Annotated in this window: 57 protein-coding genes and 1 tRNA gene (1 of these 58 running past the window's edge); 25 read left to right on the forward strand and 33 right to left on the reverse strand. The window is 51.7% G+C overall.

Going from position 1 to position 56,768, the window contains the following annotated elements; genetic code table 11:
• The 5 genes from argO to epd form a co-directional block, all read right to left on the reverse strand.
• A protein-coding gene (gene argO, locus OGW16_RS17585) for an arginine exporter ArgO (RefSeq protein ID WP_043017991.1) crosses the window boundary here: on the reverse strand, window positions 1-75 show its beginning. Its footprint begins 561 nt before the window's first position; 75 of the gene's 636 nt are visible here — the first part of the coding sequence; the start codon lies at window positions 73-75; its stop codon lies beyond the left edge, outside the window.
• A 190-nt stretch (window positions 76-265) separates the two neighbouring features.
• Window positions 266-1,126 carry a small-conductance mechanosensitive channel MscS gene (locus tag OGW16_RS17590; RefSeq protein ID WP_043017526.1) on the reverse strand — a complete coding sequence of 287 codons (861 nt, stop codon included), beginning with the start codon at window positions 1,124-1,126 and terminating at the stop codon, window positions 266-268.
• Between the two features lie 191 nt (window positions 1,127-1,317).
• Window positions 1,318-2,397, reverse strand: coding sequence for a class II fructose-bisphosphate aldolase (gene fbaA / locus OGW16_RS17595; protein ID WP_003027029.1), 1,080 nt, complete (start codon window positions 2,395-2,397; stop codon window positions 1,318-1,320).
• Between the two features lie 88 nt (window positions 2,398-2,485).
• Window positions 2,486-3,649: a phosphoglycerate kinase gene (gene pgk, locus OGW16_RS17600; protein ID WP_043017527.1), complete on the reverse strand. Its 1,164-nt coding sequence runs from the start codon at window positions 3,647-3,649 to the stop codon at window positions 2,486-2,488.
• 39 nt (window positions 3,650-3,688) lie between these two features.
• Entirely contained in the window at window positions 3,689-4,717 is a 1,029-nt protein-coding gene (epd, locus tag OGW16_RS17605) for an erythrose-4-phosphate dehydrogenase (protein WP_008785759.1), read from the reverse strand.
• A 374-nt stretch (window positions 4,718-5,091) separates the two neighbouring features.
• Between epd and OGW16_RS17610 the strand changes: the two genes are divergently transcribed.
• The 5 genes from OGW16_RS17610 to OGW16_RS17630 are packed head-to-tail and all read left to right on the forward strand — an operon-like array spanning window position 5,092 to window position 8,170.
• Window positions 5,092-5,517 (forward strand): PPC domain-containing DNA-binding protein, encoded by a 426-nt coding sequence (locus OGW16_RS17610; RefSeq protein ID WP_043017528.1) that lies wholly within the window; start codon window positions 5,092-5,094, stop codon window positions 5,515-5,517.
• Between the two features lie 24 nt (window positions 5,518-5,541).
• Complete coding sequence (locus OGW16_RS17615) at window positions 5,542-6,120, forward strand: ECF transporter S component (protein WP_003027040.1); 579 nt, start codon at window positions 5,542-5,544, stop codon at window positions 6,118-6,120.
• Window positions 6,121-6,828: an energy-coupling factor transporter transmembrane component T gene (locus tag OGW16_RS17620; protein WP_213732024.1), complete on the forward strand. Its 708-nt coding sequence runs from the start codon at window positions 6,121-6,123 to the stop codon at window positions 6,826-6,828.
• Window positions 6,816-7,493 (forward strand): ABC transporter ATP-binding protein, encoded by a 678-nt coding sequence (locus OGW16_RS17625; protein ID WP_080626127.1) that lies wholly within the window; start codon window positions 6,816-6,818, stop codon window positions 7,491-7,493. Before OGW16_RS17620 ends, OGW16_RS17625 begins: the two co-directional genes overlap by 13 nt.
• A complete protein-coding gene (locus tag OGW16_RS17630; protein ID WP_075145652.1) occupies window positions 7,487-8,170 on the forward strand; it encodes an ABC transporter ATP-binding protein in 684 nt (227 codons plus the stop codon). The genes OGW16_RS17625 and OGW16_RS17630 overlap by 7 nt, the downstream gene beginning before the upstream one ends.
• On the opposite strand, the gene OGW16_RS17635 is transcribed toward OGW16_RS17630, so the two are convergent.
• From OGW16_RS17635 to tkt, 7 genes are all read right to left on the reverse strand, one after another.
• On the reverse strand, window positions 8,127-8,837 hold the full coding sequence (locus OGW16_RS17635; protein WP_286518664.1) for a nucleoside/nucleotide kinase family protein: 711 nt from the start codon (window positions 8,835-8,837) through the stop codon (window positions 8,127-8,129). The two genes, OGW16_RS17630 and OGW16_RS17635, sit on opposite strands and share 44 nt — an antisense overlap.
• Window positions 8,834-9,343 carry an MltR family transcriptional regulator gene (locus OGW16_RS17640; RefSeq protein WP_016154381.1) on the reverse strand — a complete coding sequence of 170 codons (510 nt, stop codon included), beginning with the start codon at window positions 9,341-9,343 and terminating at the stop codon, window positions 8,834-8,836. The genes OGW16_RS17635 and OGW16_RS17640 overlap by 4 nt, the downstream gene beginning before the upstream one ends.
• A 15-nt stretch (window positions 9,344-9,358) precedes the next feature.
• Window positions 9,359-10,330 carry a class II fructose-bisphosphatase gene (glpX, locus tag OGW16_RS17645; protein WP_286518665.1) on the reverse strand — a complete coding sequence of 324 codons (972 nt, stop codon included), beginning with the start codon at window positions 10,328-10,330 and terminating at the stop codon, window positions 9,359-9,361.
• Window positions 10,327-11,604, reverse strand: coding sequence for a zinc-binding dehydrogenase (locus OGW16_RS17650; RefSeq protein ID WP_043017534.1), 1,278 nt, complete (start codon window positions 11,602-11,604; stop codon window positions 10,327-10,329). The genes glpX and OGW16_RS17650 overlap by 4 nt, the downstream gene beginning before the upstream one ends.
• Window positions 11,605-11,629: 25 nt before the next feature.
• Window positions 11,630-13,009: a PTS mannitol transporter subunit IIBC gene (locus OGW16_RS17655; protein ID WP_047408864.1), complete on the reverse strand. Its 1,380-nt coding sequence runs from the start codon at window positions 13,007-13,009 to the stop codon at window positions 11,630-11,632.
• A gap of 27 nt (window positions 13,010-13,036) precedes the next feature.
• Complete coding sequence (gene cmtB / locus OGW16_RS17660) at window positions 13,037-13,480, reverse strand: PTS mannitol transporter subunit IIA (protein WP_043017536.1); 444 nt, start codon at window positions 13,478-13,480, stop codon at window positions 13,037-13,039.
• 315 nt (window positions 13,481-13,795) lie between these two features.
• On the reverse strand, window positions 13,796-15,787 hold the full coding sequence (gene tkt / locus OGW16_RS17665; RefSeq protein WP_286518666.1) for a transketolase: 1,992 nt from the start codon (window positions 15,785-15,787) through the stop codon (window positions 13,796-13,798).
• Between the two features lie 279 nt (window positions 15,788-16,066).
• On the opposite strand from tkt, the gene loiP reads away from it, so the two are divergent.
• Entirely contained in the window at window positions 16,067-16,825 is a 759-nt protein-coding gene (loiP, locus tag OGW16_RS17670) for a metalloprotease LoiP (protein ID WP_043017538.1), read from the forward strand.
• A gap of 186 nt (window positions 16,826-17,011) precedes the next feature.
• On the opposite strand, the gene speB is transcribed toward loiP, so the two are convergent.
• The 4 genes from speB to yqgG all read right to left on the reverse strand — a co-directional run bounded on the left by speB (window position 17,012) and on the right by yqgG (window position 20,477).
• Complete coding sequence (gene speB / locus OGW16_RS17675) at window positions 17,012-17,932, reverse strand: agmatinase (RefSeq protein ID WP_005123314.1); 921 nt, start codon at window positions 17,930-17,932, stop codon at window positions 17,012-17,014.
• A gap of 142 nt (window positions 17,933-18,074) precedes the next feature.
• The gene (gene speA / locus OGW16_RS17680; protein WP_072033361.1) at window positions 18,075-20,051 is read right to left on the reverse strand and encodes a biosynthetic arginine decarboxylase; all 1,977 of its coding nucleotides are present in this window, start codon (window positions 20,049-20,051) and stop codon (window positions 18,075-18,077) included.
• Window positions 20,052-20,059: 8 nt separating this feature from the next.
• Complete coding sequence (gene yqgB / locus OGW16_RS17685) at window positions 20,060-20,191, reverse strand: acid stress response protein YqgB (RefSeq protein WP_049041971.1); 132 nt, start codon at window positions 20,189-20,191, stop codon at window positions 20,060-20,062.
• A 91-nt stretch (window positions 20,192-20,282) separates the two neighbouring features.
• Window positions 20,283-20,477 (reverse strand): small protein YqgG, encoded by a 195-nt coding sequence (gene yqgG, locus OGW16_RS26480; RefSeq protein WP_072033362.1) that lies wholly within the window; start codon window positions 20,475-20,477, stop codon window positions 20,283-20,285.
• 612 nt (window positions 20,478-21,089) lie between these two features.
• Between yqgG and metK the strand changes: the two genes are divergently transcribed.
• From metK to ruvX, 8 genes are all read left to right on the forward strand, one after another.
• A complete protein-coding gene (gene metK / locus OGW16_RS17695; protein WP_003027071.1) occupies window positions 21,090-22,244 on the forward strand; it encodes a methionine adenosyltransferase in 1,155 nt (384 codons plus the stop codon).
• Between the two features lie 400 nt (window positions 22,245-22,644).
• The gene (galP, locus tag OGW16_RS17700) at window positions 22,645-24,039 is read left to right on the forward strand and encodes a galactose/proton symporter (protein WP_003027074.1); all 1,395 of its coding nucleotides are present in this window, start codon (window positions 22,645-22,647) and stop codon (window positions 24,037-24,039) included.
• A gap of 78 nt (window positions 24,040-24,117) precedes the next feature.
• A complete protein-coding gene (locus OGW16_RS17705) occupies window positions 24,118-24,615 on the forward strand; it encodes a SprT family zinc-dependent metalloprotease (RefSeq protein WP_087052022.1) in 498 nt (165 codons plus the stop codon).
• Window positions 24,616-24,709: 94 nt separating this feature from the next.
• Window positions 24,710-25,417 (forward strand): deoxyribonuclease I, encoded by a 708-nt coding sequence (gene endA, locus OGW16_RS17710; protein WP_043017541.1) that lies wholly within the window; start codon window positions 24,710-24,712, stop codon window positions 25,415-25,417.
• Between the two features lie 74 nt (window positions 25,418-25,491).
• On the forward strand, window positions 25,492-26,223 hold the full coding sequence (rsmE, locus tag OGW16_RS17715) for a 16S rRNA (uracil(1498)-N(3))-methyltransferase (protein WP_016154393.1): 732 nt from the start codon (window positions 25,492-25,494) through the stop codon (window positions 26,221-26,223).
• Window positions 26,224-26,242: 19 nt separating this feature from the next.
• The gene (gshB, locus tag OGW16_RS17720) at window positions 26,243-27,190 is read left to right on the forward strand and encodes a glutathione synthase (RefSeq protein ID WP_047408847.1); all 948 of its coding nucleotides are present in this window, start codon (window positions 26,243-26,245) and stop codon (window positions 27,188-27,190) included.
• 176 nt (window positions 27,191-27,366) lie between these two features.
• The gene (locus OGW16_RS17725; protein WP_047408844.1) at window positions 27,367-27,930 is read left to right on the forward strand and encodes a YqgE/AlgH family protein; all 564 of its coding nucleotides are present in this window, start codon (window positions 27,367-27,369) and stop codon (window positions 27,928-27,930) included.
• A complete protein-coding gene (ruvX, locus tag OGW16_RS17730) occupies window positions 27,930-28,346 on the forward strand; it encodes a Holliday junction resolvase RuvX (RefSeq protein ID WP_008785771.1) in 417 nt (138 codons plus the stop codon). The genes OGW16_RS17725 and ruvX overlap by 1 nt, the downstream gene beginning before the upstream one ends.
• Here the strand turns inward: ruvX and OGW16_RS17735 are convergent.
• Window positions 28,343-29,323 carry a type IV pilus twitching motility protein PilT gene (locus OGW16_RS17735; RefSeq protein WP_100194828.1) on the reverse strand — a complete coding sequence of 327 codons (981 nt, stop codon included), beginning with the start codon at window positions 29,321-29,323 and terminating at the stop codon, window positions 28,343-28,345. The genes ruvX and OGW16_RS17735 overlap by 4 nt on opposite strands.
• 17 nt (window positions 29,324-29,340) lie before the next feature.
• Between OGW16_RS17735 and OGW16_RS17740 the strand changes: the two genes are divergently transcribed.
• From OGW16_RS17740 to hemW, 5 genes are read left to right on the forward strand one after another with little or no spacing between them, the layout of a single operon-like run.
• On the forward strand, window positions 29,341-30,045 hold the full coding sequence (locus OGW16_RS17740) for a YggS family pyridoxal phosphate-dependent enzyme (RefSeq protein WP_221922875.1): 705 nt from the start codon (window positions 29,341-29,343) through the stop codon (window positions 30,043-30,045).
• Between the two features lie 18 nt (window positions 30,046-30,063).
• Complete coding sequence (locus tag OGW16_RS17745; protein WP_003825417.1) at window positions 30,064-30,630, forward strand: YggT family protein; 567 nt, start codon at window positions 30,064-30,066, stop codon at window positions 30,628-30,630.
• Window positions 30,627-30,917, forward strand: a complete 291-nt coding sequence (gene yggU, locus OGW16_RS17750) for a DUF167 family protein YggU (protein WP_005123286.1) — start codon at window positions 30,627-30,629, stop codon at window positions 30,915-30,917. The genes OGW16_RS17745 and yggU overlap by 4 nt, the downstream gene beginning before the upstream one ends.
• Before the next feature lie 7 nt (window positions 30,918-30,924).
• Window positions 30,925-31,518, forward strand: coding sequence for an XTP/dITP diphosphatase (locus OGW16_RS17755; protein WP_047408837.1), 594 nt, complete (start codon window positions 30,925-30,927; stop codon window positions 31,516-31,518).
• Window positions 31,511-32,647 carry a radical SAM family heme chaperone HemW gene (gene hemW / locus OGW16_RS17760; protein ID WP_075145647.1) on the forward strand — a complete coding sequence of 379 codons (1,137 nt, stop codon included), beginning with the start codon at window positions 31,511-31,513 and terminating at the stop codon, window positions 32,645-32,647. Before OGW16_RS17755 ends, hemW begins: the two co-directional genes overlap by 8 nt.
• Window positions 32,648-32,763: 116 nt before the next feature.
• On the opposite strand, the gene ansB is transcribed toward hemW, so the two are convergent.
• From ansB to trmB, 4 genes are all read right to left on the reverse strand, one after another.
• A complete protein-coding gene (ansB, locus tag OGW16_RS17765) occupies window positions 32,764-33,810 on the reverse strand; it encodes an L-asparaginase 2 (protein WP_286518667.1) in 1,047 nt (348 codons plus the stop codon).
• A 188-nt stretch (window positions 33,811-33,998) separates the two neighbouring features.
• Window positions 33,999-34,718, reverse strand: coding sequence for a YggN family protein (locus OGW16_RS17770; RefSeq protein ID WP_043017548.1), 720 nt, complete (start codon window positions 34,716-34,718; stop codon window positions 33,999-34,001).
• 49 nt (window positions 34,719-34,767) lie between these two features.
• Complete coding sequence (locus OGW16_RS17775; protein ID WP_043017549.1) at window positions 34,768-35,094, reverse strand: YggL family protein; 327 nt, start codon at window positions 35,092-35,094, stop codon at window positions 34,768-34,770.
• Window positions 35,094-35,813 (reverse strand): tRNA (guanosine(46)-N7)-methyltransferase TrmB, encoded by a 720-nt coding sequence (trmB, locus tag OGW16_RS17780; RefSeq protein WP_043017550.1) that lies wholly within the window; start codon window positions 35,811-35,813, stop codon window positions 35,094-35,096. The genes OGW16_RS17775 and trmB overlap by 1 nt, the downstream gene beginning before the upstream one ends.
• 160 nt (window positions 35,814-35,973) lie before the next feature.
• Here trmB and mutY point away from each other — a divergent pair, with 160 nt between their 5' ends.
• The 4 genes from mutY (at window position 35,974) to OGW16_RS17800 (ending at window position 39,962) form a co-directional block, all read left to right on the forward strand.
• Window positions 35,974-37,026, forward strand: coding sequence for an A/G-specific adenine glycosylase (gene mutY / locus OGW16_RS17785; protein WP_043017992.1), 1,053 nt, complete (start codon window positions 35,974-35,976; stop codon window positions 37,024-37,026).
• Between the two features lie 27 nt (window positions 37,027-37,053).
• Window positions 37,054-37,323, forward strand: a complete 270-nt coding sequence (locus tag OGW16_RS17790; protein ID WP_003027126.1) for an oxidative damage protection protein — start codon at window positions 37,054-37,056, stop codon at window positions 37,321-37,323.
• 86 nt (window positions 37,324-37,409) lie between these two features.
• Window positions 37,410-38,495 carry a membrane-bound lytic murein transglycosylase MltC gene (mltC, locus tag OGW16_RS17795; protein ID WP_003825397.1) on the forward strand — a complete coding sequence of 362 codons (1,086 nt, stop codon included), beginning with the start codon at window positions 37,410-37,412 and terminating at the stop codon, window positions 38,493-38,495.
• Between the two features lie 210 nt (window positions 38,496-38,705).
• Complete coding sequence (locus OGW16_RS17800) at window positions 38,706-39,962, forward strand: nucleoside permease (RefSeq protein WP_043017551.1); 1,257 nt, start codon at window positions 38,706-38,708, stop codon at window positions 39,960-39,962.
• 91 nt (window positions 39,963-40,053) lie between these two features.
• On the opposite strand, the gene OGW16_RS17805 is transcribed toward OGW16_RS17800, so the two are convergent.
• Window positions 40,054-42,195, reverse strand: a complete 2,142-nt coding sequence (locus OGW16_RS17805) for an ornithine decarboxylase (RefSeq protein ID WP_286518668.1) — start codon at window positions 42,193-42,195, stop codon at window positions 40,054-40,056.
• 468 nt (window positions 42,196-42,663) lie between these two features.
• Here OGW16_RS17805 and OGW16_RS17810 point away from each other — a divergent pair, with 468 nt between their 5' ends.
• Both OGW16_RS17810 and OGW16_RS17815 read left to right on the forward strand, forming a co-directional pair.
• Window positions 42,664-43,371: a DUF554 domain-containing protein gene (locus OGW16_RS17810; RefSeq protein ID WP_199994631.1), complete on the forward strand. Its 708-nt coding sequence runs from the start codon at window positions 42,664-42,666 to the stop codon at window positions 43,369-43,371.
• A gap of 105 nt (window positions 43,372-43,476) precedes the next feature.
• Window positions 43,477-43,552: transfer RNA gene (locus OGW16_RS17815), tRNA-Phe, on the forward strand.
• 376 nt (window positions 43,553-43,928) lie between these two features.
• On the opposite strand, the gene OGW16_RS17820 is transcribed toward OGW16_RS17815, so the two are convergent.
• The 11 genes from OGW16_RS17820 to OGW16_RS17870 all read right to left on the reverse strand — a co-directional run.
• Entirely contained in the window at window positions 43,929-45,269 is a 1,341-nt protein-coding gene (locus OGW16_RS17820; protein WP_286518669.1) for a VasL domain-containing protein, read from the reverse strand.
• Between the two features lies 1 nt (window position 45,270).
• Complete coding sequence (tssE, locus tag OGW16_RS17825; RefSeq protein WP_043017589.1) at window positions 45,271-45,714, reverse strand: type VI secretion system baseplate subunit TssE; 444 nt, start codon at window positions 45,712-45,714, stop codon at window positions 45,271-45,273.
• A complete protein-coding gene (gene tssJ, locus OGW16_RS17830; protein ID WP_043017590.1) occupies window positions 45,714-46,247 on the reverse strand; it encodes a type VI secretion system lipoprotein TssJ in 534 nt (177 codons plus the stop codon). The genes tssE and tssJ overlap by 1 nt, the downstream gene beginning before the upstream one ends.
• Window positions 46,222-47,310 carry a type VI secretion system baseplate subunit TssG gene (gene tssG / locus OGW16_RS17835; protein WP_286518670.1) on the reverse strand — a complete coding sequence of 363 codons (1,089 nt, stop codon included), beginning with the start codon at window positions 47,308-47,310 and terminating at the stop codon, window positions 46,222-46,224. Before tssG ends, tssJ begins: the two co-directional genes overlap by 26 nt.
• Entirely contained in the window at window positions 47,271-49,037 is a 1,767-nt protein-coding gene (tssF, locus tag OGW16_RS17840; RefSeq protein ID WP_286518671.1) for a type VI secretion system baseplate subunit TssF, read from the reverse strand. The genes tssG and tssF overlap by 40 nt, the downstream gene beginning before the upstream one ends.
• A 22-nt stretch (window positions 49,038-49,059) precedes the next feature.
• Complete coding sequence (tssA, locus tag OGW16_RS17845; RefSeq protein ID WP_043017593.1) at window positions 49,060-50,658, reverse strand: type VI secretion system protein TssA; 1,599 nt, start codon at window positions 50,656-50,658, stop codon at window positions 49,060-49,062.
• Complete coding sequence (locus OGW16_RS17850) at window positions 50,655-54,062, reverse strand: ImcF-related family protein (protein ID WP_286518672.1); 3,408 nt, start codon at window positions 54,060-54,062, stop codon at window positions 50,655-50,657. The genes tssA and OGW16_RS17850 overlap by 4 nt, the downstream gene beginning before the upstream one ends.
• Before the next feature lie 5 nt (window positions 54,063-54,067).
• Window positions 54,068-55,249 carry a KPHS_23130 family T6SS system protein gene (locus tag OGW16_RS17855; RefSeq protein WP_286518673.1) on the reverse strand — a complete coding sequence of 394 codons (1,182 nt, stop codon included), beginning with the start codon at window positions 55,247-55,249 and terminating at the stop codon, window positions 54,068-54,070.
• A 3-nt stretch (window positions 55,250-55,252) separates the two neighbouring features.
• Complete coding sequence (locus OGW16_RS17860) at window positions 55,253-55,510, reverse strand: PAAR domain-containing protein (RefSeq protein ID WP_071887387.1); 258 nt, start codon at window positions 55,508-55,510, stop codon at window positions 55,253-55,255.
• 27 nt (window positions 55,511-55,537) lie between these two features.
• Window positions 55,538-56,416: a hypothetical protein gene (locus OGW16_RS17865; RefSeq protein ID WP_080626110.1), complete on the reverse strand. Its 879-nt coding sequence runs from the start codon at window positions 56,414-56,416 to the stop codon at window positions 55,538-55,540.
• Window positions 56,417-56,453: 37 nt separating this feature from the next.
• Window positions 56,454-56,768, reverse strand: a 315-nt coding sequence (locus tag OGW16_RS17870) for an SUMF1/EgtB/PvdO family nonheme iron enzyme (protein WP_286518674.1), incomplete at its 5' end; no start/stop codon positions are given.

The following is a 56,768-nucleotide window of genomic DNA, read 5'->3' on the forward strand; positions in this document are numbered from 1 at the left end:
AAAAGCATTTTGTGGACCAAGCGGAAGTATCATGGCCGCACCAAGTGCAAGCCCTTGAAAATAATACGATAACACGTTAATCATCCCGAACTGTTTCTCTTAGGAGCAGACTATAGCGCGGGAAAATCATTAGCGGAAATTGATAATTTTAATCAGGGATAAGAGGAATTAATACCAGGAGGGAAGATGCCGGATGGCGGCTGGCACCTTGTCCGGCCTGGAGATTTTGTAGGCCCGGTAAGCGATAGCGCCACCGGGCACGCGATTACTCTGCAGCGCTCTCTTTCACACGCTTGAAGTTCACATCCATCTGCGGATACGGGAAGCTGATGCCGTTGGCGTCAAACTCGCGTTTAATACGCTCCAGAACGTCCCAATAGACGCTTTGCAGATCGCTGCTGTTGCTCCAGACGCGTACGACGAAATTAATCGAGGAAGCGCCCAGCTCATTCAGGCGCACCGTCATTTCACGATCTTTAATGATTCGTTCGTCAGACTGGATGATATCAGTGAGGATTTTTTTCACCTGATCGATATCGGAGTCATAAGCTACGCCGATGATAAATTCGTTACGACGGACCGGCTCGCGAGAGAAGTTAATGATGTTCCCGGCAATAATTTTACCGTTTGGGATCACCACAATCTTACCGTCAACGGTACGCATGGTCGTGGAGAAAATCTGCACGTTGAGCACGGTTCCCGCTACGCCGCCGAGGTCTACATACTCACCCGCACGGAACGGACGGAACATTACCAACAGCACGCCAGCGGCGAGGTTGGACAACGAACCTTGCAGTGCCAGACCAACGGCTAAACCAGCGGCACCGAGAACGGCAATCACGGAGGCGGTTTGTACCCCAACGCGGCCCAGAGCGGCAATCAGCGTGAAAGCGATAATACCGTAGCGCACCAGTGCGGAGAGGAAGTCGGCAACGGTTGCATCAATTTTACGCGCCAGCATCAGGCGGTTAACGGTGTTAGATACGATGCGCGCCACGATCATACCGATAATGACAATGGCGATGGCCGCCACGATGTTGACGGCATAGCTCAACAGCAGCTCCTGATTGCGGACCAGCCAGGTGCCCGCACCGTTTATGCTGTCGACAACATTCAAATCTTCCATTCACTATTCCTTTTTTGCTTACCCAAACGGGAGAAATAAAGCCGCCCTCACGGGACTGGCAACCTGACAAGGGTAAACAATAAACCTGGATTTTGCCAAACAGATCACAGAATTCTCTGTCAGCAGCACATTGAAATGGCAATAAAAAAGGCCCGCATTTGCGGGCCTCATGTCACGTAGAACGGCGTTAATTACAGAACGTCAACCGCGTTCAGTTCTTTGAAAGCCTGTTCCAGACGGGTGATCATGGTTGCCTGACCAGCACGCAGCCATACGCGCGGATCGTAGTATTTCTTGTTCGGCTGATCTTCGCCTTTCGGGTTGCCCAGCTGACCCTGCAGGTAAGCTTCGTTTGCTTTGTAGTAGTTCAGAACGCCTTCCCAGGTCGCCCATTGGGTATCGGTGTCGATGTTCATTTTCACTACGCCGTAGCTTACGGAGTCTTTGATTTCCTGAGCAGTAGAACCGGAACCGCCGTGGAAGACGAAGTTCAGGCTGTTGTGCGGCAGGTTATGTTTCTTAGAAACATAGTCCTGAGAGTCGCGCAGGATGGTCGGGGTCAGAACAACGTTACCCGGCTTGTAAACGCCGTGTACGTTACCGAAGGAAGCTGCGATGGTGAAACGCGGGCTGATTTTGCTCAGCTCGGTGTAGGCGTAATCAACGTCTTCCGGCTGGGTGTACAGTGCAGAAGCGTCCATGTGGCTGTTGTCCACGCCATCTTCTTCGCCACCGGTGCAACCCAGTTCGATTTCCAGGGTCATGCCCATTTTGGACATGCGCGCCAGGTATTTGGAGCAGATTTCGATGTTCTCTTCCAGAGACTCTTCAGACAGGTCGATCATGTGAGAAGAGAACAGTGGTTTGCCGGTTGCTGCGAAGTGTTTTTCACCCGCGTCCAGCAGACCGTCGATCCACGGCAGCAGTTTCTTCGCGCAGTGGTCAGTGTGCAGGATAACCGGAACACCGTAGTGTTCAGCCATCTGGTGAACGTGATGCGCGCCAGAGATAGCACCCAGGATTGCAGCGCCCTGAGGAACGTCGGACTTCACGCCTTTACCCGCGATGAAAGAAGCACCACCGTTGGAGAACTGTACGATTACCGGCGCTTTAACTTTTGCAGCGGTTTCCAGTACGGCGTTGATGGAGTCGGTACCAACGCAGTTAACAGCTGGCAGAGCAAAGTTGTTTTCTTTAGCTACCTGGAAAACTTTCTGTACGTCATCACCAGTGATTACGCCTGGTTTTACGAAATCAAAAATTTTAGACATGTTGCGAGTCCTGTATCTTCGGCCTTGGAAAGGGCGCGCGCTCTAAAGCGCGCTAATAATTGGGCAGGTTACCCTGCCCATTAAATGCTTACTTTTTAGCGCGCTCTTCGAGCATCGCTACTGCTGGCAGTACTTTGCCTTCCACGAATTCGAGGAATGCGCCGCCGCCAGTGGAGATGTAGGAGATTTTGTCAGCAATACCGAACAGGTCGATAGCTGCCAGGGTGTCGCCGCCGCCTGCGATAGAGAACGCTTCGCTGTCTGCGATGGCGTTAGCCACGATTTCAGTACCCTTGCGGAAGTTCGGGAATTCGAACACGCCAACCGGGCCGTTCCACAGAATGGTTTTCGCATTCTTCAGGATGTCAGCCAGTTGCTGTGCAGAAGCGTCGCCGATGTCCAGGATCTGCTCGTCTTCTTTCACATCGCTAACGGATTTCAGAGTAGCCGGTGCAGTTTCAGAGAATTCAGTCGCTACGCGAACGTCGGTCGGGACCGGGATGTCGCAAGTGGTCAGCAGGCGCTTAGCTTCGTCAACCAGGTCAGCTTCATACAGGGATTTACCCACGTTGTGGCCTTGAGCGGCAACGAAGGTGTTCGCGATACCACCGCCAACGATCAGTTGGTCAGCGATTTTTGACAGAGAATCCAGAACGGTCAGTTTGGTAGAAACTTTAGAACCACCAACGATAGCCACCATCGGACGAGCAGGTTCTTTCAGCGCTTTACCCAGCGCATCCAGCTCTTCAGCCAGCAGCGGGCCAGCGCACGCTACGTCAGCAAATTTGCCGATACCGTGGGTAGAAGCCTGCGCACGGTGAGCCGTACCGAAAGCATCCATGACGAATACGTCGCACAGCGCAGCATATTTTTTGGACAGCGCTTCGTCGTCTTTCTTCTCGCCTTTGTTGAAGCGAACGTTTTCCAGAACAACCAGTTCACCGGCAGCGACTTCAACGCCGTCCAGGTAATCTTTTACCAGGCGAACTGGAGCAGACAGTTTGTCTTTCAGATAGTTAACAACCGGCAGCAGAGAGAATTCTTCGTTGTACTCGCCTTCGGTAGGACGACCCAGGTGGGAAGTTACCATCACTTTAGCACCCTGTTTCAGGGCCAGTTCGATGGTTGGCAGGGAAGCACGGATACGCGCATCGCTGGTTACTTTCCCTTCTTTAACTGGTACGTTCAGGTCCGCACGGATAAAAACGCGTTTACCAGCCAGATCCAGATCGGTCATCTTAATTACAGACATGGTGAATCCTCTCGTTGATTCATAAAGTTTTGTCGACGCTCAAGCGTCGAGCCTGAAACCAATAGCAGCCATCGCTAACGTTGTGTCGAGCATACGGTTAGCAAAGCCCCATTCATTATCACACCAGACCAGCGTTTTGATCAGGTGAGCGCCACTCACGCGCGTTTGCGTACCATCAACGATGGCGCTGTGCGGGTCGTGGTTAAAATCTACAGAGACCAACGGTAATTCCGTATAGTCAACTATACCATGAAATGCACCTTGTGCTGCTTTTTGCAGCAACTGGTTGACTTCACTGGCTTTTACTGGTTTTTTCACCGTCACGCTTAAGTCGATCGCCGTCACATTTATGGTCGGTACACGCACCGCTATCGCTTCAAAACGATCGTTAAACTGCGGGAAAATTCGCGTGATGCCCGCCGCCAGTTTGGTATCCACCGGAATAATCGACTGACTGGCCGCTCGCGTGCGACGCAGGTCGGGATGATAAGCATCAATAACCTGCTGATCGTGCATCGCGGAGTGGATCGTGGTGACGGTACCAGACTCAATGCCGTAAGCATCATCCAGCAATTTAATGACGGGAATTATACAATTCGTGGTGCAGGAGGCGTTGGATACAATTCGGTGCTCAGCGCGCAGCTGATCCTGATTAACGCCATACACAACGGTTGCGTCGATGTCGTGACTGCCAGGATGTGAAAAGAGCACTTTTTTTGCACCAGCGGCAATATGCGCCTCGCCGTGTTCGCGATTGCCGAAGACCCCCGTACAATCCAGCACGATGTCGACACCCAGTTCGCGCCATGGAAGCGCATCGAGTGTTCGCTCATGCAGAATGCGGATCGCGTCATCGCCAACAATGAGCTGGTCACGTTCCTGACGAACATCCCAGGCAAAACGTCCATGGCTGGTGTCATATTTCAACAAATGCGCCATGCCTGCAGCATCGGCCAGTTCGTTGATTGCCACCACGGTGATTTCCGCCCGACGCCCGGATTCATACAAAGCACGAACCACGTTGCGTCCGATGCGACCGAAACCATTAATCGCTACGCGTACGGTCATAGGTCTCCTGCAAGGATTTCTCAGAAACGATGTGGCAGACAGAGTAATGCAGCAAATCGCTCAGGGAAACCTTACCTGTCGCAAACTGCGACTAATTGGTTAATTGTCGAACATTTAATCGACTGAAACGCTTCAGCTAGAATAAGCGAAACGAGGAATAAAAGGAATGATTGTCCAGCAACAGAACACAGTTATCTGACTTACGTCACATTTTAACGCCCTTCAGCGCTAAATTTATTCCATATTCCAGAATTACGAATAACAGTAGCAAGATTATTTCGTTGCCATGTCACAAATCCTGATTTATATCAGGAAGCTCCCTAACCCGCGTCTATATTATCAGCGCTACGTCCGAGTCTCGGAGTCCCTCAACTATGGCTATATTCTATCCCCCATCATCTGAAGCTCGCTTTCATGCGCTGCGGTTATTACCCGGTCAGGAAGTCTTTTCAGCGCTACACGCTTTTGTACAACAACATCAGCTACAGGCTGGTTGGATAGCGGGTTGCACCGGCAGCCTGAGCAACATAGCCCTGCGCTTCGCTGGACGCGAAGAAACCACGTTACTCACCGATTCGTGGGAAATTATCTCTCTGAACGGCACGCTGGAACTTACCGGTGAGCATCTCCATCTGGCGGTTGCCGACCCGCGCGGCGCGATGCTGGGCGGCCACATGATGCCGGGCTGTACCGTGCGCACCACGCTGGAACTGGTGATTGGCGAGCTGACGTCTCTGGCATTCAGCCGTCAGCCATGCGCCGTTTCCGGTTATGACGAACTGGTTATTTCATCCCGCTAACGTTTTACTTGAAAGAGGTTTTCTATGGCGCGTCGCCAATTTTCCAGCCAGTCTCTGGTACTGATTGTCATTGCTATCGCCATCAATATGGTCGGTGGGCAGCTTATCAGCATGCTGAAACTACCTATTTTTCTCGACTCGATTGGTACCTTGATTAGCGCAGTGCTGCTAGGTCCAGTGGTGGGGATGCTCACCGGATTACTCACTAACCTGTTATGGGGGTTACTGACCGATCCGATCGCCGCCGCCTTTGCGCCCGTCGCCATGGTGATTGGACTGGTCGCCGGTTGGCTGGCGCGGGCGGGATGGTTTCGCACCTTACCCAAAGTCGTTGTCAGCGGTGTGATTATTACGCTTGCTGTTACCCTCGTTGCCGTGCCTATTCGCACGACCCTGTTTGGCGGCGTTACCGGCAGCGGTGCCGATCTTTTTGTCGCGTGGATGCACTCGGTCGGTCAGAACCTGGTGGAGTCCGTCGCCATCACCGTCATCGGTGCGAATCTGGTCGATAAAATCCTCACGGCAATCATCGTCTGGGTACTACTCCGCCAGCTCCCGCTGCGCACAACGCGCCATTTCCCTACGATGTCTGCCGTGCGCTAAATGCACCCGTTTACGTCGTTAACTCTGTGGGCACTCGCCGCCTGCTCCACGCTCCTGCTGCCAACCGGAGCGCCGCTTAGTCTGTACAGCGCCGCGACGTTCGCCAGTTTGTTGTGTATGAAGGCTACGCGGTCGCGGGCGAAATACGTACTCTGGCTGATGATCCCCTTAGGACTGGGGCTATGGCTGGTGCACGGCGGATGGCTTACCGAATGGATCAGCGGACAACCACGCACGCCAGAACGTTGGGCCGATGCCATTACGCTCTGGCTGCGGATCCTGGCTATTGTGTCAACATCGCAGATATGGATGCAGTACGTACCGGTTTCGCGTTTTATACGCGCCCTGTTTGCTTCTCGGCTGCCGCCAGGTGTGGCCTACCTGTTTGCCGGGCCGTTGCTGGTCGTTGAACAGTTCAAACGCCAGTTGGCGATTATTCATGAGGCCCAGCGCGCACGCGGCGTACCGCTGGATGAGTCCTGGTACCAACGTTTACGCGCCATGCCAGCATTGATTGTTCCGCTTACCCATAACGCGCTCAATGATTTAGCCGTCCGCGGCGCGGCGCTCGATATGCGAGGATTTCGCCTGCATCGCTCACGCACCACGCTGTGGGCGCCGCCAGACAGCCCCCTGCAGCGTCTGGCTCGCTACGCCATGATAGTTCTGATGATGGTTGAGACAGGAGTCTGGATTTGGTTACGTTAGAACAGTTTCGCTATCTTCCGACGCATGCCGCGCGGCCCCCCGCTTGCTACAATTTCCACTATGCCGAGCCCGGAATGGTAGCTATTTTTGGCGATAACGGCAGTGGGAAAAGTACGCTGGCACAGCTGATGGCAGGCTGGTACCCCGATTTCCTGCCCGGAGAAATTGAGGGCACAGGAACGCTGCTGGGTACCCCCATCGGGAAACTGTCACTGGTCGAGCAGTCGAGTACTGTCCAGCTTGTACAGCAGTCACCTTACCTGCAGCTTTCAGGTTGTACATTCAGCGTAGAGGAAGAAGTGGCGTTTGGTCCGGAAAATCTCTGCCTTACCGAGGCCGAAATTATGAAGCGCATTGATGAAGCCCTGACGCTGACGGAATGTCAGCCTCTGCGCCGTCGTCATCCTGGCACGCTTTCCGGCGGAGAAACCCAGCGGGTGGTGATTGCCAGCGCGCTCGCCATGCAGCCGAAAATATTGATTCTGGACGAAGCATTCAGCCGCCTGACAGCGCAGGCGACTGTGATGCTACTCAAGCGACTGCAACAATGGGCGCAGGAACAGCATGCTTTGGTGGTGCTTTTCGAACGCAATCATTCCCCTTTTCTCAGCCATTGCCAGCAGGCGTGGCAACTGCGCGATGGAGCATTGTCACCGCTATGCTAACGTTAAATCAGGTCAGCTATCGCTGGCCGAACGCCGCCGATGACTGCCTGTGCAATATTTCACTTGAACTCCATGAAGGGGAATGGCTGGCGCTTACAGGCGATAATGGCGCCGGTAAATCTACGCTGCTGCGTATTATGGCCGGGCTGCTATTTCCGTCTTCTGGCTCAGTAACGGTACAAAACCGTCCGATTGCGCAACTGAAAAACCGGGAGCGCGCCAGGGCGATCGGCGTGCTGTTTCAGGAGGCGGAAAATCAAATCTTTCACAGCAAGGTAGCAGAGGAAGTGGCTTTCGGATTACGGCTACAGAAGCTCCCGGTAGCTGAGATTGCGCAACGTACGTCGGCAGCACTGCAGTTATGTCAGCTAGAGGACGTTGCCGACGCACACCCACTGGATCTGCATACTGCTCAACGACGAATGGTTGCCGTCGCCAGTCTGGAAGCACTCGCGCCCGCGATTCTACTGCTGGATGAACCCAGCCGGGATTTTGATGCGCACTGGCTTGGCGTCTTCGAAAACTGGCTGGCGGTATGTCGTGCGCGTGGTACAAGCATTGTAGCGATCAGTCATGACGCGGCGTTTACGCAGCGTCATTTCTCGCGCGTGGTACGTCTACACAATAAAAATATCATACAGCCCGATATGCACCATCGACCGTCATCTCCAGCATAAAGTTTGCTGACCGACTCCCATCCAGTACCCGACGAACATTCGGTCCGTCGGTACGCTCATAAAACGCCTCAGCGTCAGCTTGTGAGAGTCCACCAGCCAGTTTACGACCTACCAGTCGCATGCGCAGCGCATTGGCGGGGGCGCGAATAAACAACGAGCAATCACAAAACTCAGCTAACGCTCGCCACCTTTCGTCATCGCGCAATAACCAGTTTCCTTCCACAATCACGATCGGTGCCGTCACTGTGATGGCCGCTTCTACCGGATCGTGCTTTTGCCGATCATATTGCGGCCAGGATCCTTCCCCTTCCTTTATCTGGCGTAGATTCTGCGCAAGCTTATCCACATCAAAGGTTTCCGGCGCACCTTTGTATGCCCGCAGGTTATGGGCATTCAGCCAGGTATTATAGTGATGGAAGCCATCCATCGGCAGCGTCTGGATCTCCGGCAGGTCAGGATCCTGATAGGAGAGATATTCCCAGAAGGTGGTCAGCGTCGATTTCCCCGTACCCGGCGGCGCGCTAAGAAAAACAATCGTTCGTCGCTGCGGGTTAGTGGCGTGTATTTTTGCCAACTGATGCAATAACGGTTTATGAACGTTCTCTATCTCATCATCATGGTAATGCGCTTCAACTTGTAGCCCATTCACCGTTAGTTCGATTTTCACGGCGTTAATTCCTTTAAAATCGCCGTTACTGCCAGCGTCATTGCCGTCTTGACCATGGCGCTAAAGCGCACTTCAGACCACGCAGCAAAGTCGGCAAATTTCATCGACTCCAGCGCACCATAAAGGGTCGCATTGCGGGTGATACTGTTCACGTTGCTGACAAAATCCCAGGTAATATCATCGGCAAAACCGGGGATATTATCCTGCTCGTTCAGGTACTGATAAAACTGAGAGAAATGGGTGATGTCGGCATAAAGCCATTTATCCATTTTTCCCAGCGCATAAATCAGTCGTAACGCAACGTCGATATCGTCAAGCGGTCCACTCTGGGCGAGTAACGGCTTCACTGCATATTCCACGATTTCTTCATCGTTATTAACGAACAGCGACGGTAAAAAACGCTTAATGCCCTGGAGCAAAATGTTATGTGCCGTCGTCATAAACGAGAGTAAATTATTTTGAGCATCCAGTTGCTCAAGCACATCGTCTTCTGTCAGCGTCGTCATTAGTTATCCGATAAATCACCATGAATGCAGAGAGTCTATTATATTACACGTTCGATCTGCGCCACCGATCAGTAAAGTTTGCGTGCGCACACCATTTGCAACCTGTTGGATCCCTTTAACAAGATCGCCGCCTGTTACCCCCGTCGCGCTGAAAAGGATCTTATTTCCTCCTACCAGTTCGTCAAGCGCATAGATACGGTTGATTTCAACGCCCATCTCCGCGCAGCGCTGACGTTCCTGTGCTGCAATCAGGCGATGATCTGCGCTATCTCCTTTCGCTTCGCAAAAATCAATCAGCTCAGCCTGCATATCTCCCCCCAGCGCTTTAACCGCACAGGCCGAAATAACCCCTTCAGGCGCCCCGCCAATGGTATACATCAGATCATAAGGATTCTCCTGCATACAGGCCAATACGCTGGCGGCCACATCGCCATCGGGCAGAGCAAAGACTTTGACGCCAAGCCGCGTCGCCTCGGCAATCGCTGATTGAAGACGCGGTTTATCCAGCGTCACCATCCGCAGTCGATCCAGCGGTTTGCCCAACGCCTCAGCCACATTACGCAGATTGTCTGCCAACGGCAGCGCCAGATTAATCGCCCCTTTTGCAAAGCGATTAACAACCAGTTTTTTCATGTACATATCAGGAGCGCGTAACAGTGAACCTCGAGGTGCAAACGCCATGACGGCCAGCGCATTGCTTTGACCCATCGCCACCATTCGGGTTCCTTCAATAGGATCGACGGCGATATCTACCTCAGGTCCGGTATCGGTTCCCACTTCCTCGCCAATCCACAGCATCGGGGCTTGATCAATCTCCCCTTCGCCAATGACGATTCGTCCACGGATGGCAATACTGTTCAATGCTTCACGCATTGCCGTCACCGCCAGACCATCAATCTTGTTTTTATCGCCGCACCCGGTTTGCGGCCAGGCTGCCAGCGCAGCCTGTTCCGTGATACGAAATAGCGGCCATGCCAGCGACATCATATCGCCGCCTCCCCGATATCAACGCCAAAGTGTGCTAAAAGGTATTTTTCCGCTTCTTCATTCCAGATACCGTGCGTCTCTTCCACCAGCAGCGCCAGTTCTTTGAATAATGGGTCCGTTTTCCCTTTCTCCGCAAAATCAGCAATGGCGGTCAGTGGCATGGTAACGCCGTTGTATATCAGCTTTTTACCGCCGGGGATCGCAGGTAAGTTCAATACGGTGTGCGGAACCGCATCAAGGCCGCCAATGTGCGTCACCATAAACGACGGTTGCAGTTGGCCAGTTGCACTGAGCGCAATAGCCTCTTTCATATCATCCGTGGAACCGCCGGACGTTCCGACAACGTGAGTACTGTTGTAGTGCACGTTATAAAAGTTAAACGGCACTTTGAAGTTACTGTCCGTAGGGCCGGCAAAGAAATTCAGGCAGCCATCTTCCGCAAGTAAATCATCAGCCATTTCAATGACGGCTGGCACTGCCGCATACACAAAGACATCATCAAAACCTGCGTCATTGGTAAGAGCACGCAGCATCGCGGTCGGAGAATCCATGCCTGTAGTATTCACATAGATAAGCTCAATCCCCTTTTCTGCCGCTAACTCAACCGGCAACAGTTTTTTAGCCTGCGCCAGTCGCGCTTCGTCAATGTCGACCACCACCACACGTGACGGCTGAATGCTGCCGTTAATGGCATAATCTATAGCGCCAATCCCCATCGGCCCGGCGCAGGCCAGAAGCGCAATACTTCCCCCCGGCTTAATCCCCATACGGTGCTCATAAACGTAAGGCGTGGTGTGAAAATTCGCGTTATAAGCGCCAATAATGCAGCACATCGGCTCCGCCAGGGATGCTGCGGCAAAATAAGAACCGTGGTACGGTAAAACACAACCCAGATTAATCGCCACCTCCGGGATAATCATATATGTCGCATTACCGCCAAAATATTCGTAGCTGTATCCCGCTGAATAACCGCTTGGCAATCCCATCGCGGGTTGCAAAACAAAACGCTGGCCTTTCTTATATTTATCCGTCAGGTTTTTTCCAACCTCAACGATGATACCTGCACATTCATGCCCGGTAATAACCGGATGGTTTTCCAGGTCATCTGGTACGCGTTTATGATCGCTCCCTAATGCCGCCGCTTTCCAGGTAGATAAACAAACGCTATCGGATATTACGCTTACTAACAATTCATTATCTGTAATTGCAGGCAGCTCAAACTCGCGGATACGAATATCCTGCTTGCCATAAATGGCAGCAACTTTCGTTTTCATATTCACTCCATAAAATAGAATAAGGCTAGTTCGCCGTAATGCGTTTAAATAAATCGTCTAACAGTGGGTCACCAATATAGTTCTTAATCAGCACTAATGGCTTTTCGCTTACACGTTTAACACGACCTTCAAGACTGGCATGGGTGACAATAATATCGGCATCTTGTGGAACATTTTCGATGGCATAATGTGTCACGTTAATATTCAATCCCGCTTTCTCCAGACGTTTACGAAACGTGGTTGCCCCCATCGCGCTGGAACCCATTCCCGCATCACAGACAAAAGCAACGCGTTTAATATTTTTATAAGAGAATTTACCTTCCTGCTTCATCGCCTTGACGGCTCTGGCTGACTCAGCAAAGTCATCCTCACTTTCCGTTTCGACGCTCTTTTCCATTTTCAGGATTACAGAGGTAATAACAAAAGTCACTATTGTACCCGCAGTGACTCCTGCTATGGTCGCGAGGAAAGAACCTTTGGGCGTTAATGCCAGATAGGCGAATATTGATCCAGGGCTCGGACCCGCAACTAACCCACCGTCCAGCAGGTGGAATACCCACGTCCCGGTCATTCCCCCGGCAATCATCGCAATCAGGGTCAGAGGCTTCATCAGCACATACGGGAAATACAGTTCATGAATACCGCCGAGAAAGTGGATAATCATGGCGCCTGGCGCAGACTTTTTACTCATCCCTTTGCCAAAGATTGCAAAGCCAAGTAACAGACCTAACCCTGGACCTGGGTTAGATGCCACCATGAAGAAAATCGATTTTCCCGTTTCTGAAGCTTGTTGCATTCCCAGCGGATAATATACGCCCTGATCGATAGCATTATTCAGAAAAAGGATTTTCGCCGGTTCATTGATTACGGATAGCAACGGCAGATAACCCGCATGAACCAACGCTTCAATACATTCCTTCACAAAATTATTAGCAATGAGGACCGCCGGGCCAATGACTTCGAACCCCAGCAGGCATAACAGCATTCCCGCAATACCAAGAGAGAAGTTATTGATAACCATCTCGAAACCTGCAGGAATGCGTTTTTCCAGCAGACGATCGATATGCTTAATCACCCAGCCACCAAGCGGTCCCATCACCATCGCGCCAAGGAACATCGGGATATCCGCGCCGACGATAACGCCAATAGAACCAATGCCCCCCATTACTGCGCCACGTTTCCCGCCTACCAGATGTCCCCCTGTGGAGCCAATCATGACGGGCAGTAAATAGGTAATCATCGGACCGACAATTTTGGCGAAATGCTCGTTCGGCATCCAACCGGTAGGAATAAACAATGCGGTTATAAAACCCCAGGCAATAAACGCGCCGATGTTGGGAATGACCATGGCAGTCAAAAACCCACCAAAAGCCTGGACTTTGGCACGAGCAGACTTGTTTTCCATAATAATGTCCTGAAAGGAAACTGTGAATTATGCGTGGGCGATAATATCCGCCAGTTGTTTTTCTGATTTAGCTGATAACAAAGCGGTTAGCGCTTCCTCTTCACATAACAATTCACTTAAAGCCTGAATAGCACCAATATGTGAATCAGCATTTGCTGCCGATAGTCCGATTAATAATCTGATACCTTCATCATCTTCGGCAAATTTTACTTCCTGTTTGAGAAGCGTTAATGACATTCCGGTCTTTAATGCACCACACTCTGGGCGAGCGTGTGGCATGGCAACGCCAGGGGCTAAAATATAATAAGGTCCATTGTTAACCGTTGAATCTTTAATGGCCTGAATATAATCTGAATTGACATAATGATTGGCGAGTAAGGATGACATAGAAAAGTCAATTGCCTCCTGCCAGTTCTTTGCTGAATTTTTTATTGAGATAGATGATTCTGGAAAGTAATCAATCAGCCGCATACATTTTCCTTATTTTATTTTTAGGGTACGAGTTAGCGTTAAAAATAAAATACGCGCACGGCAAAATGAAATCAATCGAGGAGAAAAATACAGACAGCGCAGAATGTTTTTTGATGAGGCCTTTAAAAACAGATGGTTAAGGAGTTAAAAATAAAAAGCAATGCTAGTTATGTGACATCACCAGCAAATACCAAACAAGGATAAATATCACATTTGTGACGCAGATCTACAATGAAAGGTTGCGCAGGGATAAATAAACATCAACTGATTAAAAAACGGGCCGCCTGAGCGACCCGTTTTTACCTGTAATCGAAATTACAGCAGTTCTTTTGCTTTCGCGACGACGTTGTCGACGGTGAAGCCAAACTCTTCGAACAGCAGCTCTGCCGGAGCAGACTCACCAAAGGTGGTCATACCGACGATAGCGCCGTTCAGGCCCACATATTTGAACCAGTAGTCAGCGATACCAGCTTCCACTGCAACGCGAGCGGAAACCGCTTTCGGCAGTACGGACTCGCGGTAAGCGGCATCCTGCTTGTCGAACGCGTCGGTAGACGGCATGGAAACCACGCGCGCTTTAACGCCTTCAGCCGTCAGTTTGTCCCATGCAGCCACAGCCAGCTCAACTTCAGAACCGGTAGCAATGAAGATCAGTTCCGGCTGACCGGCGCAATCTTTCAGCACGTAACCACCGCGAGCGATGTTCGCCAGCTGCTCTTCGGTACGTTCCTGCTGTGCCAGGTTCTGACGGGAGAGGATCAGCGCGGTCGGGCCGTCCTGACGCTCTACGCCGTATTTCCATGCCACGGCAGATTCAACCTGGTCACACGGACGCCATGTGCTCATGTTCGGCGTCACGCGCAGAGAAGCAACCTGCTCTACCGGCTGGTGTGTCGGGCCATCTTCGCCCAGACCGATTGAGTCGTGGGTATAGACCATCACCTGACGCTGTTTCATCAGCGCAGCCATACGCACCGCGTTACGGGCATATTCTACGAACATCAGGAAGGTAGAGGTGTATGGCAGGAAACCACCGTGCAGCGCGATACCGTTAGCGATAGCGGTCATACCGAATTCACGCACACCGTAATGGATGTAGTTACCAGCGGTATCTTCGTTGATCGCTTTAGAACCCGACCACAGAGTCAGGTTAGAAGGTGCCAGGTCAGCAGAGCCGCCAAGGAATTCCGGCAGCAGAGGACCGAACGCTTCAATCGCGTTCTGAGACGCTTTACGACTGGCGATTTTGGATGGGTTAGCCTGCAGCTTAGCGATGAACTCGTTCGCTTTGGCGTCGAAATCAGCCGGCATTTCACCTTTCATACGGCGGGTGAATTCAGCCGCTTCCTGCGGGAAGGCTTTCGCATAAGCAGCGAACTTCTCGTACCATGCTGCTTCTTTTGCCTGACCAGCTTCTTTCGCATCCCACTGCGCGTAGATTTCAGACGGGATTTCGAACGGCGCGTATTTCCAGCCCAGCTGTTCACGGGTCAGTGCGATTTCTGCATCGCCCAGCGGCGCACCGTGAGAGTCATGGGTACCGGCTTTGTTCGGGGAACCGAAACCGATGATGGTTTTGCACATCAGCAGGGACGGTTTGTCGGTCACAGCGCGTGCTTCTTCAACTGCGCGTTTAATCGCGTCAGCATCGTGGCCATCAACGCCGCGAACCACGTGCCAGCCGTAAGCTTCAAAACGCTTAGCAGTGTCATCAGTGAACCAGCCTTCAACGTGGCCATCGATAGAGATGCCGTTGTCATCGTAGAACGCAACCAGTTTGCCCAGCTTCAGCGTACCGGCCAGGGAACATACCTCGTGAGAGATACCTTCCATCATGCAGCCGTCGCCCATGAAAGCGTAGGTGAAGTGGTCAACGATGTCGTGACCTGGACGGTTAAACTGCGCCGCCAGCGTTTTTTCAGCGATAGCCATACCCACTGCATTCGCAATGCCCTGACCCAGAGGACCGGTCGTGGTTTCAACACCCGCGGTGTAACCCACTTCCGGGTGACCCGGAGTTTTGGAGTGCAGCTGACGGAAGTTCTGCAGCTCGGACATCGGCAGATCGTAGCCGGTGAGGTGCAGCAGGCTGTAAATCAGCATGGAGCCGTGACCGTTAGACAGCACGAAGCGGTCACGGTCAGCCCAGGACGGGTTAGTCGGGTTGTGGTTCAGGAAATCACGCCACAGGACTTCGGCAATGTCAGCCATACCCATCGGGGCACCCGGGTGACCGGATTTGGCTTTCTGTACTGCGTCCATGCTCAGCGCACGAATAGCATTGGCAAGCTCTTTACGTGAGGACATTTTGACTCCAGATCGGATAATGAAGGCCACGCCCTAAACGACTTGACGACAGCGCGTTTTGGGCTACGCCGGAAAAAAGTGCCAACAATGTAACCCAAGCCGCGTGTCATGTACATGGAGCATCCTTTTACCGCTTCAGAAATCTCTGGATCGTGCGCGCAAGTTGCGCAATCTTCTCGCCCGCTTATTGTTCTTTTCTTTATACTTAGGCCGGGCGTCGGTTCACCTGCAAACGACGCATTTTTTAGAATAATCCTGACTTTGTGCGGAAGAGAAAAAATGAAAATTCGCGCTTTACTGCTTGCTACGAGCATGGCGGCGGCATTGACCGGCTGCCAGAACATGGACTCTAACGGACTGCTTTCTTCTGGCGCAGAGGCTTTTCAGGCCTACAGCCTGAGCGATGCGCAGGTAAAAGCGCTGAGCGATCAGGCCTGTAAGGATATGGACAGCAAAGCTACCATCGCCCCGGCTGGAAGCGAGTACGCAACGCGATTGGGTAAAATCGCCGCCGCGCTTGGCGATAACATTAACGGCCAGCCGGTGAACTACAAAGTCTATATGGCGAAAGATGTGAATGCTTTTGCCATGGCGAACGGCTGTATCCGCGTGTACAGCGGCTTGATGGATATGATGACCGACAACGAAGTTGAAGCGGTGATCGGCCATGAAATGGGCCACGTTGCGCTGGGCCACGTGAAAAAAGGCATGCAGGTTGCGCTGGGTACAAACGCCGTACGTGCAGCGGCGGCGTCAGCTGGCGGCATTGTCGGCAGCCTGTCACAGTCGCAATTGGGCGATCTTGGCGAGAAACTGGTGAACTCGCAGTTCTCCCAGCGTCAGGAATCCGAGGCGGATGATTACTCGTATGATTTGTTGCGCAAACGAGGGATCAGTCCGGCAGGCTTAGCCACCAGCTTTGAGAAACTGGCAAAACTGGAAGCGGGACGTCAAAGCTCAATGTTTGACGATCACCCGGCTTCCGCAGAACGTGCGCAACATATTCGCGATCGCATGAGCGCAGACGGAATTAAGTAATCTTCAAACAGTGCCGGATGGCGGCGTGAATGCCTTATCCGGCCTACAGATTTCATCCCATTATCGGACGTAATTGGCGAAGTCAGTTTGGGCCCGGCCAGCGCACAGCCACCGGAGCGTACACGTAGTACGTGAGGATGGCGAGCACTGCCCGGACCCAAAATGACGAGTAAAATAGTCCGACTATTATTCGCCTTTCTTCGCCGCCTGAATATACAGCATTTCCAGTGCTAACGTAGCCGCCGCCAGCGCGGTGATCTCAGACTGATCGTAGGCCGGAGCCACTTCCACCACATCCATCCCGACGATGTTCAGATCTTTCAGACCACGCACCAGCTTAATCGCGCGGTCAGACGTCAGACCGCCGATGACCGGCGTACCGGTACCCGGAGCAAACGCCGGATCCAGGCAGTCGATATCAAAGGTCAGGTAGACCGGCATATCGCCAACAATCTGCTTAACCTGCGCAATGATGTCATCTACGCCGCGATCGTTCACCTGGCACGCGTCCAGCACGGTAAAACCGTTATCTTTGTCGAACTCGGTACGGATACCAATCTGCACTGAGTGATTCGGATCGATCAGACCCTCGTTCGGCGCAGTGTAGAACATGGTGCCGTGGTCGAATTCACAGCCGTTAGCGTAGGTGTCGGTGTGGGCATCAAAGTGTACCAGCGCCATTTTACCAAAGTGCTTAGCGTGTGCGCGCAGCAGCGGCAGCGTGACGAAGTGGTCGCCGCCAAAGGAGAGCATGCGCTTACCAGCAGAAAGCAGCTTTTCAGCGTGCGCCTGCAGTTTTTCACTCATTTCACGCGCATCGCCGAACGCATAAACCAAATCGCCGCAGTCCACCACGTTCAGACGCTCGCGCATATCGAAGTTCCACGGGAAGCGGTTGTGCTCCCACGCCAGGTTAGTGGAAACCTGACGGATCGCAGCCGGACCATGACGACCGCCCGCGCGGCCAGACGTTGCCATATCAAACGGTACGCCGGTGATCACCCAGTCGGCGTCGCTGTCGTACGGCATGAAGTTCATCGGCAGACGCAAAAAACCAAAGGCGTTAGAAACCAGGGAGTTGTCGTATTGATGACCTAAGGTGCTCATGTACTGACCTCTTTAAAAATCGATGAAAAAAAATCCCCTCCGCGTCGTTAAGCCCGACGAGGAAGGGATTGATTTACGTGACTACTTGTATTGCCGAATTATCGCCGTTAATTTGTACGGATTCAAGCGAACCCGCACAGCTTTACTCGTCTTCCAGATAGGTATAACCGTACAGACCGGCCTCAAATTCTTCGAGGAACTGTTGCTGTAGCTCGGTATCCAGATCGGTGTTTTTCACCTGGTCACGGAACTGCGTCAGCAGGGTGTTTGGATCCAACTGCACGTACTGCAGCATATCCGCCACGGTATCGCCTTCGTCAGACAGCTCAACTTCTACGCTGCCGTCAGGGAAGACGAACACGTCAACCGCTTCGGTATCACCGAACAAGTTGTGCATGTTGCCAAGGATCTCCTGATACGCCCCTACCATAAAGAAGCCCAGCATCGGCGGGTTCTCCGGGTCGTATTCCGGCATCGGCATGGTGGTCGCAATGCCATCACCATCAACGTAGTGGTCGATAGCACCATCAGAGTCACAGGTGATATCCAACAGCACCGCTCGACGCTCTGGCGCCTGGTTCAGTCCTTCCAGCGGCATTACCGGGAACAGCTGATCGATCCCCCACGCATCCGGCATCGACTGGAACAGGGAGAAGTTGACGTAGATCTTATCCGCCATACGCTCCTGCAGCTCGTCGATAATCGGTCGGTGCGCGCGGTTGCTTGGGTCGAGTTGTTTTTGCACATCGTGACACATGTTCAGATAGAGCTGCTCTGCCCACGCGCGTTCCTGCAGGCTAAAGGTGCCTGAAGAGTAGCCAACGTGAATATCGTGCAGATCCATCTGGCTGTCGTGCAGCCATTCACGCAGCGAACGACGGGTTCCCGGCTCGTGCATCTCTTGCCAGGTTTCCCACATGCTTTGCAGGGCACGCGGCGCATCGTCAGCCGGGGGCGTTGCTTCGGTGTGTTCGCTACGCTCAACGCCGATAATGTTAGACACCAGCACGGTATGGTGCGCGGTAACCGCACGACCGGATTCGGTGATAACAGTTGGGTGCGGCAGGCCGTGCTCTTCGCAGGCATCGCCAATGGCCCAGATAATGTTGTTCGCGTATTCGTTCAGGCCGTAGTTTACGGAACAGTCAGATTGCGAACGGGTGCCTTCGTAATCCACGCCCAGACCACCGCCCACATCGAAGCACTGGATGTTCACGCCAAGCTTATGCAGTTCAACGTAGAAACGGGCGGATTCACGCACACCGGTGGCGATATCGCGAATATTCGCCATCTGGGAGCCAAGATGGAAGTGCAGCAACTGAATGCTGTCCAGACGGCCGCGCTCGCGCAGAATTTCTACCAGTTGCAGCACCTGGTTTGCCGCCAGGCCGAATTTCGATTTTTCACCGCCGGAGGACTGCCATTTACCGGAGCCCTGCGACGCCAGACGCGCACGCACGCCCAGACGCGGAACAACATTCAGGCGTTCAGCTTCATCCAGCACGATAGCGATTTCAGACATCTTCTCGATGACCAGATAGACCTTATGGCCCATTTTCTCGCCAATCAGCGCCAGACGGATGTATTCGCGGTCTTTATAACCGTTACACACGATCACGCTACGAGTCATTCCGGCGTGGGCCAGAACGGCCATCAGTTCAGCTTTAGAACCCGCTTCCAGTCCCAGCGGTTCGCCGGAGTGGATCAGCGATTCAATCACGCGGCGGTGCTGGTTGACCTTGATCGGGTAAACGAGGAAATAGTCACCGTTGTAGCCGTAAGATTCACGGGCGCGTTTAAAGGCGGCGTTAATCGAACGCAGACGGTGTTGCAGGATCTGCGGGAAGCAGAACAATGCAGGCAGACGCTGGCCCTGTGCTTCACGGGCTTTCACCAGCTCAGCAAGGTCAACGCGCGCTTCGGGTACGTCCGGATCCGGGCACACGCTGATGTGGCCCAGTTCATTGACGTCATAGTAGTTATTACCCCACCAGGCAATATTGTAAGTACGCAGCATCTTGCTGGCTTCCTGGGAACTCATTGCAACCTCCTGCATGGAGCGTAGTACACCGTGTTCGCCTGCTGACGAAGGCGAACCCAAAGAAATGTCGTCAGACATAGCGAACCTCAAATTTTATTAACAAGTGTAAAACAGTTGACTACTATCGCAATCCGAAGACGCGATAACAACCCAAATACAGGCAGAATTTCCAGCAGATAGTGCTGACGCTCCGACTGTGCGACCGGTTTCTTTTTCATATCAATGTAAACACGTAACCGAACTTAATGCTGACGGTTCGGCGAAACCACGAGAAAACTCTTGTTTACCAAGAGCGCCCTTGTTCAGTTCTTAGTGACCGTTACCGGCTCTTGAGTCCTGAGATACGCCGAGATGGGTACACACTTCATCCTTCATGCAGCCTCGACCAGCATGAATGATTTTGTGTATATAACATCGACAGGTATGCAAAGCAGAGATGCAGATTGCGGGGGACATATGTACACCAGAACGGTGCGACAGATTCAGCAGAATACAACGGTTCATTATCTCGTATCACCTCCACGGTTGCTCCTTACGGAACGAACCCACAAGCCAAAGCTAAAGTTTTAACCCGGCTGGAAGTGGCAACACGATGAAAACGTCGTGTGCTTTTGTCTATCCTAAATAATTCGAGTTGTGGGAAGGCGGCAACGCATAGAGTCCCCGGGAGCTTACATGAGTAAGTGACTGGGGCTAGCGAGACAAATCCGTCAGGAACGGATTTGAACGCTGTCCACAGCGCCCATAGGGCGAGCCCCAGGGACGGGGCGAGTATTGCCAACGCACATGCAACTTGAAGTATGACGGATATGAGCCGCGCGCCGCGTTTTATACCGACAACAGTACGAAAATGCAAAAGATAAATATGCACATTGCCAGCACCGTCAGGAAAAATTTCCAGTTTCATTTTCAGTACAATGCGACCTCAATCAAAAAAAGCTGGAAATCAGGCGAAGAACTGTCCTAAAATAGCCGTCCAGATGTTAATCCATCTATACCGATTAACACTCAGACTGCCAGTGTTCGTCATCTGCAGACTCATGGTAGAATCTTCTACACATGGCTATTCCACTCGACAGTTTGAGCTAACCAAATTCTCCTTAGGTGAAATTAAATATGGCAAAACACCTTTTTACGTCCGAGTCCGTATCAGAAGGGCATCCTGACAAAATCGCTGACCAAATCTCTGATGCTGTGCTGGATGCAATCCTGGAGCAGGATCCGAAAGCACGCGTTGCCTGCGAAACCTACGTCAAAACCGGCATGGTTTTAGTTGGCGGTGAGATCACCACCAGCGCATGGGTTGATATCGAAGAGATCACCCGTAACACAGTTCGCGAAATTGGCTATGTGCATTCCGACATGGGTTTTGACGCCAACTCTTGTGCGGTACTCAGCGCGATTGGTAAACAGTCTCCGGACATCAACCAGGGTGTTGACCGTGCCGATCCGCTGGAACAGGGCGCAGGCGACCAGGGTCTGATGTTTGGTTATGCAACCAACGAAACCGACGTGCTGATGCCTGCCCCAATAACCTATGCTCACCGTCTGGTGCAGCGTCAGGCTGAAGTGCGTAAAAACGGCACCTTATCCTGGCTGCGTCCGGATGCAAAAAGCCAGGTCACCTTCCAGTATGATGACGGCAAAATCGTCGGTATCGATGCAGTTGTTCTGTCTACTCAACACTCTGAAGATATCGACCAGAAATCGCTGCAAGAAGCCGTTATGGAAGAGATCATCAAGCCGGTGCTGCCGACTGAATGGCTGACCGCTTCGACCAAATTCTTCATCAACCCAACCGGTCGTTTCGTTATCGGCGGCCCAATGGGTGATTGCGGCCTGACGGGTCGTAAAATCATTGTTGATACCTACGGCGGTATGGCACGTCACGGTGGCGGCGCATTCTCTGGTAAGGATCCGTCTAAAGTTGACCGTTCCGCAGCCTATGCAGCCCGCTATGTAGCGAAAAACATCGTTGCCGCAGGCCTGGCTGACCGCTGCGAGATTCAGGTTTCCTACGCAATCGGCGTGGCTGAACCGACCTCTATCATGGTGGAAACGTTCGGTACTGAAAAAGTGCCTTCAGAACAGCTGACCCTGCTGGTGCGTGAGTTCTTCGACCTGCGTCCGTATGGCCTGATTCAGATGCTGGATCTGCTGCACCCGATTTACAAAGAAACCGCTGCTTACGGTCACTTTGGTCGCGAACATTTCCCATGGGAAAAAACCGACAAAGCCGCTCTGCTGCGTGAAGCTGCCGGTCTGAAGTAATTTCCCCCACAGCTCAACGCTTATAAGACCAGCTTCGCGCTGGTCTTTTTTTATGTCCTTTTCTCTCTCCTACCTCATTGCTAAAACAACCTTGATTTCCATTGCATTAAACAACAAATGAAAGCGATTACATAGCTCAGTATTTCTATCCACCTTGACTTAACACACCTTTACTACTAAAGCTGCATCACCGTTACATTATATTTCAGTATTGTCTTAAAATCAGGCAACCAACTTTTCCAGCCCTAAATAAATAATGTTAACTTTCAAATAATTAATCAATAATCCGTATGAATGTCAGTGTAACCGATTACACTAATGTGATGTAATTCGCATTTTTTTACCCCGTACTCACCTACCCTTAACATCAACAAAACTAGCTACCCAACCGGAGGGCATCATGCCTGACAATAAAAAAACGGGGCGTTCCAACAAAGCTATGACATTTTTTGTCTGCTTCCTGGCAGCCCTGGCTGGATTACTTTTTGGCCTGGATATCGGTGTTATTGCCGGTGCTTTACCTTTCATCACCGACGAGTTTCAAATTACCCCGCACACTCAGGAATGGGTGGTGAGTTCCATGATGTTTGGTGCGGCAGTGGGCGCCGTCGGCAGCGGCTGGCTCTCCTTCAAGCTGGGTCGTAAAAAGAGTCTGATGATCGGCGCAATTCTGTTTGTTGCCGGTTCGCTGTTCTCCGCCGCAGCGCCAAACGTTGAAGTGCTGCTGGTTTCCCGCGTCCTGCTCGGCCTGGCTGTAGGCGTTGCGTCTTATACCGCGCCGCTGTACCTGTCTGAAATTGCCCCGGAAAAAATTCGCGGCAGCATGATCTCTATGTATCAGTTGATGATCACCATCGGTATTTTAGGTGCGTATCTTTCCGATACAGCGTTTAGCTACAGCGGCGCATGGCGCTGGATGCTGGGTGTGATCATCATCCCTGCCTTGCTGTTGCTGGTTGGCGTCATCTTCCTGCCGGACAGCCCGCGTTGGTTTGCTGCTAAACGTCGCTTTGTCGATGCCGAACGCGTACTGTTGCGTCTGCGTGACACCAGCGCTGAAGCCAAACGTGAGCTGGATGAAATTCGTGAAAGCCTGCAGGTGAAGCAGAGCGGATGGGCGCTGTTTAAAGAGAACAGCAACTTCCGCCGCGCAGTGTTCCTTGGCGTGCTGTTACAGGTGATGCAGCAGTTCACCGGGATGAACGTCATTATGTATTACGCGCCAAAAATCTTTGAACTGGCGGGTTATACCAACACCACCGAGCAGATGTGGGGAACGGTTATCGTTGGCCTGACCAACGTGCTGGCAACCTTTATCGCCATTGGCCTGGTTGACCGTTGGGGCCGTAAGCCTACGCTGATCCTCGGCTTTATCGTCATGGCCGTCGGTATGGGCGTGCTGGGTACAATGATGCACGTGGGGATTCACTCGGCTGCCGCACAATACTTCGCAGTGCTGATGCTGCTGATGTTTATCGTTGGCTTTGCGATGAGCGCCGGTCCGCTGATTTGGGTACTGTGCTCTGAAATCCAGCCGCTGAAAGGTCGCGATTTCGGCATCACCTGCTCTACCGCAACCAACTGGATTGCCAACATGATCGTCGGCGCAACCTTCCTGACGATGCTGAACTCGCTGGGCAGCGCCAACACCTTCTGGGTCTACGGTGGCCTGAACGTACTGTTCATCTTCCTGACTCTGTGGCTGATCCCTGAAACTAAAAACGTCTCTCTGGAACACATTGAACGTAACCTGATGAAAGGTCGTAAACTGCGCGAAATTGGCGCACACGACTAATCACGAAAGGCTTTCTCCCCCAGCGGGAGGAAGCCTACCTCTTGCAGTCCCTTCCCTGTCGCACTATCCTCTGCCGTTATGAAAACCTCCCGTCTCCCTATCGCCATCCAGCAAGCCGTTATGCGCAGCCTGCGGGAAAAACTCGCCCAGGCCAATCTCAAGCTGGAACGCCAATACCCGGAGCCAAAGCTGGTTTACCAACAGCGCGGAACCGCCGCGGGTACCGCGTGGCTACAAACCTATGAAATTCGCCTTAACCCCGTCCTGCTGATGGAGAACGTCGACGCGTTCGTTAACGAAGTGGTGCCCCACGAACTGGCGCATTTACTGGTGTGGAAGCATTTTGGCCGCGTGTCGCCGCACGGGAAAGAGTGGAAATGGATGATGGAGAGCGTGCTGGGCGTACCAGCCCGGCGTACGCATCAATTTGAACTGCAATCGGTGCAGCGTAAGACCTTTACTTACCGCTGTAAGTGTCAGGAACACCAACTGACCGTTCGTCGACATAACCGTGTTGTACGTGGTGAGGCCACCTACCGCTGCGTTCACTGTGGCGAACCGCTGGTTGTGGAATAATCTTCAGAATTATCAGGAACTTTTCTGATCTAACTGATTGCATACAGGAATAACTTTCGCTACGTTGCGGGCTCGTTTTGACACGGAGTTCGTGATGTACCGTAATCTTTCTTTTGCTGCGGCCCTGTTAGCCGCAGCGTTTTCAGGTCCGGTTTTAGCCGAAGGCATCAACAGCTTTTCTCAGGCAAAAGCGGCAGGCGTCAAAGTTAACGCCGATGCGCCGGGCGATTTCTATTGTGGCTGTAAAATTAACTGGCAAGGCAAAAAAGGGGTCGTTGACCTCGAATCATGTGGCTATAAAGTACGAAAAAATGAAAACCGCGCCAGCCGAATTGAATGGGAGCACGTTGTCCCCGCCTGGCAATTTGGTCATCAGCGCCAGTGCTGGCAGGATGGAGGGCGCAAAAACTGCGCCAAAGATCCGGTCTATCGCAAAATGGAAAGCGATATGCATAACCTGCAGCCTGCGGTCGGTGAAGTAAATGGCGATCGTGCAAACTTTATGTACAGCCAGTGGAACGGTGGCGAAGGTCAGTATGGGCAATGCACTATGAAGGTTGATTTCAAAGAGAAAGTTGCCGAACCACCAGCCCGCGCCCGCGGCGCCATCGCACGCACCTATTTTTACATGCGTGACCAGTACGACCTGACGCTCTCTCGCCAGCAAACCCAGCTTTTTAATGCCTGGAATAAGCAATATCCGGTCACCGACTGGGAGTGTGAGCGCGACGAACGCATCGCGAAGGTACAGGGTAACCATAACCCATATGTGCAACGCGCTTGCCAGGCGCAAAAGAGCTAACCTACACTAGCGTCAATATTTTTAACCATGCCCTGGCCTTTCGTAGCCCAGGGCCAAGACGCGGATGTTTAACTATGCGCATTCCTCGCATTTATCACCCTGAGCCACTCACTTCCGGCAGCCAAATATCACTGTGTGAAGATGCAGCCAACCATATTGGCCGCGTGCTACGTATGGGACCGGGCCAGGCGCTACAGCTGTTTGATGGCAGCAATCAGGTATTCGACGCTGAAATCACCCACGCCAGTAAAAAAAGCGTGGATGTGAAGGTGCTTAACGCCGAACTCGACGATCGTGAATCGCCGTTGCACATCCACCTGGGTCAGGTGATGTCGCGCGGAGAAAAAATGGAATTTACTATCCAGAAATCGATCGAACTGGGTGTAAGCCTCATTACGCCACTTTTTTCTGAGCGCTGCGGCGTTAAACTGGACAGTGAACGCCTGAACAAGAAGCTCCAGCAGTGGCAGAAAATCGCTATTGCCGCCTGCGAACAGTGCGGTCGTAACCGGGTGCCTGAAATTCGCCCGGCAATGGATTTGGAAGCGTGGTGCGCGGAACAGGATGAAGGTCTGAAACTGAACCTGCATCCGCGCGCCAGCGCCAGCATCAATACGCTGCCGCTGCCGGTGGAACGCATCCGCTTGCTGATTGGCCCGGAAGGCGGGTTGTCAGCAGATGAAATTGCCATGACCGCACGCTATCAGTTTACTGATATTCTGTTAGGACCTCGCGTTCTGCGTACTGAGACAACTGCGCTCACCGCCATTACCGCGTTACAAGTGCGTTTTGGCGATCTGGGCTAAGGCATAAACGGAGAAGAACATGATTAAGCTCGGCATCGTGATGGATCCCATCGCAAGCATCAACATCAAGAAAGATTCCAGCTTCGCTATGCTGCTGGAAGCGCAACGTCGCGGTTACGAAATTCATTATATGGAGATGGCCGATCTTTATCTGGAAAACGGTGAAGCCCGCGCCCGCACACGTATCCTGAGCGTAGAGCAGAACTACGACAAGTGGTATGAGTTTAAGAGCGAGCAGGATCTCCCGCTGGCAGACCTGGACGTCATTCTGATGCGTAAGGATCCGCCGTTTGATACCGAGTTCATCTACGCGACCTATATTCTGGAACGTGCAGAAGAGAAAGGAACGCTAATCGTCAACAAGCCGCAGAGCCTGCGCGATTGCAACGAAAAGCTGTTCACCGCATGGTTTGCCGACCTGACGCCGGAAACGCTGGTCACGCGTAACAAAGCGCAGCTGAAAGCCTTCTGGCAAAAACACAGCGACATCATTCTCAAACCGCTGGACGGCATGGGCGGCGCATCTATTTTCCGCGTGAAGGAAGGCGATCCGAACCTCGGCGTGATTGCTGAAACGCTGACCGAGCACGGTACCCGCTACTGCATGGCGCAGAACTATCTGCCAGCAATTAAAGATGGCGATAAACGCGTGCTGGTGGTCGATGGCGAACCTGTTCCGTACTGCCTGGCGCGTATTCCACAGGGCGGTGAAACCCGTGGCAACCTGGCCGCCGGTGGCCGTGGCGAGCCGCGTCCATTAACCGACAGCGACTGGGAAATCGCACGCCGCATTGGGCCAACGCTGAAAGCGAAAGGTTTGATTTTTGTCGGTCTGGATATCATTGGCGATCGCCTGACAGAAATTAACGTCACCAGCCCAACCTGTATTCGTGAAATTGAAGCGGAGTTCCCTGTTTCGATTACCGGTATGCTGATGGATGCCATTGAAGCGCGTTTGCAGAAATAAATATGTTGCCGGATAGCGACGCCATCGCGTCTTATTCGGCCTGGAATTACACCCCGTAGGCCGGATTAGGCGAAGCCGCCATCCGGCAAAGCTATCTTCAGAGGGTGACATCTTCGAGCTTTGCCCACATACTGGGCTCTGTTGCTTTTTTGAACCAGGAAACAGAACCTCTGACAATGAATTTACAGCATCACTTTCTGATTGCCATGCCTGCTCTCCAGGATCCGATTTTCCGCCGTTCCGTGGTGTACATCTGTGAACATAATGAGAACGGAGCAATGGGGATTATCGTTAATAAGCCTCTGGAAAACTTACAGATTGAAGGAATTCTGGAAAAGCTGAAGATTACGCCAGAAGAACGCGATCCGGCCATTCGTCTGGATAAACCGGTGATGCTCGGCGGACCGCTGGCGGAAGACCGTGGGTTTATTCTGCATACCCCGCCGTCACGCTTTGCATCCAGTATCCGCATCTCAGATAACACCATCATCACAACCTCCCGCGATGTATTAGAAACCCTGGGTACGCAGGAGCAACCGTCCGAAGTGCTGGTTGCGCTGGGTTATTCATCATGGGAAAAAGGTCAACTGGAGCAAGAGCTACTGGATAACGCCTGGCTCACGGCCCCCGCAGACCTCAACATCTTATTCAAAACGCCGATTTCCGATCGCTGGCGCGATGCGGCGAAGCTTATCGGGATTGATATTCAGACCATGCCTGGCGTGGCGGGACATGCCTGATGAGCGGAACATTACTCTCTTTTGATTTTGGTACAAAAAGTATCGGCGTCGCGGTTGGCCAACGCATTACCGGTACGGCAAGACCCTTGCCCGCCATCAAAGCGCAGGACGGTACGCCGGACTGGAGTTTGATTGAACGTCTGCTCAAAGAGTGGCAGCCGGACGAAATTATCGTAGGTCTGCCGCTCAACATGGATGGCACCGAACAACCCCTTACTGCGCGCGCGCGCAAGTTCGCTAACCGCATTCACGGTCGCTTTGGCGTTACCGTAACGCTGCACGATGAACGCTTGAGCACCGTCGAAGCCCGCTCTGGCCTGTTTGAGCAAGGCGGATACCGGGCGTTGAATAAAGGCAAAGTAGACTCTGCTTCTGCCGTGGTCATCCTCGAAAGCTATTTCGAGCAGGGCTACTAAAGCCGCCCCTGCGCCTGTCGCTGCTGCAGACTTTGTGCAAACGTCTGCATGCCTGTCTGCTGCCCGGTTTGAATTACGCCGGGTAGCTGATGCGTTTTCCCTTCACGAATCAAATTGCCCACGGCGGGCGTGTTGACGAGCAGCTCGAATAGCGCCACGCGTCCTCCCAGCTTATCTTCCTCCAGCTTTTGCGAAAGCACTGCCCGCAGGCTGTCTGCCAGTTGATTACGCACCGGATCCTTCTCCTGCGCGGGAAAGGTATCCACCAGCCGTGCGATAGCCTGCGCAGCCCCTCGCGTATGTAACGTTGCCAGCACCAGGTGCCCGGTTTCCGCTGCCGTTAATGCCAGACGAATGGTTTCCACGTCGCGCAGTTCGCCCAGCAAAATGACGTCGGGATCTTCACGCAGCGCGCCGCGCAAGCCAGCGGCAAAAGAAGCACAGTGTACGCCCACCTCCCGTTGTTGAATAAGACAGCGCTGGCTGGTGTAGCGATATTCAATCGGGTCTTCCAGCGTCAGAATATGCCCCGCAATATGCTGATTAAGGTACTCCACCATCGCTGCCAGGGTCGTTGATTTACCGCTGCCGGTGGCTCCCGTGACCAGAATCAATCCATGTTCACTGTGCAGCAGTTCAGGTATGGCCTCGGGAGTCTGGAGATCGTCTAAACGTGGACAATCAAGCGGGAGCAATCTTAGCGCCAGCGACGTACCCTGTTGATGAACAAAAGCGCTGGCGCGCAGACGTCGGGAATCTGCCAGCGCAATAGCAAAATCAATCTGCCCCTGTTTCCGCCACTGTACCTGTTGTTGCTCGCTGAGCCAGCACATCAGCAGATTCTCCACGTCAGGCGGAGTAAATGGCGCGATTTCGACTTTTCCACGTATGCGCCAGCGCGCAGGCCATGCATTGCACAGGTGTAGATCCGACACGTTATGCTTTACACTAAGGGCCACTATTTCTTCCATATTCATATGAACATCCTCGGAAAATGAACGATATCGCGCATAACCTGGCACATGTCCGGGACAAAATCTCAGCCGCCGCGACGCGTTGCGGGCGGTCTTCAGAAGAAATTATGTTGCTTGCAGTCAGCAAAACCAAACCTGCGAGCGCCATCGAAGAAGCCATTACCGCAGGGCAGCGTGCCTTCGGTGAAAACTATGTTCAGGAGGGGGTGGATAAAATCCGCTACTTCCAGGAAAAAGGCGTTAACGATCTGCAGTGGCACTTTATCGGCCCGCTGCAGTCCAACAAAAGTCGTCTGGTCGCTGAACATTTTGACTGGTGCCATACGATCGACCGTCTGCGTATCGCTGCCCGACTGAGCGAACAGCGCCCGGCGGGACTGCCGCCGCTGAATGTGCTGATTCAGATTAATATCAGTGACGAGAACAGTAAGTCAGGAATTCCGCTGGCAGAACTTGAGGCACTGGCCGCTGACGTCGCTGCACTGCCGCGCATTACCCTGCGTGGTTTGATGGCGATCCCGGCGCCAGAGTCAGATTATGTAAGGCAGTTTGAAGTTGCACAGCAAATGGCGGTAGCATTTGCTGGGTTGAAAACACGTTACCCAAGTATCGACACGCTCTCACTGGGGATGTCTGATGATATGGATGCCGCAATCGCGGCAGGTAGCACGATGGTGCGCATCGGCACTGCCATTTTTGGTGCTCGTGATTACACTAAAAAATAAGGAAAACTAAGGAACACCATGAATACGTTGACCTTCCTGCTCTCAACGGTAATTGAGCTGTATACCATGGCGCTGCTGCTGCGCGTGTGGATGCAATGGTCTCGCTGCGATTTTTACAACCCGTTCTCGCAGTTTATAGTGAAAATCACTCAGCCTATTATTGGGCCGTTACGCCGCATTATTCCCCCGATGGGGCCGATCGACAGCGCATCGGCATTAGTTGCGCTGGTTCTCAGCTTTATCAAAGCAATCGTGCTGTTTAAGGTGGTCACGTTCCAGCCGATCATCTGGATCGCCGCCGTACTGATTGTCCTGAAGACCATCGGATTGCTGATTTTCTGGGTACTGTTGGTGATGGCGATTATGAGCTGGGTCAGCCAGGGCCGCAGCCCCGTGGAGTACGTGCTGATTCAACTGGCAGATCCGCTGCTGCGCCCTATCCGTCGCATACTTCCAGGCATGGGCGGGATCGATTTCTCGCCAATGATTCTGGTTCTGCTGCTCTATGTCATTAATATGGGCATCGCAGAAGTGTTACAGGCGACAGGCAACATGCTGCTGCCGGGGCTGTGGATGGCGCTATGAGTGCCGTTACACCCTGCGACGACGGTCTGGTTTTACGGCTCTACATTCAGCCTAAAGCCAGCCGTGACAGTATTGTGGGTTTACATGGCGACGAGCTAAAAGTCGCCATTACCGCCCCACCGGTTGATGGACAAGCCAATAGCCATCTGGTGAAGTTTCTCGGTAAACAGTTCCGCGTAGCAAAAAGCCAGGTCGTCATTGAGAAGGGCGAGCTTGGTCGTCACAAACAGGTTAAAATCATTCATCCGCAACAGATCCCGCCCGAAATTGCGGCGCTAACTGATTAGGTATCCCATGCAAAAAGTTGTCCTCGCGACCGGCAATGCCGGTAAAGTGCGTGAACTCGCCTCTCTTCTGAGTGATTTCGGTCTTGATGTTGTTGCCCAAACGGATCTGGGTGTTGATTCTGCAGAAGAGACCGGACTGACGTTTATTGAGAACGCCATTCTGAAGGCGCGTCATGCCGCGCAAATTACCGGCTTACCGGCCATTGCTGATGACTCAGGTTTGGCGGTAAATGCCCTTGGCGGCGCGCCAGGCATCTATTCAGCCCGCTACTCCGGCGAAGATGCGACCGATCGGCAGAACCTGGAAAAACTGCTTCACACCCTGCAGGATGTTCCTGATGACAAGCGTCAGGCACAATTCCATTGCGTGCTGGTGTATATGCGCCATGCAGACGATCCTACTCCTTTAGTTTGTCACGGAAGCTGGCCGGGCGTGATTACCCGCGAACCTGCCGGAAACGGTGGCTTTGGCTACGACCCCATCTTCTTTGTACCGTCTGAAGGGAAAACCGCCGCCGAGCTGACCCGTGAAGAAAAAAGTGCGATTTCTCACCGTGGACAGGCGCTGAAGCTGCTGCTGGATGCCCTGCGTAATGGTTAAGCTTCCGCCGCTAAGTCTTTATATTCACATCCCGTGGTGCGTGCAGAAATGCCCGTACTGCGACTTCAACTCGCATGCGCTAAAAGGCGAAGTCCCTCATGACGACTATGTGCAGCATCTGCTGAGCGATCTGGATACTGAGGTGGCTCACGCCCAGGGACGTGAAGTAAAGACGATTTTTATCGGGGGTGGTACGCCGAGCCTGCTTTCTGGCCCGGCAATGCAAACGCTGCTCGACGGCGTACGCGCACGGCTGAATCTGGCCGCAGATGCAGAAATCACGATGGAGGCGAATCCCGGGACGGTGGAAGCCGATCGCTTTGTTGATTATCAACGCGCTGGTGTCAACCGCATCTCGATTGGCGTACAGAGCTTTAGCTCCGCCAAACTCGAGCGTCTGGGACGTATTCACGGGCCGGAAGAAGCCAAACGAGCGGCAAACCTGGCGAGCGGTCTGGAGCTACGCAGCTTTAACCTCGACCTGATGCATGGTTTACCGGATCAGACGCTGGAAGAAGCTTTGGGCGATTTACAGCAGGCCATCGCGCTCAACCCGCCGCATCTTTCCTGGTATCAGTTGACCATCGAACCCAACACGCTGTTCGGTTCCCGACCGCCGGTGTTACCGGACGATGATGCGCTGTGGGATATTTTTGAGCAAGGCCACCAGTTGCTGACCGCCGCAGGGTATCAGCAGTACGAAACCTCAGCCTATGCGAAACCAGGCTATCAGTGTCAGCACAACCTTAACTACTGGCGTTTTGGCGACTATCTCGGTATTGGCTGCGGCGCGCATGGCAAAATCACGTTCCCGGACGGACGCATCCTGCGCACCACCAAAACGCGGCACCCACGCGGATACATGCAAGGGCGTTACCTGGAAAGCCAGCGTGATGTTGCCGAAGCCGACAAGCCGTTCGAGTTCTTTATGAACCGTTTCCGGTTACTGGAAGCCGCGCCGCGTGCAGAGTTCACGCAATATACCGGGCTCACCGAAGACGTTATTCGCCGGCAGATCGATGAGGCTATCGCCCAGGGCTACCTGATTGAATGCGATGAGTACTGGCAGATCACCCAACACGGTAAGTTGTTTTTGAATTCGCTGCTGGAGCTGTTTCTGGCGGAGTAATACGGTAACGATGTAGGCCGGATAAGGCCTTGAGCCGCCATCCGACAAATTGCCTGATGGCGCTGCGCTTATCAGACCTACAGGGTTAGGGCGATAAGCGCAGCCACCTTCATCGATTAATACTGATTAAACATTTCCTGGATCTGCTTAGGATCCTTGGTTTGGGTCAGCGCAAGCTGCAGCAGAACACGCGCTTTTTGCGGGTTCAGAGAGCCTGAAGCCACAAAGCCGTATTTTGCATCATCAATTTCAGCATCCTGCGTGGTGGAGCCGGTTGGTACACGGGATGAACGCACTACAACGGTACCTTTGTGCGCGGCAGTTGCCAGCGTATCGAAAATGGTTTTATACAGGTTACCGTTACCTACACCCGCACTGACGATCCCGGCGTAACCCGCGTCCACCAGCGCTTTTGCCGGCAGATCGGATGCGTTAGCGTAGTTGTAAACAATCCCAACTTTCGGCAACTCGGTCAGCTTAGAAACATCGAACGGCGTGGATGTGGTGTGCTGACGCGCAGGCGTACGCTGGTAGTCAATCTTACCGTTATGGATGTAGCCCAGCGGGCCATAGTTAACGGATTTGAAGGTGGCGACATCGGTAGTGTTGGTTTTGGTCACGTCGCGACCATCCATAACGGTGTCGTTCATCACCACCAGCACGCCACGGTTGGCAGAGGCTTTGTCTGCTGCGGTAACCACTGCGTTATACAGATTGAACGGGCCATCAGCGCTCATACCTGTAGACGGACGCATTGCGCCGACCAGCACCACCGGCTTGTTGCACTTGACGGTCAGGTCGAGGAAATAGGCGGTTTCTTCCATGGTATCCGTACCATGAGTTACCACGAAGCCGTCGGTTTTATCACACTCGGTATTAATCTTTTTCGCCAGTGTTAACCAGACTTCGTCATTCATATCCTGGGAGCCGATGTTCACCACCTGCTCGCCTTTCACAACGGCGATATCTTTCAACTGAGGTACGGCATCAACCAGATTTTCTACGCCGACCTTGCCTGCCGTGTAGTTAGATTTTGTCGCGGAATCACCGCCGCCGGCAATCGTTCCGCCAGTAGCTAAAATGGTGATGTTTGGCAATGCCAGCGCCGCGCCGCTGAAACCCATAACCAGTGCGGCAAGTGCCGTTCTCTTGAAAAACTCCATGTTATTTCTCCAGTTACTTGAATTTGCAGCATTATGTCTATCTTACAGATGAATAATGTGACGCCATCCAATTAACCAGATTTATATCTCCATCAAATTGTTATTCTTAGAGATGGATATCAAAAAAACAGAAAAGTACAAAATAAAACGGCACAGAATGTTTCTGTGCCGTTAAAAAGAGGTGAAGATTATTTCAGAGCGCTAACCAGCGTTTTACGATCGTTTTCCAGCGTCACGACGCGGGCGCAAACATCTTTACCAAACTGCTGGAAGTCTTGTTCCTGATTCTTCCATTCGTTCTGAATTGAGGTCTGCAAACCGCCGAGGCTTCCGAGTACGCCCTGCAGCGGATTACCACCGCCTTTGAGCACGGCTTTCGCCCCCATCTCGTTGATGCTGTCCTGTAAAATACCGCCCATCGCCTGATTCACCAGCTGTTGTCCATCCGCGCGAACCTGATCAATCGCCTTATAATGGAAGGTCAGGCCGTCAGTACGATGCTCAATGATGCGGTTCATCTGCGCTTTCAACTGCGCATCCAGCTTGGTTAAGCGGCCACGCATGTTGCTGCTTTCGCCGACCTCTTTGGCGATGATTTTGTCCAGCGCCACGCGACCTTTCTCCACGCGCGCTCTGGCACCTTCATCAATCCATGGCAGGCTACTACGCAACGCCGCCTGATAATCTTTGGCCTGCTCACGCTGTGCGGCGTTCAGGTTGTACTGTTTACCGTTAAAGGTAACATCACCGGACTGGGTAATAACCAGGTCGCCGTTCTCCCCCTTCACCTGCACAGTTTGTGGGCTCAAAATCACATCGTCACGCGGGGTGACGCTGCACTGATAATCGGCATGTGCGGCCATCGCCGTGAACGTTAGGACTGCCGCCAGCAGCGTTTTGCGCATCATATCTTTCCCTCAATACAAATCGGGCCGGCATTTGCCGACCCTGTGCTACTTAGTCCCACCAAATATCGAAAAGTTCGCTGGTACGCACTTCTTCAAGTTTGTGTTCTTCCAGCCACTTACGCACGATAGCCTGATGTTCTTCGGTGCATTTGCCGATTTCCTGCAGACAGATCAGACCTTCCCAGGCCAGATAGCCGCTGCCGTCAAAGGCCAGTTTGTTCGGTTCGATAACTTCATTGATAAAGTCATCAACGATTTGATCGACCTGCTCTCCGGATGTACCTTCCGGGAAACGCCATGCAACCGAAAATCCTATTTCCTGGAATTCGTCGATGTGCATCTTTTTACGCAGACGACGGCTACGGTTCTTTGCCATTATTTCACCCTCTCGAACATTAAGTCCCATACGCCGTGGCCAAGACGATGACCACGTTGTTCAAATTTGGTTACCGGGCGCGATTGTGGGCGCGGTACATAATCGTTACTCTCTGACTGGTTTTTATACCCGTCAATTGAGGACATTACTTCCAGCATGTGCTCCGCGTAGGCTTCCCAGTCGGTTGCCATGTGGAACACGCCGCCCAGCTTCAGCTTGCTTAAGATATGCTCAGCAAACGGTACCTGAACGATACGGCGTTTATTATGACGTGCTTTATGCCACGGGTCAGGGAAAAACAGCTGAACCATAGATAAAGAATTGTCAGGAATCATTTTATGCAGGACTTCAACGGCATCATGGCACATGACGCGCAGATTCTCGACGCCCTCTTCATGGGCTGAAGCCAGACACGCGCCAACACCCGGCGAGTGAACCTCAATGCCGAGGAAATTTTGTTCCGGGCACGCTTTCGCCATCGCCACCAGCGAAGCCCCCATACCAAAACCGATTTCCAGCGTGACTGGCGCGTCGCGACCAAACAATACTGCGAAATCCACAGGCTCTTCGCTGAACTCAACGCCCATCACCGGCCAGTAGTTTTCCAGCGCGTGTTCCTGCCCTTTCGTCAGTCGCCCCTGGCGACGAACAAAACTACGAATCCGGCGCAGCGGGCGGCCGTTTTCATCAAATTCCGGTGAAATGACGTCGTTCTTCATAAAAGTTTAGTCTGCTGTGATTGAGTTCTGAAAACGGGCATTATCCAAAGTTAGTTGCCGGATGCAAGTAAAGGAAGAAAGTGAGCAGCGGAAAGTTCCGGTTTACACCCCGTTGCCGCTGTGCTGCAATCTTGCCCCCGGCAATAATGAAACGGTAATCATGCAAGCGTCTCAATTCTCGGCTCAGGTTTTGAGCTGGTACGACAAATACGGGCGGAAAACGCTGCCCTGGCAAATTGACAAGACGCCTTACAAAGTATGGCTCTCTGAGGTGATGCTGCAACAAACTCAGGTTGCCACCGTCATCCCCTATTTTGAGCGCTTTATGGCGCGCTTCCCAACGGTAACGGATTTAGCCCATGCGCCGCTGGATGAAGTCCTGCATTTATGGACCGGGCTGGGCTATTACGCCCGTGCGCGAAATCTGCATAAAGCGGCGCAGCAGGTTGTGACGCTGCATGGCGGCATATTCCCGCAAACCTTTGAAGAGGTGGCCGCCCTGCCTGGCGTCGGACGTTCAACCGCAGGCGCGATCCTTTCTCTCTCTCTGGGTCAGCATTTTCCGATTCTCGACGGTAACGTCAAACGTGTGCTGGCTCGCTGTTATGCTGTAAGCGGTTGGCCGGGTAAAAAAGAGGTTGAAAAGAAACTGTGGGAGTTGAGCGAGCGGGTTACGCCTGCCCACGGCGTTGAGCGATTTAATCAGGCGATGATGGATTTAGGCGCCATGGTCTGTACGCGCTCAAAACCTAAATGTTCCCTGTGTCCGTTGGAAAATGGCTGTGTGGCAAGCGCCAATGCAAGCTGGGCGCAGTACCCTGGTAAAAAACCCAAACAGACGCTACCGGAACGGACGGGCTATTTTTTACTGATGCAGCATGATGAAGAGGTGTTGCTCGCGCAGCGGCCACCCAGCGGCTTATGGGGTGGTTTATACTGTTTTCCGCAGTTTGACGATGAAGATGGGCTACGCAACTGGCTGGCGCAACGACAAATTAACGCAGATAATCTGACCCAACTTAATGCGTTTCGCCATACCTTTAGCCATTTCCACTTAGATATTGTGCCTATGTGGCTTCCCGTGTCTTCATTCAGCTCATGCATGGATGAAGGCAACGCGCTCTGGTATAACTTAGCGCAACCGCCGTCGGTCGGACTGGCGGCCCCCGTGGAGCGTTTGTTACAGCAATTACGTGCCGGCACCCAGGTTTAACGTACCGGTCGATAGAGAGGATTTTTTATGAGCAGAACGATTTTTTGCACTTTCCTGCAACGCGAAGCAGAAGGACAGGATTTTCAGCTGTACCCGGGCGATCTGGGAAAACGTATCTATAACGAAATTTCTAAAGAAGCATGGGCGCAATGGCAGCATAAGCAAACCATGCTGATTAACGAGAAAAAACTCAATATGATGAACGTCGAACACCGTAAGTTACTGGAACAGGAAATGATTAACTTCCTGTTTGAAGGTAAGGATGTGCATATTGAAGGCTATACGCCAGAGTCATAAGAACCGTAGCCGGATGGCGCTGTGCTGATCCGGCCTACGATTTAATCTGGTCCTTGCAAATAACAAACACAACACGCACTCCCGGAATGATGAAAAAATTTCTCGCGCTTGCCGTTATTGCGCCGTTGCTCATCTCCTGTTCCAGTTCGACCAAAAAAGGCGATTCCTATAACGAAGCCTGGGTCAAGGATACCAACGGTTTTGATATTCTGATGGGGCAATTTGCCCATAACATTGAGAACCTGTGGGGATTTAAGGAAGTGCTGATTGCGGGTCCGAAGGACTACGTCAAGTATACCGATCAGTACCAAACCCGCAGCCATATCAACTTTGATGACGGTACGATAACCGTCGAGACCATTGCCGGGACAGATCCCGCCGGACACCTGCGCCGGGCGATTATCAAGACGTTGCTGATGGGCGATGATCCGGGTTCTATCGACCTCTATTCCGATGTCGATGACATTAAGATTTCCAAAGAGCCGTTCCTGTACGGACAGGTGGTTGATAATACCGGCCAGCCCATTCGTTGGGAGGGACGAGCTACCAACTTTGCCAACTATCTGCTGCAAACGCGACTTAAAAGCCGCAGCAATGGCCTGCGTATCATCTATAGCGTAACGATCAATCTGGTGCCGAACCACCTTGATAAGCGCGCGCATAAGTACGTCGGCATGGTGCGCCAGGCTTCTCGTAAGTATGGCGTCGACGAGTCGCTGATTCTGGCCATCATGCAAACCGAATCCTCGTTTAACCCCTATGCGGTCAGCCATGCCGATGCACTGGGGCTGATGCAGGTGGTACAGCACAGCGCCGGGAAAGATGTGTTCCGCTCGCAAGGTCGCTCAGGCACGCCAAGCCGTAGTTTCCTGTTTGACCCAGCCAGCAACATTGATACCGGTACCGCTTATCTGGCAATGCTCAACAATGTCTATTTGGGTGGCATCGATAATCCAACCTCGCGTCGCTATGCGGTGATCACCGCGTATAACGGCGGCGCGGGCAGCGTGCTGCGCGTATTCTCGAACGATAAAATTCAGGCCGCGAATATTATTAACAGCATGTCCCCGGGAGACGTTTATCAAACGCTGACCACCCGACACCCTTCTGCTGAATCACGTCGATACCTTTACAAGGTCAATTCCGCACAAAAATCATATCGACGCCACTAATGTATTCCTCTTCTGCCCCCTGAAACGGGGGCCAGAAGAGCCAAAAACGTTAACCCCATCACTCTTTTGCTTTGCAATCAGAAATTGTTTGCAAATATTTGTCACAGGTAACAAAAAAAGAGTGCCTCTCGTTGATAGAATCACATCATATAGCCACGGCAAATGTGCCTTTTAAAACATTCATCCGCATTACGGTGTGAGGAAATTAACATGAATCTTAAGCTGCAGCTGAAAGTTCTCTCGTTTCTGCAGTTCTGCTTATGGGGTAGTTGGCTCACTACCCTCGGCTCCTATATGTTTGTCACCCTTAAATTCGATGGTGCATCCATTGGCGCAGTATATAGCTCGCTGGGGATCGCCGCCGTGTTTATGCCTACACTGTTAGGGATCGTGGCTGACAAATGGATCAGTGCGAAATGGGTTTATACTATTTGCCACCTGGTCGGCGCTGCAACGCTGTTCGCCGCAGCCGAGGTCACCACGCCAGGCGCCATGTTCTTTGTGATCTTGCTTAACTCCCTGGCTTATATGCCAACGTTGGGGTTAATCAACACTATCTCTTACTACCGCCTGCAGTCAGCCGGGATGGATATCGTTACGGACTTCCCGCCAATCCGTATCTGGGGCACCATCGGTTTTATTATGGCAATGTGGGCCGTAAGCTTCTCCGGCTTTGAACTGAGCCATATGCAGCTGTATATCGGTGCGACGCTGTCCGTGGTACTGGCGCTGTTCACCCTGACGCTGCCGCATATTCCGGTCGCTAACCAGCAGAAAAACCAGAGCTGGACGTCTATGCTCGGCCTGGATGCCTTCGCGCTGTTTAAAAACAAGCGTATGGCGATTTTCTTTATCTTCTCGATGATGCTGGGCGCAGAGCTGCAAATTACCAATATGTTCGGTAATACCTTCCTGCACAGCTTCGATAACAACCCGCTGTTCTCCGGCAGCTTCATCGTTGAACACGCATCGGTGATGATGTCGATTTCGCAGATTTCCGAGACCCTGTTTATCCTGACCATCCCGTTCTTCTTAAGCCGTTACGGCATTAAGAACGTGATGCTTATCAGTATTGTGGCGTGGATGCTGCGCTTCGGCCTGTTTGCCTACGGCGATCCGACTCCGTTCGGTACCGTGCTGCTGGTGCTGTCGATGATTGTTTACGGCTGCGCCTTCGACTTCTTCAACATCTCTGGCTCTGTATTCGTAGAGAAAGAAGTTCGCCCTGAGATCCGCGCCAGCGCACAGGGTATGTTCCTGATGATGACCAACGGCTTCGGTTGTATTCTGGGCGGGCTGGTGAGCGGTAAAGTCGTTGAATACTATACGTTGAACGGTATTACCGACTGGCAGACCGTGTGGCTAATCTTCGCAGGTTACTCGCTGGTTCTGGCTTTTGCCTTCGTTGCGCTGTTTAAATACAAACACGTACGCGTTCCGGCTGGCACCCAGACTATCGCGCACTAATCTGTAGGCCGGATGACGACGTCAGAGCGTCTTATCCGGCCTACAATGTTTCAATGACCAGGCCGGATAAGCGTTGAGCGCTATCCGGCTTTTATTTCACAACATAGCCATACAGACGTTTAATGCCGTCTGCATCTGTCTCACTGTAAACCCCTTGCAGCTCCGGCGAGAAGCCCGGCAGCAAGTTTACGCCCTCTTCCAGCGCCAGGAAGTAACGTTGCACCGCCCCGCCCCAGACTTCACCTGGTACCACACAGAGCACGCCCGGAGGATAAGGCAGCGCACCTTCCGCCGCAATGCGCCCAGCGGCATCACAAATACGCACCAGTTCAACATCACCGCGGATAAAAGCGCTGTTGGCATCCTGCGGGTTCATCGCCACGGCAGGTAAACTCTCCTGACGGAACATCGCTTTTTGCAGATCTTTCACATCAAAGCTAACGTACAGTGAGTGCATCTCCTGACACAGTTCACGCAGCGTGTAATCCCGGTAACGTACCGGATACTTATTGAAGATGGTGGGTAGCACATCTGCCAGCGGCGTATCGTCTTCAATATGCTGCTCAAACTGCGCCAGCATCGCCACCAGTTGTGCCAGTTTCTCCGCGCTTTCTGCCGGGGTCAGCAGGAACAGAATCGAGTTAAGGTCGCATTTCTCCGGCACTATGCCGTTTTCCCGCAGGTAATGCGCCAGAATCGTCGCCGGAATACCAAAGTCGGTATATTGCCCGGTTTGCGCATCAATACCCGGAGTGGTTAACAGCAGTTTGCAGGGGTCGACAAAATACTGGTCGCGCGCGTAGCCGGAAAAACCATGCCATTTAGCGCCAGGTTCAAAGCTAAAGAAGCGACGCTTGCTGGCAATCACCTGCGTCGGATAGCTTTCCCACGGTTTGCCATCAACTACCGGAGGAATAAACGGCTGAATCATCTTGCAACGGGTAAGAATCGCTTTACGGGCCTCAATCCCCAGTGCCACACACTCCGCCCATAGCCGACGGCCACTCTCCCCTTCGTGGATTTTGGCGTTAACGTCCAGCGCCGCAAACAGCGGGTAAAACGGACTGGTGGAAGCATGCAGCATAAACGCATTGTTCAGACGCTTATGCGGGCAGAATCGCGCCTGGCCGCGAATATGGTTATCCTTTTTGTGGATCTGTGAGGTTTGCGAAAATCCGGCCTGCTGTTTGTGCACCGACTGAGTGACAAAGATCCCCGGATCGTTAGCATTAAGCTCCAGCAGCAGCGGTGACCCATCGGCCATCATCGGAATAAATTGTTCGTAACCGACCCATGCCGAGTCAAACAGGATGTAATCACACAGATGACCGATCTTGTCGATCACCTGCCGGGCATTGTAGATCGTACCATCATAGGTACCGAGCTGAATGATCGCCAGACGGAACGGGCGCGGCCGATCGGCCTTTTGCGGCGCAACGTCACGAAGTAGCTGGCGCAGATACTCCTCATCAAAGCAGTGCTCGTCAATGCCGCCAATAAAGCCAAAAGGATTACGCGCAGCTTCCAGATAAACCGGCGTAGCGCCGGCCTGGATCAGCGCGCCGTGATGGTTCGACTTATGGTTGTTGCGGTCAAACAGCACCAGATCGCCGCGCGTCAGCAGCGCATTGGTCACCACTTTATTGGCCGCCGAGGTCCCGTTCAGCACAAAGTAGGTTTTATCCGCGTGGAAAACTTTCGCAGCAAATTTCTGTGCATGTTTCGCAGATCCTTCATGAATCAGCAGATCGCCAAGCTTAACGTCGGCGTTGCACATATCCGCGCGAAACAGATTCTCGCCAAAGAACTCGTAGAAATGCCGGCCCGCCGGATGCTTCTTAAAAAACTCACCGTGTTGGTGCCCCGGGCAGGCAAACGTGCTGTTCCCCATTTCGACATACTGGGTGAGCGTGTCATAGAACGGCGGCAGCAGCTCTTCCTCATACTGGCAGGCAGCAGACTCCAGCTCCAGCCAGTCCTGAGCCTGACCGCAAATGACCGCATTTATACCCGCAGGCACATCGACATCGACATCAGATTCTGCGAACAAAAAGACCGGTATATGAAAACCGGTGCGTTTCAACAAAGCCAGGATCCCACTGCGGCTGTCCGCAACGGTAATGACGACTGCCGCAACGTCAGTAAAATCGGTACCATCCAGCGACACCACCTGACGATGACTGGACAGACGAGAAACCAGTTCACCACTGGCGGCAATTTTCATTGATTTCATAAGCGCAATAACCCGTTTCGGGAAAATCAAAAGTCCCGGACAAAGCCGCATTGCTTTGCCCACGAAATGACAGGTCAAACTGGATACCAGCCCCGACCGCCAGACATCAGTAAAAGCAGATAGCCTCTGATTTTACTGTTATCCTGCAGTGAGCGTGCGCTGCCCTCACCGCATGGTGAGTGCATAAAGATAAGTCGCAGGAAGGGGTAAACGTCGCGCAAAAAGGCGATATTGAAGGCGATGTAGGGGGAGTAATATCATCCCAGGCAGCCCCATTCAGACAGGAGAAAATTCGCGCAATCATGGCACCTTTCACTTACAGGCGCAAGATAAAATCCGGTGCCAAAACCTCACAGATAAACAAGCATTTCGTCTGAAAATAGCGGCATAATAATGCAATCTGAAACATAATTTTACCCAGCTAATTGCCTTTAGCATCAAGACGATAATGGGTATGCAGGAGCAAATGTGGTAATCGGACCCTTTATTAATGCCAGCGCCATTTTATGTGGTGGCGTTCTCGGCGCGCTGCTTAGCCAGCATATACCAGAACGCATTCGGGTCTCCATGACCTCTATTTTCGGACTGGCTTCGCTAGGGATTGGTATCTTGCTGGTTATCAAATGCGCCAACCTACCGGTGATGGTTCTGGCAACGCTGATCGGCGCATTAATTGGCGAGTTTTGTCATCTGGAAAAAGGGATCAATGCTGCGGTCGCCAAAGCGCAGCAGGTTTTCACCCGTTCGGATGCCAATGCAACGCACGAATCTTTTATTCAAAGCTATGTAGCTATCATCGTGCTGTTTTGCGCCAGCGGTACCGGGATCTTCGGTGCGATACATGAAGGGATGACCGGCGATCCTAATATTTTAATCGCAAAGTCGTTTCTCGATTTCTTCACAGCTATCATCTTTGCCTGTTCGTTGGGAATTGCGGTATCCGCCATTTGCGTACCGATGCTGACAATCCAGTTAACGCTTGCTACCTGTGCAGCACTGATTTTACCCCTGACAACGCCAGCTATGATGGCCGATTTCAGCGCCGTAGGCGGGCTATTGCTGCTGGCAACCGGTTTACGTATTTGCGGCATCAAGATGTTTGCGGTTGTGAATATGCTTCCTGCTCTGCTGCTGGCAATGCCGCTTTCCGCCGCGTGGACGGCATTTTTTGCCTGAGAATGCGTGCAATTGCAGCAATGTGGTGATAGATTGTGCAGTCTGCATTGAATTGAAGAAATTTCGTTGACGAAGCGAAGCGAATCGGGTTTAATGCGCCTCGTTGCCCGGATAGCTCAGTCGGTAGAGCAGGGGATTGAAAATCCCCGTGTCCTTGGTTCGATTCCGAGTCCGGGCACCACTATTTAAAGAACCCAGCCTATGGCTGGGTTTTTGCTTTTGGAGAAACGGACTCTCCATCGAACTTCGTTCGATTATTCGCCGCCAGCGGCTCACCCCTGCGGGGCCAGCGCGACAAGCGCGCTGTTCAACGCCTACGGCGTTAGTCCGAGTCCGGGCACCACTATTTAAAGAACCCGCCTAAAAGGCGGGTTTTTGCTTTTGGAGAAACGGACTCTCCATCGAACTTCGTTCGATTATTCGCCGCCAGCGGCTCACCCCTGCGGGGCCAGCGCGACAAGCGCGCTGTTCAACGCCTACGGCGTTAGTCCGAGTCCGGGCACCACTATTTAAAGAACCCGCCCTAAAGGCGGGTTTTTGCTTTTGGAGAATAGTGACTATTCTCTCCTCACCGAATTTTGTTTCAACAGCGCATAACGATTAAGTAGCTGATTAATCCGCATATCAAGCTGCTGATACAAAGCGGGTGATACACTCCCCTGCACTTTGAACTCTTCATCTATTTGACGTAACAACTCTTCTGTCGGCGGCGTTTCGTCAAGCTGGCGGCGGATAGTGAAAATGGCTGATTTCAGCTCCGACCCTGTCAGATATTTACCTTTACGTTCATCAAGCGCATTTAGCTGGGCGGTTAACGCTTCCAACCCCTGCTGAGCATTATGCCAGTTTTGCAGAGCGCTTTCCGGCAACGCTTCGGTAGCTAACTGTTTTTGTAACCCGCTTTCAAATACTGTAGTCTGCGATTCTTCAGGCCACAGGGTAACTACCTGCTGCGCTAATGATGCGGCATATTCTCGCGACCACAAAGGTGACAGGCGATATAAAATATCCAATTGCCCTTGCGTTGCAGCGATTATTTCCTGCTTCTGATCCTTCAAATCTGAGGACTGCTTCAACGCAGATAATTGTTCAGGCGTCAGCACCTGAGGCAATGGCTTGATCAGATCATATCCGTCAGCCCGCATATGACTGGTACCAAGAAAAGCGCCTGCGCTCGCTGCCGCAGCAACCATAAAACCGATAGCAAACCCCAGCCACATCCGTCTGGTTCCCCCCTCGATTTGAGTAGTAAAAACCGCTGCGCTTGATTGCCCGGGTGATGCGGGTTCATTGACCACAAATACCAACTGTGGCGAAGACGTCTCAACATTATTAGTCGTACCTGAAGCCGGTATTATCACAACGGCCGATCCCGAATCCGCTTCAGACTTCTCCAGACGCAAAGCGGCATTGTGCATCCAGGTAACAACAGCCTCCATTTTACTAAGCGCTTTCAATTCAAGCCGTTGCAGCACTGCGCAGGCATGTTCTAAACTTTGTTCAACCCGATACACTTTTGATAAATCAGCATATGACAGCGTTAGGGTACGCAATTCTTGCTGTAAGCGGACAGACAACCATGCCAGGATCTCAACGCGGGCATGGGTTTGCTGTGGCCATATTGCACTCCAGTGATGCGTCAGTAATGCTTCCAGAAGTTCCGTGCTTTCGGCAAGTCCCTCCAGTCCCGCATTACGTATTCTGCCGACGGTGTACCAGGCAAGTGTTTGCAGTTCGACTCCGTTATGACGAAACAGCGCCAGGCTTAACTGTTCAACCTTTTGCCAGTCAACGTCCGGGCGTGCAGGGTGAGTCAGCTTGCTAATTTCATCGCGTAATTGCCCAAACTCCATGAAAGCACGTGGGTCTCCCCCGGTGCTGATGCGATTCTTTTCCATGTCAGTACACTCCAGTCTCAAGCCAACCCTGCCTCTTGAGGTGCCGAATCAGAACCCGCCCCTCAGGGGTAAAATCAGTGCCATAGCGAACAATGCCCAGGTCTTGCAGTTCAGCATCAATGGAATAACGCAAATGTCCCGGTGTTTCCTGCTGCTGCATCGTTACCTGAATTCCTTTTAGCCGCGGTTCATACTTCAACAAAACCTGAGAAAGCGTGCTAATAAGCTGATGTGCCGTACCTGGCATACCCTGGAGGATTTTGGTCATATCAGGCAAACCATAATCGGGTATATGTTTGAGACTACCTGCACGAGTATTCAAAATGCGCTGCATATTATCGAGGACGGATAAGATGACCTGCGTGTTTTCGCTGACTGCGTGCAAAGGAAAACCACCGGAAAAATTACCCAGCAAGATGTCATAAAGTGAAGGCTGCTTGACCATTACTCGCCCTCCTGCGCCATGAGTGCCAGAGTCTGGGTATTTAATTCGATCACTCGCGCATTATCAGGATCGAGATCTTCACGACGTAATACCACGCGCCAAGAATCTTCAGACAGATCGGGAGAAATAAACATTCCCGCCACGGCAACATATTGCGCTTCGTTTTCGAATGGAATATCGACAGCTACGCTTTCACCTGGTCGTACCCGAACATCTCTCTGAGCCAATAAATCTGCTTTAACCACCGTGCTGTCTTGTGCAAATAAAGACTGATAATTAGCCGAGTCAAATGCTTTACGATCTTTGAGTTGGTAAATACGTACGACCGTCGAAAGCGCGATGCCCTGTGCATTTTTATTAGCAGCTTCTCTGGCGGAAAGATCCAAATGCAGCGTTTTAATTTCCTTATAAAAGATCGACTTTGTTAATGACACGGTACCTTCAGATACTTTTTGCGTCAGACCACATCCGGTGACCAGACTGGTCATTCCGGTTATTACGGCAAAATTAATAGCGATAATCGCCAGTCTCATCGGCTTCCCTCCGCTGATCATGTTGACTAAGGCTCTGCCAAAGCCCAAGTTTAATTGTTATATGTTGATTCTTCGTTTCCGGGTTATCCAGACGCATAACGGCCGTACGGCCAAGCTGAACTGCACGTTCGCTTTTATTACTGGTAAGTTGAGCATGCGGAAGCGCCGAGCGAGGAATACGTAGTTGCAGCCTGGCATTCACTCTGGCACCTAAATAAACGTGCATCAGCGCGAGAAAATCATGATAAAGCTGGCCGCCCGGTAACCAGTCACGAACCTCATCGGTAACGCTCGTTGTAAGCGTAATGAGTACCTGACTGTTAATATCTACGGCGCTGCGTCCCATCACCGGACGAGAGTGGAGGCTAACAGGTTGCCGCGTGCTCATTTTTAACGCCTTATCCAGCAGGATTAAGCGTTTATCATGAGGAGTCACGGTAGTATTTGTTGTTGGCGATAATAAAGAAACCAGCGCGGATATACCTTCCGCCGTACGCGTTGGCATTCTCATTATTCCCAGCAGCGCCAAAAAACGCGATAACGGGGTCTCGGTTTGTTTGCCGCATCCCGGAATCCCCAATCCGGTCAACCCCAGTAAATATTGTGATGTTTCATCTGTTCCGCCTGGTCGAAAGGTCGCTGGATAGCTGTATTTTCGCCAGATTCGGTAAAACTGCGTAATTAAGCGATGGTTAAAAATATCCAGAAACTCAGCGGCAACGTCCGAACCTTCCTGGCGCTGGGCAATATCATCCTGATAGGTCGTCGGCAGCGGCGACTCCACGCCATACAACCCCATAAAAGTGACACGAACCGTTGGCGGCAGTGTGGGTTGCTGCGGATCATATTCTGCACTTTTAAGCTCACCCGCCGGGAATCCCATCCCCGGATGAGGGCGAAAACGAATAGTATCGAAACGTGGGCTTTGTTGGCTTCCGGGACAGGGCGCTTGTGGATCCCACTGTTCCAGCAACTGACAGAAACGATAAAAATTAGTACGGGGCAGGTGTTCGCCAAGGCTCGTTAGCAACCGGGTAGTCGCTGATTGTGATTCTCTTTCCATCGCAAGCTTTTCCCTGCCGGCTGTATGATTAAAGTAAGCTGATTAAACAAATGAATATCCGCATACAATGCAAAAAAGCGGTTAAGCATTTCACCAAACAGATGAATATCGCCTTCGCCTGTAAATCCGTTTTCATCAAGCGTTACTTCGATGTCCACACCACGGAGTAGAAATCCTTTTTCAAAGCGCTGTATTTCATGTTGTTGAACATCCATGATCGCATCCAGACGACGATAATTAAGTTCATCATCCTGCCAGTTATAGAGAGACAACGTTCCTTTGAGCACTTCAGCGCTGGCCATCATATTCAGAAAGCTGGATCCCAGGTGACTCAACACTCGCCAGTGAAAACGATCCTCAGCGGGAGGGTAAGCAGGTAGCGTCGGTTTAGACAGATTGCGCACGGCAAGCGGTGTCTGGAGGATCTGCTCACAACGATTGAGCAATGTACTTTGCAAAGCTCGCCGCGGTAGCTGACCGTTTGTTCCGGTCACTTTCAAAGACAAGGTTTCATACTCAGCAAGGCGCTCCCGCTCCCAGGCATCTCCGCCGAGGATCAGCCATGTATCATACAACCCGGATACGCCGCGTCTAACACGAGTATGGTAATAACGCTCGGGTGCGTTACGGCGCATCATGCCTCCCTTGTGGCGAAAACTGGTGAAAGGGGCATAAACGGCGTTACGCGTTCGCTGTGATCCTGAAACCGCATCGACTGCATAAATTTCCGTGTGGCCATCTTGCAACCTTCGCGGACGCAGCAAATATTCACTTTCCAGACCATTAACTACCAGCGGATCGGCTTCGATAGTGAAAAGATTAATAACCGGAACACAATGAAGACGAATGTTTTCACTCCCCACAGGAAGCTCAGAATCCCACTGTTGAGTCAGTATCACTTCTATTTCAAAGCAGTCTATACCTTCAGGAAACGATATTTTTTCCAGACCGTTAAGATGGACAAACATAAATTTTTCGCGGAACGTAAAATACTCAAGCAATAATTGCCAGCCGCCAAACGCCGTATCGCCTTTTGGCCACAAACTGTCTTCATCGGCAAATCCGCCCGGGGAAAAGTAACCCTCCAGTCGAATACGTTCTACGCTGTTGGGGAGTCTCAAATAAAGAAAAGCCAGACGCTTTGTCAAAGCAAGGTGCAGTGCGTGGGTCACCGGCGCGTCACCGCTGAGGTAAAGGCTGAGGTGCGTCAGATCGGTTTGCGACCAGTCCATCTGTGGATTGCACTTTATTCGCATACGGATGACCGAGCGTCCGTCAGGTTCGGCATCGATATTCACCGCCGTGACAGACAGCGGATTAAGTGTGACGGGCTGAGTAGTACGATACTGACATACCGTTTTTTTAGGGCCAACGGGCTGTGACAATACGCCAAATCTCGCGTTAATCTGCTCGCTCATTTTTAGCACATCAATATCTGGTAAAAGCTCGACAACACTTAAGGAGGGAATGGTACGTAAATAATGCGGCCACAGCAGACTCATCAAGCCTTCGGTAAATTCAGGGAGATGATCGTCAATTTTAGCGCGCAATCGCCCCATCGAAAATGCAAAACCTTCAAATAACCGTTCCACATAAGGATCGGGTATGCCGGCTTTATCCAGATCCAGCATCGCTGCACGATCCGGATGCGCCTGCGCAAACTCTTTTGCCGCTTCCCTTAAATAACGCATTTCCGCGTCATAATAACGCAGAGTTAAATCTTCCATTTTATAGTTCGCTTATTTTGTTTTAGCCGCACAAAACGGCGGCTCTGGCAGGATCAATGGCGACCAAGCCGGACAAAAGTGAGTCCATCTCTGGCGCCAGACGCGCTTTGTCGCTTTCACTGCGGTTGGCTTTTAAACGCAGAAGTTTCAGCCGTCGCGCTTTAACTTCAAACAGTAGCTCAGGCTCCCATTGTTTGAGAGTGAGGGAGTGTGCTGTGGTATTCAATTCCCCAAGCAAATGCAGCGCGAGATCGTTGCACCCACATTGTTCCGTCAGACGGGCCATCAACAGTTGGCGCAACCAACGCTGTCGACCTGAAACAATGCCAGGACGTGCCTGAACCCAGGCGAGCGCGGCTTCAACGCCTTCGCTATCCGCCAGCACCAGGGCCTCACTTTCAAGTAGCAGAATATCGTCGTCCGCTCCTGCACTAGCCGCGGCGACTTTTTCAGTCTGCCAGTCACTTTGCTGTTGCACATCACGGGCTATCCACTCACGGGTGACATCGTCAGCAAAGGGGGTTCCATCGTTAAAAGCCAGCGTTTCCAGACCCGGCATCCGATGTAGCAGCATTTTCAGATCGCTGATGATAATCGCGGCATTTTTATCCCAAGGCGATCCCGCCCTCATTAATGCCTGATGAAGGTACCACTGCACGTCCAGCCAGAAATGATTCACTCCCTCAACAAATAAGCTGTCCGTTAACTCAATCAGTTCAGTCCAACTTTGCTGCAAATACAGACGTTTGAGCTGCGCGCGATAATCACTCTTGGGCGGCACCAGGCGCGTACGTCCGGCGCCATCTGGCGGAGGAAGCTGGCTGACCGTATCGAGCCGCACGCTTTTCATCAAATGATGCGCCGCCAGCCAGCCATCCGGCTGATCGCTTAAGTATTTTGCCAACACCCGTGCCTGTTCCAGCAGCTCACGACCAGAGGCAATACCTTTGAGGACGGGGGTTTCTGCGCTGTGCCGACTGGGTTGAGCACTGATATTTTGCGGTACCAATGCCTGAGCCCCGCCAGATTGGGCCAGACGGTTCTCCAGCGCGCTATAGAGCGCCCCAAGCCCAGGACGAATACTCTCCTCTCGCTGGCTAAACTGCTGCTCAAGCAGCATCAGCGCACCGGCGATCCGTTGCGCGTCAGGTCGTGAAACTTCGGGAAAACGCGCCAGACTATCCAGCATCCTCCCGCCTGCCAGCCATTCAAGGGCGGCCTTATAGCTGTTGGCTCTTAAAGGATGGAGAGAATCGCCATATTGCTGCATCAGGCCAGCCAGCAAAATCAGACCATCCGCCAGGCCGGACTCACCATCCTGATGCAAACGCGCCCATGTGTAGTACGTGACAACACGGACATCCTTACAGGTGTGGATCAGGATTTTTTCCGCAAGCTCAATGATGAGATCCGTTTGTGCGCCAGAAAGTTTATTCACCTCCTCTCGCATATGCTGAAAATCATCGTCATAGCCTGGATCTTCACCACCGGGGTTGGCTGCTGAAATGGGCAATAGCCAGTTTTGCCATAGCGCAGTCTGCGTTTGCGCCTGTTCCATTAGTTGCTGTTGTTCATCTGGCGAAGCCGTGCTGGCAGCCAATAGACGTTTCAGAGCGCTCATTCTTCTTCCTCTGAGGAAATCTTGCCGCTAACAACAAAAATTGCTTCTGGTAGTTCAAAGTCGCGGAGTTTGAGTAATGCGAGCGGACCTTCACCGGCTTCAGTTCGCAGGGTGTAGTTCAGCGGCAATCCATCCTGCGCAGTCCAGCGCAGGTTAAAACCGCTACTCACGCCAGCGTTATCGGTTATCTCCGCTTTCTCAAGCAGTCGGATCCACCCCCAGGTACCGGGGTTATCTGAGTAGATTCGGGTTCCCGAATTGGTGCTCACCCAGCTTAGGGTTGCCCCTGACGCTTGCGTATCAGCAGGCCAGACAACGTTTTTCCACGCTGGCATCTGATTAACGTAAGTGAGTTTCTGCCCATCCAGCACGAGGTCAGTCTGCATCACGTCCCGCGCCGTTCCGGGACGCAGTTCAAAACGCATCCCGGCTTCTCCACGAATAAATGCGACATCCGCAATTTGACTGAGTTGGTCCATCGCCTCGAGAAACGCCGGATTAAACTCCAGCCCCTGAGCATTCACCGTGTCGGCAACCCAGTGACTTCCCTGTTTATGCAGCACACCGCTTAAATGACTTTCGAGAAAATGCGGGATTCGCCCGTTATCGCTTCGCAGATATTGCGCCAGCAGCGGCAGAGAAGCCTCGCTGCCAACATCGCGAAACGGATAACGTCCGCCGAACGCGGTGTTCCAGTCATTCACAATCAGCGCCTTCCATTGCGCATTCAGGCCCGCCGCGGTGGGTTGCAACACCTGCTGCCATGACTGCTCCAGTGGCTGAACAAACATAGTTTGACCAAATCCACTCCATGCTTGCCCCAGACTGGCAGCCACCAGATTGCCATAGTCACGCGTGGTGGTGAGATCGATGGTTTTACCCTGAAACACCGTTTGCGCCAGGGCCTGACTCATGCCTTGCGGATCGGCAGCGTTAGTAATCTGCTGGAGTTTCAGCCTGACCTGCGTTACCCGGGTCAGGTAGGTTTGCAGACTCAGATGACTGATATCCTGCCCAGCCGATTGTTCATCCATCAATGCCAGGACTGGCGAGAAGGTACTCGCCATAGGGCCTTCTTCCCGCGCATGTTGGTCAATGATTTGATTTTCTTTGGTGTTAAATAGATCCTTTGCCGACTTCACCAGCGAATCCGACAGCGCTTCTCCGGTTAACCCTGTGCGTCCCTGAACGGCGAGCGTATTCATTAACGCAACCAGAGGAGACTGACGGATATCTGCAATCAACGTGAGTTGATCGATAGCATCACTTAGCGTCTGGGTGCGCTTCCAGCGAATACTGTTGAGAAAATCCAGCCAGTTGTCGGCAAAATCCGTGAAGTAACGCTCGCTAAGACGCACCTTTAAGGCCTGTGGAGAGAGAGGGTCACTTGCAGAATGCGTATCATCTCCCAGCACCTGATCCATTTCTTCCCGACGGTTGTTGACGATTTTCTCAATGGCGGGCAAAACCTCCTCTTCCCAGGCTTTGCGGGTATACACGCCAGCAACTGAACTGCGGGTATAAAATACGTGCTCTGCCCGGGTATCGCCGGTCATGTCTTCCAGACGAAGATCGGTGTAATGCGGCGTTACCTGTTCAATGATTTTCTGATACAGGGCGGCTTCGCCATTGCGGATCCCCATCTGACGAATTAACAGCGTTCGCACCTGGCTAATAAGATTTTTATCGGCTGCTATCTTCCATTCAGGATGCGCCTGAAGGTTCTCTCCCCAGAATTGCCAGAGCCCAGGGCCAACGCCCTGCCATGATGCGCGCGAAATACCCGCTCGCTCCGGCCAGTCTTGCATCAGCGCCTGACTAAAAAATGACGCCTCCATCTGCTCAGGCCGCGAAAGCATCAGATACATTTTCAACTGGTTGTAGGCGATCTTTGCCTGGGCGGCAAACTGCGGGCTGTCTGGAGCCAGTCGGGTTAAAGCCGTTAATTCCTGGGTAAGATGTTGGGCGGCTTCATCACGCAGGAGCGGAATAGCGATACGCGTATAGCGCGGCCATAGTGCATCCAGCAGAGCATCATTTTGGCTTAAGCCGAAACGGTAGTACCACGGCGTCCCATTCTGCTGACGCCAGCGAAGCATGCCTGGCGTTTGCTGCAGAGCAGACAGCGCCGTAAGACGCTCGGCGAGCGGTTTATCCGCACCGCCTGCCAGGCTCGCCTGGTCCAGACTTTCGCCAATCAGATTGCGATTAGCCAGAAAAGATACCACCATTCCCGCCCCCCATAGCAGCATCAAACCGGTTGTACAGACGGCCAACACGCGCATCCCTGAACGGCCTGTACGCTGTGCCTTTAGTTCAGCAGGTAACGCAGGGAGTGAATCAAGCAGCGCACGCCAGCGCTCATCACGCATCCAGGCATGCGCGATGAGCGATGAAGTATCTTCCGCATACTGGCTCATGATTACCGCCGCCAGCGGCAGAGGCCGATGCGGGCTGAAAAAAGTGGACAACGATTCGCTGATGGCTTCTGCGCCAGGCATCAGCAAATTAGCCATTTTCAGTAAGAAATTATCGCGGATATTTCGCGTAACCTGCTGCGTACCCTGCTCCGCCATCTGCATTGCCAACGAGGTCAACTGCGAACGACATAAAGCCGTGGTGCATCCTGCAGGGAACAAACACGTCGCAGAGTGCAAGGTTACGTCATCCCGGACGAATTGAGCGCCATTCAGCGACCAAAGGTATACCGGTACTCGCCAGCGGAGCGTGGTAAAAACAGCCTGAAGATGGCGGGCGGCATTATCTATTTGTTCTGCAGTTAAAGAGACAACAGGTGCCGATTGAACCAGTGTATCCTGGTGCTGAAAAGTGGGGGTTACCCATACAATCCCATCCAGCGGACGCCGATGCAGCTTGCGTATCGCATCAAACAACGAGGCATCTGGCGTTTCAGTGAGCGTACCTCCCCAGATTAACACCACGCCATCCCCTTCAACCCAGCGCTGAGTGGTGAGTTTTGGCACCAGTTGCTCAACCTGAGAGGCATCCCCCATCACCAGCAGGATACGCGTTTTGGCGCGCCAGCGGCGACCGTAACTCTGACGAAGATATGTAAGTACATGATTTAAAATTTCAGCACGACTATTTTTAATAGCTTTCTTTGATTTACGCCCAGAATTACTTAAACCAGACAATAGGTTAAAACGCTGAAAATAACTTCTTGAAATAATCATTTGCCATAAACGAACAATTGCATCATCAAAAAGTAATATTGTGATACATATACCAGCAACTATCAGTGACGCATTTAGTTTTTTCTCCATGGTTGAAATATGAATCAATGGATTTTCTACCCAAATGAAAAATCCCCCCGTAGCTACTATCAGCATAACAATAAACCACGTACTTACACGCTTATTATTTTTCACATCATCACCCTTCATCAAGGTTATACCGGATGAACAATAAGCATATGAGTGGTTTTATCATTAATTAATAGCCATTGTGCCATATTTGATTTAACAGCATGTTCGTTAGCACATATTAAAATAATATTCCCAACTACCGAGTTCAGCTTACCAAATGTATCATCCAACACGAAATCTCCTTTTTTCGATAACATATATCCAGATTGTTCCATTGACTGGAGTACCAGAGCCAATGTTTCGCTTTGTGTCTGGCTACGCCAAAAAAACCACGGCAGATCTGTCGTTATGTTTCCCCATAACGTCACGGTTGTTACTGATTCCCCAGGCTCGTCCATAACTACCGGACGATGTATCCATGACTGCGGTGTTACATGATGTTGAGTTAGCCAGTCTGGTGAGGCCAGCAATATAGCAGATACCGATTCGACCTGCTGGTCTCGTGGTTCAAGAAACAAATTAATCTCAATAGAAAGAATTAATGTCGACTCCTGATAATCCAGACACTTATCAATCCACATTACTCCGTCACTTTCTGCGCAGATAGTCAGATTTTTGTCATCGAAAGAGAATAAACAAACCCGACGCCAAACGGTATTAATCGTTTCATTCTTCAGCGTACCATCATGTTGAATACGGATATGGAGACTTCCAGAAAATTCCTCGAATTCTGGTTGTAACTGTCGAATAATATCCGTCAGTAATTGTTCCATGCGTCGCAGATAACCGCCCTCACTCACATCTCTAAGTTGTGGGGAAATTAGTGCAGTACTTAACATCCTCTGATATTGAGGGTAAAAAAATGGTTGAAGTTCACTCCCCCCTTGTAAAAGCGCCGCTGCCAGTTTATTTCTGGCGACTGGAGTAATATATGCTGTTGCCAACACCCCCATAGCTAATTTTCCTAAAGCAACCTGCTCATCGTATTGCTGCTGGTGTAAGTGATTCCACCAGATGACACGATCACGTTCATTTTCATAACGTCGCAATTGAAAAACATAACCTATAGAACTAATTAAAAAAGGAACAAAAAGAGAGCAAAACCAAAACCAGATTGTATGTGTAGATTCATTTTCACGCCAAAATGAGAATACTAATACTGCCCCAAAAACAATACAGAGAAGTATGGTAATTAACCAACGAAATTTATCTGGGGGGACTGGTAATTCGGTTTTCTCTGGGATCTTTTTAAGATCGATTGGCATATGTTACAGCCTTCCAGCAATAGGTAATGAGGAAATTAATGTACAACCACATCCACAACGGTGACCATGGAGAGCGATAGGCTTACCATTAATTCTGGAACCGAAATCTCCTTCAATTATAATTGTTTCGCCATGTATTGGGCAGAAAACTTTATCCAGCATACAAGAAACCGGCAATCCCATAAAAATAACGCCAGAACTCCCTTCAAGGACAATACCGCCATGAGTCGTTTTATCTGAAAGACGAATAACGCCAAGCATATTTCACCCTCTTTATTTCGAACAAAACTATCCGATATCAACTGATAACATCTTCCACATGCTCTCTTCCTGGATCATAATAATAGTAATATCGAATACATTACCATCATTAAATTTAACACTTCCTGAAAGTACACCTCTGCCACCTTCGACGGATATATTATTAAAACTATAATCCTCTATATTTTCAAAATTATAAGATTTCATTGCCAACTTAAAATCTTCACTTGTGATCTTCTCGCGCATCTCACTAGCAGTTTGTGCATAGGCTAATATATAGGAATTTTCACGTAACAAATCTATTTCAGCTCTTGCAGCCTCCTTAACGCCTGTCGTCATAAAAAACACAAAGGAAAGAATAGATATTGTTAGAATAGCGATAAATGCCAGACAGGCAAAAACTTTCAATTTTGCTGACCGCTTCTTCCCAACATAAAAAGTTGATTTTATTCGCCAACCAGATTCTTTTATGACATTAAAAATAGGAGCGGTGACACTGGATGATTCAAAATCGTAACTGTAAACCTTTCCTAACTCTCCATTCTTCTTTAGTCCCCAGGCTCCACCTAGTTTGAATTCTTTCCTCCGACCTAACTGAAATTCTTTTTTAAAACCAATTTTTTCCGGTCCAGCCTCCCATTCACTACTGGTTGATTTCTCCTGATAGCCAACCTGCTTACCAACATCATCAAATAAAAGCTTGATCTGAAACCTTCCTTTTAAACCGCCAACACCATAGATATTTTCCCATTTCGCATCGACATAATCACAAATAACAACAAGGTCATTGCCATCCTCCTGTATAGTAAATGGAGCATCATGATATTCATTTAAATCCAACAATCGTTTTTTTAAGGAAATTAAGGAGCAAGGTCCCGATGATGGCGCAGACATATTTTGAGGCATAATTCTCTCTTCTCAATTAATAAATAACAGTAAACGTTTATTTCACCGCCTCCGCAGCGTTCACCGCACAGCGCACGGTGGTGCCATCGGGATAAGGCTTGTCTTTAATGGCATAGCCACGAAAAAAGGTGAGGCCCACATCAAACCCGGGTGAAGGATTGTCACCTCCGCGGCGGACCTTCATGTATTGCCCATTATCGTCATCCAGAATGACGCCCTTCTCCGGACCCTGCGGATCCTGGCGCGGGGATTTCGCGTAATAGTCCGGGTCGTACCAGTCGCTCACCCACTCGTAGCCGTTCTCTGACATGCCGTACAGCCCGCCGGGGGTCGGCGGATAACGATCGACGGC

Origin of the sequence: Citrobacter sp. Ce104, assembly GCF_030334595.1 — a bacterium.
Classification (GTDB): Bacteria; Pseudomonadota; Gammaproteobacteria; order Enterobacterales; family Enterobacteriaceae; genus Citrobacter; species Citrobacter europaeus.

Excerpts from the sequence above, each read along its gene's own strand:
- OGW16_RS17640 (WP_016154381.1), bottom strand. The coding sequence starts at position 9,343 with ATGACGACGCTGACAGAAGACGATGTGCTTGAGCAACTGGATGCTCAA.
- OGW16_RS17820 (WP_286518669.1), bottom strand. The coding sequence starts at position 45,269 with ATGGAAAAGAATCGCATCAGCACCGGGGGAGACCCACGTGCTTTCATG.
- OGW16_RS17745 (WP_003825417.1), top strand. The coding sequence starts at position 30,064 with ATGAATACGTTGACCTTCCTGCTCTCAACGGTAATTGAGCTGTATACC.
- OGW16_RS17775 (WP_043017549.1), bottom strand. The coding sequence starts at position 35,094 with ATGGCAAAGAACCGTAGCCGTCGTCTGCGTAAAAAGATGCACATCGAC.
- tssA (WP_043017593.1), bottom strand. The coding sequence starts at position 50,658 with ATGAGCGCTCTGAAACGTCTATTGGCTGCCAGCACGGCTTCGCCAGAT.
- tssJ (WP_043017590.1), bottom strand. The coding sequence starts at position 46,247 with ATGAGACTGGCGATTATCGCTATTAATTTTGCCGTAATAACCGGAATG.
- OGW16_RS17805 (WP_286518668.1), bottom strand. The coding sequence starts at position 42,195 with ATGAAATCAATGAAAATTGCCGCCAGTGGTGAACTGGTTTCTCGTCTG.
- speB (WP_005123314.1), bottom strand. The coding sequence starts at position 17,932 with ATGAGCACCTTAGGTCATCAATACGACAACTCCCTGGTTTCTAACGCC.
- OGW16_RS17630 (WP_075145652.1), top strand. The coding sequence starts at position 7,487 with ATGCTAACGTTAAATCAGGTCAGCTATCGCTGGCCGAACGCCGCCGAT.
- yqgB (WP_049041971.1), bottom strand. The coding sequence starts at position 20,191 with ATGAAAAAGAAACCGGTCGCACAGTCGGAGCGTCAGCACTATCTGCTG.
- rsmE (WP_016154393.1), top strand. The coding sequence starts at position 25,492 with ATGCGCATTCCTCGCATTTATCACCCTGAGCCACTCACTTCCGGCAGC.
- fbaA (WP_003027029.1), bottom strand. The coding sequence starts at position 2,397 with ATGTCTAAAATTTTTGATTTCGTAAAACCAGGCGTAATCACTGGTGAT.
- endA (WP_043017541.1), top strand. The coding sequence starts at position 24,710 with ATGTACCGTAATCTTTCTTTTGCTGCGGCCCTGTTAGCCGCAGCGTTT.
- OGW16_RS17620 (WP_213732024.1), top strand. The coding sequence starts at position 6,121 with ATGCACCCGTTTACGTCGTTAACTCTGTGGGCACTCGCCGCCTGCTCC.
- speA (WP_072033361.1), bottom strand. The coding sequence starts at position 20,051 with ATGTCTGACGACATTTCTTTGGGTTCGCCTTCGTCAGCAGGCGAACAC.
- OGW16_RS17755 (WP_047408837.1), top strand. The coding sequence starts at position 30,925 with ATGCAAAAAGTTGTCCTCGCGACCGGCAATGCCGGTAAAGTGCGTGAA.
- OGW16_RS17800 (WP_043017551.1), top strand. The coding sequence starts at position 38,706 with ATGAATCTTAAGCTGCAGCTGAAAGTTCTCTCGTTTCTGCAGTTCTGC.
- tssE (WP_043017589.1), bottom strand. The coding sequence starts at position 45,714 with ATGGTCAAGCAGCCTTCACTTTATGACATCTTGCTGGGTAATTTTTCC.
- galP (WP_003027074.1), top strand. The coding sequence starts at position 22,645 with ATGCCTGACAATAAAAAAACGGGGCGTTCCAACAAAGCTATGACATTT.
- OGW16_RS17615 (WP_003027040.1), top strand. The coding sequence starts at position 5,542 with ATGGCGCGTCGCCAATTTTCCAGCCAGTCTCTGGTACTGATTGTCATT.
- OGW16_RS17650 (WP_043017534.1), bottom strand. The coding sequence starts at position 11,604 with ATGAAAACGAAAGTTGCTGCCATTTATGGCAAGCAGGATATTCGTATC.
- epd (WP_008785759.1), bottom strand. The coding sequence starts at position 4,717 with ATGACCGTACGCGTAGCGATTAATGGTTTCGGTCGCATCGGACGCAAC.
- tssG (WP_286518670.1), bottom strand. The coding sequence starts at position 47,310 with ATGGAAAGAGAATCACAATCAGCGACTACCCGGTTGCTAACGAGCCTT.
- OGW16_RS17610 (WP_043017528.1), top strand. The coding sequence starts at position 5,092 with ATGGCTATATTCTATCCCCCATCATCTGAAGCTCGCTTTCATGCGCTG.
- OGW16_RS17655 (WP_047408864.1), bottom strand. The coding sequence starts at position 13,009 with ATGGAAAACAAGTCTGCTCGTGCCAAAGTCCAGGCTTTTGGTGGGTTT.
- loiP (WP_043017538.1), top strand. The coding sequence starts at position 16,067 with ATGAAAATTCGCGCTTTACTGCTTGCTACGAGCATGGCGGCGGCATTG.
- pgk (WP_043017527.1), bottom strand. The coding sequence starts at position 3,649 with ATGTCTGTAATTAAGATGACCGATCTGGATCTGGCTGGTAAACGCGTT.
- OGW16_RS17705 (WP_087052022.1), top strand. The coding sequence starts at position 24,118 with ATGAAAACCTCCCGTCTCCCTATCGCCATCCAGCAAGCCGTTATGCGC.
- OGW16_RS17740 (WP_221922875.1), top strand. The coding sequence starts at position 29,341 with ATGAACGATATCGCGCATAACCTGGCACATGTCCGGGACAAAATCTCA.
- OGW16_RS17590 (WP_043017526.1), bottom strand. The coding sequence starts at position 1,126 with ATGGAAGATTTGAATGTTGTCGACAGCATAAACGGTGCGGGCACCTGG.
- gshB (WP_047408847.1), top strand. The coding sequence starts at position 26,243 with ATGATTAAGCTCGGCATCGTGATGGATCCCATCGCAAGCATCAACATC.
- OGW16_RS17735 (WP_100194828.1), bottom strand. The coding sequence starts at position 29,323 with ATGAATATGGAAGAAATAGTGGCCCTTAGTGTAAAGCATAACGTGTCG.
- ansB (WP_286518667.1), bottom strand. The coding sequence starts at position 33,810 with ATGGAGTTTTTCAAGAGAACGGCACTTGCCGCACTGGTTATGGGTTTC.
- mltC (WP_003825397.1), top strand. The coding sequence starts at position 37,410 with ATGATGAAAAAATTTCTCGCGCTTGCCGTTATTGCGCCGTTGCTCATC.
- OGW16_RS17865 (WP_080626110.1), bottom strand. The coding sequence starts at position 56,416 with ATGCCTCAAAATATGTCTGCGCCATCATCGGGACCTTGCTCCTTAATT.
- ruvX (WP_008785771.1), top strand. The coding sequence starts at position 27,930 with ATGAGCGGAACATTACTCTCTTTTGATTTTGGTACAAAAAGTATCGGC.
- glpX (WP_286518665.1), bottom strand. The coding sequence starts at position 10,330 with ATGATGTCGCTGGCATGGCCGCTATTTCGTATCACGGAACAGGCTGCG.
- mutY (WP_043017992.1), top strand. The coding sequence starts at position 35,974 with ATGCAAGCGTCTCAATTCTCGGCTCAGGTTTTGAGCTGGTACGACAAA.
- OGW16_RS17790 (WP_003027126.1), top strand. The coding sequence starts at position 37,054 with ATGAGCAGAACGATTTTTTGCACTTTCCTGCAACGCGAAGCAGAAGGA.
- hemW (WP_075145647.1), top strand. The coding sequence starts at position 31,511 with ATGGTTAAGCTTCCGCCGCTAAGTCTTTATATTCACATCCCGTGGTGC.
- OGW16_RS17725 (WP_047408844.1), top strand. The coding sequence starts at position 27,367 with ATGAATTTACAGCATCACTTTCTGATTGCCATGCCTGCTCTCCAGGAT.
- OGW16_RS17855 (WP_286518673.1), bottom strand. The coding sequence starts at position 55,249 with ATGCCAATCGATCTTAAAAAGATCCCAGAGAAAACCGAATTACCAGTC.
- trmB (WP_043017550.1), bottom strand. The coding sequence starts at position 35,813 with ATGAAGAACGACGTCATTTCACCGGAATTTGATGAAAACGGCCGCCCG.
- OGW16_RS17770 (WP_043017548.1), bottom strand. The coding sequence starts at position 34,718 with ATGATGCGCAAAACGCTGCTGGCGGCAGTCCTAACGTTCACGGCGATG.
- OGW16_RS17850 (WP_286518672.1), bottom strand. The coding sequence starts at position 54,062 with ATGAAGGGTGATGATGTGAAAAATAATAAGCGTGTAAGTACGTGGTTT.
- tkt (WP_286518666.1), bottom strand. The coding sequence starts at position 15,787 with ATGTCCTCACGTAAAGAGCTTGCCAATGCTATTCGTGCGCTGAGCATG.
- OGW16_RS17860 (WP_071887387.1), bottom strand. The coding sequence starts at position 55,510 with ATGCTTGGCGTTATTCGTCTTTCAGATAAAACGACTCATGGCGGTATT.
- cmtB (WP_043017536.1), bottom strand. The coding sequence starts at position 13,480 with ATGCGGCTGATTGATTACTTTCCAGAATCATCTATCTCAATAAAAAAT.
- tssF (WP_286518671.1), bottom strand. The coding sequence starts at position 49,037 with ATGGAAGATTTAACTCTGCGTTATTATGACGCGGAAATGCGTTATTTA.
- yggU (WP_005123286.1), top strand. The coding sequence starts at position 30,627 with ATGAGTGCCGTTACACCCTGCGACGACGGTCTGGTTTTACGGCTCTAC.
- metK (WP_003027071.1), top strand. The coding sequence starts at position 21,090 with ATGGCAAAACACCTTTTTACGTCCGAGTCCGTATCAGAAGGGCATCCT.
- yqgG (WP_072033362.1), bottom strand. The coding sequence starts at position 20,477 with ATGAACCGTTGTATTCTGCTGAATCTGTCGCACCGTTCTGGTGTACAT.